Annotated in this window: 58 protein-coding genes and 1 pseudogene (2 of these 59 cut by a window edge); 31 read left to right on the forward strand and 28 right to left on the reverse strand. The window is 71.5% G+C overall.

What is annotated here, in order from left to right:
- Together OG892_RS27390 and OG892_RS27395 are read right to left on the reverse strand one after the other, a co-directional pair.
- Positions 1–226: the 5' portion of an anti-sigma regulatory factor gene (locus tag OG892_RS27390; protein ID WP_014048265.1), read on the reverse strand. It extends 188 nt beyond the left edge of the window; the window shows 226 of its 414 coding nt (coding positions 1–226); it begins with the start codon at positions 224–226; its stop codon lies beyond the left edge, outside the window.
- A 232-nt stretch (positions 227–458) separates the two neighbouring features.
- Positions 459–719 carry a UBP-type zinc finger domain-containing protein gene (locus OG892_RS27395; RefSeq protein ID WP_073737002.1) on the reverse strand — a complete coding sequence of 87 codons (261 nt, stop codon included), beginning with the start codon at positions 717–719 and terminating at the stop codon, positions 459–461.
- 35 nt (positions 720–754) lie between these two features.
- Here OG892_RS27395 and OG892_RS27400 point away from each other — a divergent pair, with 35 nt between their 5' ends.
- Positions 755–2,353 (forward strand): Na+/H+ antiporter, encoded by a 1,599-nt coding sequence (locus OG892_RS27400; RefSeq protein ID WP_327338952.1) that lies wholly within the window; start codon positions 755–757, stop codon positions 2,351–2,353.
- Here OG892_RS27400 and OG892_RS27405 read toward each other — a convergent pair.
- The 4 genes from OG892_RS27405 to OG892_RS27420 all read right to left on the reverse strand — a co-directional run bounded on the left by OG892_RS27405 (position 2,332) and on the right by OG892_RS27420 (position 5,865).
- Positions 2,332–3,279 (reverse strand): 1-aminocyclopropane-1-carboxylate deaminase/D-cysteine desulfhydrase, encoded by a 948-nt coding sequence (locus OG892_RS27405; RefSeq protein ID WP_371630525.1) that lies wholly within the window; start codon positions 3,277–3,279, stop codon positions 2,332–2,334. The genes OG892_RS27400 and OG892_RS27405 overlap by 22 nt on opposite strands.
- A 93-nt stretch (positions 3,280–3,372) precedes the next feature.
- Positions 3,373–3,963, reverse strand: coding sequence for an N-acetylmuramoyl-L-alanine amidase (locus OG892_RS27410; RefSeq protein ID WP_073736999.1), 591 nt, complete (start codon positions 3,961–3,963; stop codon positions 3,373–3,375).
- Positions 3,964–4,111: 148 nt separating this feature from the next.
- Positions 4,112–5,308 carry a globin domain-containing protein gene (locus OG892_RS27415; RefSeq protein WP_371630526.1) on the reverse strand — a complete coding sequence of 399 codons (1,197 nt, stop codon included), beginning with the start codon at positions 5,306–5,308 and terminating at the stop codon, positions 4,112–4,114.
- Between the two features lie 107 nt (positions 5,309–5,415).
- Entirely contained in the window at positions 5,416–5,865 is a 450-nt protein-coding gene (locus OG892_RS27420) for an Rrf2 family transcriptional regulator (RefSeq protein WP_371630527.1), read from the reverse strand.
- Positions 5,866–6,040: 175 nt separating this feature from the next.
- Here OG892_RS27420 and OG892_RS27425 point away from each other — a divergent pair, with 175 nt between their 5' ends.
- The 5 genes from OG892_RS27425 (at position 6,041) to OG892_RS27445 (ending at position 11,028) form a co-directional block, all read left to right on the forward strand.
- Positions 6,041–7,447, forward strand: coding sequence for a family 2B encapsulin nanocompartment shell protein (locus tag OG892_RS27425; protein ID WP_328865458.1), 1,407 nt, complete (start codon positions 6,041–6,043; stop codon positions 7,445–7,447).
- Between the two features lie 151 nt (positions 7,448–7,598).
- The gene (locus tag OG892_RS27430; protein WP_371630528.1) at positions 7,599–8,642 is read left to right on the forward strand and encodes a family 2 encapsulin nanocompartment cargo protein polyprenyl transferase; all 1,044 of its coding nucleotides are present in this window, start codon (positions 7,599–7,601) and stop codon (positions 8,640–8,642) included.
- A 143-nt stretch (positions 8,643–8,785) separates the two neighbouring features.
- Positions 8,786–9,454 (forward strand): DUF6304 family protein, encoded by a 669-nt coding sequence (locus OG892_RS27435; RefSeq protein ID WP_073736994.1) that lies wholly within the window; start codon positions 8,786–8,788, stop codon positions 9,452–9,454.
- 231 nt (positions 9,455–9,685) lie between these two features.
- On the forward strand, positions 9,686–10,669 hold the full coding sequence (locus tag OG892_RS27440; protein WP_371630529.1) for a DUF1648 domain-containing protein: 984 nt from the start codon (positions 9,686–9,688) through the stop codon (positions 10,667–10,669).
- 2 nt (positions 10,670–10,671) lie between these two features.
- Positions 10,672–11,028 carry a GntR family transcriptional regulator gene (locus OG892_RS27445; RefSeq protein ID WP_073736992.1) on the forward strand — a complete coding sequence of 119 codons (357 nt, stop codon included), beginning with the start codon at positions 10,672–10,674 and terminating at the stop codon, positions 11,026–11,028.
- Positions 11,029–11,158: 130 nt separating this feature from the next.
- Here OG892_RS27445 and snpA read toward each other — a convergent pair whose 3' ends face one another.
- Entirely contained in the window at positions 11,159–11,830 is a 672-nt protein-coding gene (gene snpA / locus OG892_RS27450) for a snapalysin (RefSeq protein WP_371630530.1), read from the reverse strand.
- A 277-nt stretch (positions 11,831–12,107) separates the two neighbouring features.
- Between snpA and OG892_RS27455 the strand changes: the two genes are divergently transcribed.
- The 6 genes from OG892_RS27455 (at position 12,108) to OG892_RS27480 (ending at position 17,705) form a co-directional block, all read left to right on the forward strand.
- Complete coding sequence (locus OG892_RS27455) at positions 12,108–13,061, forward strand: LysR family transcriptional regulator (protein ID WP_199884458.1); 954 nt, start codon at positions 12,108–12,110, stop codon at positions 13,059–13,061.
- A 121-nt stretch (positions 13,062–13,182) separates the two neighbouring features.
- The gene (locus tag OG892_RS27460; protein ID WP_371630531.1) at positions 13,183–14,196 is read left to right on the forward strand and encodes an NAD-dependent epimerase/dehydratase family protein; all 1,014 of its coding nucleotides are present in this window, start codon (positions 13,183–13,185) and stop codon (positions 14,194–14,196) included.
- Positions 14,197–14,429: 233 nt separating this feature from the next.
- Positions 14,430–15,764: a choice-of-anchor A family protein gene (locus OG892_RS27465; protein ID WP_371630532.1), complete on the forward strand. Its 1,335-nt coding sequence runs from the start codon at positions 14,430–14,432 to the stop codon at positions 15,762–15,764.
- Between the two features lie 30 nt (positions 15,765–15,794).
- A complete protein-coding gene (locus tag OG892_RS27470; RefSeq protein ID WP_371630533.1) occupies positions 15,795–16,151 on the forward strand; it encodes a DUF952 domain-containing protein in 357 nt (118 codons plus the stop codon).
- Entirely contained in the window at positions 16,148–17,083 is a 936-nt protein-coding gene (locus tag OG892_RS27475) for an SDR family oxidoreductase (RefSeq protein ID WP_371630534.1), read from the forward strand. The genes OG892_RS27470 and OG892_RS27475 overlap by 4 nt, the downstream gene beginning before the upstream one ends.
- A gap of 7 nt (positions 17,084–17,090) precedes the next feature.
- Entirely contained in the window at positions 17,091–17,705 is a 615-nt protein-coding gene (locus tag OG892_RS27480; RefSeq protein ID WP_371630535.1) for a nucleotidyltransferase domain-containing protein, read from the forward strand.
- Positions 17,706–17,740: 35 nt separating this feature from the next.
- On the opposite strand, the gene OG892_RS27485 is transcribed toward OG892_RS27480, so the two are convergent.
- Entirely contained in the window at positions 17,741–18,352 is a 612-nt protein-coding gene (locus OG892_RS27485; RefSeq protein WP_073736985.1) for a TetR/AcrR family transcriptional regulator, read from the reverse strand.
- A gap of 101 nt (positions 18,353–18,453) precedes the next feature.
- Here OG892_RS27485 and OG892_RS27490 point away from each other — a divergent pair, with 101 nt between their 5' ends.
- The gene (locus tag OG892_RS27490; protein ID WP_371630536.1) at positions 18,454–19,950 is read left to right on the forward strand and encodes an MFS transporter; all 1,497 of its coding nucleotides are present in this window, start codon (positions 18,454–18,456) and stop codon (positions 19,948–19,950) included.
- 40 nt (positions 19,951–19,990) lie between these two features.
- Here OG892_RS27490 and OG892_RS27495 read toward each other — a convergent pair whose 3' ends face one another.
- Complete coding sequence (locus tag OG892_RS27495; RefSeq protein WP_371630537.1) at positions 19,991–20,779, reverse strand: SDR family NAD(P)-dependent oxidoreductase; 789 nt, start codon at positions 20,777–20,779, stop codon at positions 19,991–19,993.
- Positions 20,780–20,914: 135 nt separating this feature from the next.
- Between OG892_RS27495 and OG892_RS27500 the strand changes: the two genes are divergently transcribed.
- Positions 20,915–21,508, forward strand: coding sequence for a TetR/AcrR family transcriptional regulator (locus OG892_RS27500; RefSeq protein ID WP_371630538.1), 594 nt, complete (start codon positions 20,915–20,917; stop codon positions 21,506–21,508).
- A gap of 55 nt (positions 21,509–21,563) precedes the next feature.
- Here the strand turns inward: OG892_RS27500 and OG892_RS27505 are convergent, their stop codons facing one another.
- The 4 genes from OG892_RS27505 to OG892_RS27520 form a co-directional block, all read right to left on the reverse strand.
- On the reverse strand, positions 21,564–22,073 hold the full coding sequence (locus OG892_RS27505) for a GNAT family N-acetyltransferase (protein ID WP_371630539.1): 510 nt from the start codon (positions 22,071–22,073) through the stop codon (positions 21,564–21,566).
- 50 nt (positions 22,074–22,123) lie between these two features.
- Positions 22,124–22,519, reverse strand: a complete 396-nt coding sequence (locus OG892_RS27510) for a hypothetical protein (RefSeq protein WP_371630540.1) — start codon at positions 22,517–22,519, stop codon at positions 22,124–22,126.
- A gap of 218 nt (positions 22,520–22,737) precedes the next feature.
- Positions 22,738–23,283 carry an N-acetyltransferase family protein gene (locus OG892_RS27515; protein WP_371630541.1) on the reverse strand — a complete coding sequence of 182 codons (546 nt, stop codon included), beginning with the start codon at positions 23,281–23,283 and terminating at the stop codon, positions 22,738–22,740.
- A gap of 433 nt (positions 23,284–23,716) precedes the next feature.
- Complete coding sequence (locus OG892_RS27520) at positions 23,717–23,974, reverse strand: hypothetical protein (protein ID WP_073736979.1); 258 nt, start codon at positions 23,972–23,974, stop codon at positions 23,717–23,719.
- 432 nt (positions 23,975–24,406) lie between these two features.
- On the opposite strand from OG892_RS27520, the gene OG892_RS27525 reads away from it, so the two are divergent.
- Entirely contained in the window at positions 24,407–25,534 is a 1,128-nt protein-coding gene (locus OG892_RS27525) for a helix-turn-helix domain-containing protein (RefSeq protein WP_371630542.1), read from the forward strand.
- 12 nt (positions 25,535–25,546) lie between these two features.
- Positions 25,547–26,128: an HD family hydrolase gene (locus OG892_RS27530; protein WP_371630543.1), complete on the forward strand. Its 582-nt coding sequence runs from the start codon at positions 25,547–25,549 to the stop codon at positions 26,126–26,128.
- Between the two features lie 73 nt (positions 26,129–26,201).
- Here the strand turns inward: OG892_RS27530 and OG892_RS27535 are convergent, their stop codons facing one another.
- The 7 genes and pseudogenes from OG892_RS27535 to sodN all read right to left on the reverse strand — a co-directional run bounded on the left by OG892_RS27535 (position 26,202) and on the right by sodN (position 30,672).
- Positions 26,202–26,528 (reverse strand): DUF6188 family protein, encoded by a 327-nt coding sequence (locus OG892_RS27535; RefSeq protein ID WP_371631701.1) that lies wholly within the window; start codon positions 26,526–26,528, stop codon positions 26,202–26,204.
- Between the two features lie 828 nt (positions 26,529–27,356).
- Positions 27,357–27,626: an Imm21 family immunity protein gene (locus OG892_RS27540; RefSeq protein WP_371630544.1), complete on the reverse strand. Its 270-nt coding sequence runs from the start codon at positions 27,624–27,626 to the stop codon at positions 27,357–27,359.
- Complete coding sequence (locus OG892_RS27545) at positions 27,620–28,174, reverse strand: YrhB domain-containing protein (RefSeq protein ID WP_371630545.1); 555 nt, start codon at positions 28,172–28,174, stop codon at positions 27,620–27,622. The genes OG892_RS27540 and OG892_RS27545 overlap by 7 nt, the downstream gene beginning before the upstream one ends.
- Positions 28,175–28,481: 307 nt before the next feature.
- Entirely contained in the window at positions 28,482–29,102 is a 621-nt protein-coding gene (locus OG892_RS27550; RefSeq protein ID WP_073736975.1) for a DUF5753 domain-containing protein, read from the reverse strand.
- A 152-nt stretch (positions 29,103–29,254) separates the two neighbouring features.
- Positions 29,255–29,785 carry an NUDIX domain-containing protein gene (locus OG892_RS27555; protein WP_328865443.1) on the reverse strand — a complete coding sequence of 177 codons (531 nt, stop codon included), beginning with the start codon at positions 29,783–29,785 and terminating at the stop codon, positions 29,255–29,257.
- Position 29,786: 1 nt separating this feature from the next.
- Positions 29,787–30,005: pseudogene (locus OG892_RS27560) on the reverse strand (tetratricopeptide repeat protein); the annotation flags it as partial.
- Between the two features lie 271 nt (positions 30,006–30,276).
- Positions 30,277–30,672 carry a superoxide dismutase, Ni gene (sodN, locus tag OG892_RS27565; protein WP_073736973.1) on the reverse strand — a complete coding sequence of 132 codons (396 nt, stop codon included), beginning with the start codon at positions 30,670–30,672 and terminating at the stop codon, positions 30,277–30,279.
- A 179-nt stretch (positions 30,673–30,851) separates the two neighbouring features.
- On the opposite strand from sodN, the gene sodX reads away from it, so the two are divergent.
- Positions 30,852–31,310, forward strand: a complete 459-nt coding sequence (gene sodX, locus OG892_RS27570) for a nickel-type superoxide dismutase maturation protease (protein WP_073737072.1) — start codon at positions 30,852–30,854, stop codon at positions 31,308–31,310.
- Here the strand turns inward: sodX and OG892_RS27575 are convergent.
- Positions 31,214–31,843, reverse strand: coding sequence for an ABATE domain-containing protein (locus tag OG892_RS27575; RefSeq protein WP_073736972.1), 630 nt, complete (start codon positions 31,841–31,843; stop codon positions 31,214–31,216). The genes sodX and OG892_RS27575 overlap by 97 nt on opposite strands.
- Positions 31,844–31,918: 75 nt before the next feature.
- Between OG892_RS27575 and OG892_RS27580 the strand changes: the two genes are divergently transcribed.
- From OG892_RS27580 to OG892_RS27590, 3 genes are all read left to right on the forward strand, one after another.
- Complete coding sequence (locus tag OG892_RS27580; protein WP_371630546.1) at positions 31,919–32,695, forward strand: trans-aconitate 2-methyltransferase; 777 nt, start codon at positions 31,919–31,921, stop codon at positions 32,693–32,695.
- A gap of 146 nt (positions 32,696–32,841) precedes the next feature.
- The gene (locus tag OG892_RS27585) at positions 32,842–33,330 is read left to right on the forward strand and encodes a SigE family RNA polymerase sigma factor (RefSeq protein ID WP_073737071.1); all 489 of its coding nucleotides are present in this window, start codon (positions 32,842–32,844) and stop codon (positions 33,328–33,330) included.
- Positions 33,327–34,097 (forward strand): hypothetical protein, encoded by a 771-nt coding sequence (locus OG892_RS27590; protein ID WP_371630547.1) that lies wholly within the window; start codon positions 33,327–33,329, stop codon positions 34,095–34,097. Before OG892_RS27585 ends, OG892_RS27590 begins: the two co-directional genes overlap by 4 nt.
- A 66-nt stretch (positions 34,098–34,163) precedes the next feature.
- Here OG892_RS27590 and OG892_RS27595 read toward each other — a convergent pair whose 3' ends face one another.
- From OG892_RS27595 to OG892_RS27605, 3 genes are read right to left on the reverse strand one after another with little or no spacing between them, the layout of a single operon-like run.
- Positions 34,164–34,925: an amino acid ABC transporter ATP-binding protein gene (locus OG892_RS27595; RefSeq protein WP_371630548.1), complete on the reverse strand. Its 762-nt coding sequence runs from the start codon at positions 34,923–34,925 to the stop codon at positions 34,164–34,166.
- Positions 34,922–35,872: an amino acid ABC transporter permease gene (locus OG892_RS27600; RefSeq protein ID WP_328865438.1), complete on the reverse strand. Its 951-nt coding sequence runs from the start codon at positions 35,870–35,872 to the stop codon at positions 34,922–34,924. The genes OG892_RS27595 and OG892_RS27600 overlap by 4 nt, the downstream gene beginning before the upstream one ends.
- 29 nt (positions 35,873–35,901) lie before the next feature.
- On the reverse strand, positions 35,902–36,867 hold the full coding sequence (locus tag OG892_RS27605; protein WP_073736967.1) for an ABC transporter substrate-binding protein: 966 nt from the start codon (positions 36,865–36,867) through the stop codon (positions 35,902–35,904).
- A gap of 525 nt (positions 36,868–37,392) precedes the next feature.
- On the opposite strand from OG892_RS27605, the gene OG892_RS27610 reads away from it, so the two are divergent.
- From OG892_RS27610 to OG892_RS27625, 4 genes are all read left to right on the forward strand, one after another.
- Entirely contained in the window at positions 37,393–38,622 is a 1,230-nt protein-coding gene (locus tag OG892_RS27610) for an NADP-dependent malic enzyme (RefSeq protein ID WP_073736966.1), read from the forward strand.
- Between the two features lie 244 nt (positions 38,623–38,866).
- Positions 38,867–39,838, forward strand: coding sequence for a zinc-binding dehydrogenase (locus OG892_RS27615; RefSeq protein WP_371630549.1), 972 nt, complete (start codon positions 38,867–38,869; stop codon positions 39,836–39,838).
- Between the two features lie 32 nt (positions 39,839–39,870).
- Complete coding sequence (locus OG892_RS27620) at positions 39,871–40,080, forward strand: helix-turn-helix domain-containing protein (protein ID WP_024491880.1); 210 nt, start codon at positions 39,871–39,873, stop codon at positions 40,078–40,080.
- Positions 40,080–40,652 (forward strand): Clp protease N-terminal domain-containing protein, encoded by a 573-nt coding sequence (locus tag OG892_RS27625; RefSeq protein WP_328865436.1) that lies wholly within the window; start codon positions 40,080–40,082, stop codon positions 40,650–40,652. Before OG892_RS27620 ends, OG892_RS27625 begins: the two co-directional genes overlap by 1 nt.
- Before the next feature lie 48 nt (positions 40,653–40,700).
- Here OG892_RS27625 and OG892_RS27630 read toward each other — a convergent pair whose 3' ends face one another.
- Together OG892_RS27630 and OG892_RS27635 are read right to left on the reverse strand one after the other, a co-directional pair.
- The gene (locus tag OG892_RS27630; protein WP_371630550.1) at positions 40,701–41,735 is read right to left on the reverse strand and encodes a helix-turn-helix transcriptional regulator; all 1,035 of its coding nucleotides are present in this window, start codon (positions 41,733–41,735) and stop codon (positions 40,701–40,703) included.
- A 1-nt stretch (position 41,736) separates the two neighbouring features.
- Positions 41,737–42,594, reverse strand: coding sequence for a DUF4097 family beta strand repeat-containing protein (locus tag OG892_RS27635; RefSeq protein WP_073736962.1), 858 nt, complete (start codon positions 42,592–42,594; stop codon positions 41,737–41,739).
- A 175-nt stretch (positions 42,595–42,769) separates the two neighbouring features.
- On the opposite strand from OG892_RS27635, the gene OG892_RS27640 reads away from it, so the two are divergent.
- Complete coding sequence (locus tag OG892_RS27640) at positions 42,770–43,645, forward strand: hypothetical protein (protein WP_371630551.1); 876 nt, start codon at positions 42,770–42,772, stop codon at positions 43,643–43,645.
- Here OG892_RS27640 and OG892_RS27645 read toward each other — a convergent pair.
- Together OG892_RS27645 and OG892_RS27650 are read right to left on the reverse strand one after the other, a co-directional pair.
- Positions 43,627–44,778, reverse strand: a complete 1,152-nt coding sequence (locus tag OG892_RS27645; RefSeq protein WP_073736961.1) for a hypothetical protein — start codon at positions 44,776–44,778, stop codon at positions 43,627–43,629. The two genes, OG892_RS27640 and OG892_RS27645, sit on opposite strands and share 19 nt — an antisense overlap.
- Positions 44,779–44,891: 113 nt before the next feature.
- Positions 44,892–45,077 (reverse strand): DUF6104 family protein, encoded by a 186-nt coding sequence (locus tag OG892_RS27650; RefSeq protein WP_018102711.1) that lies wholly within the window; start codon positions 45,075–45,077, stop codon positions 44,892–44,894.
- Positions 45,078–45,240: 163 nt separating this feature from the next.
- Here OG892_RS27650 and OG892_RS27655 point away from each other — a divergent pair, with 163 nt between their 5' ends.
- From OG892_RS27655 to OG892_RS27680, 6 genes are all read left to right on the forward strand, one after another.
- A complete protein-coding gene (locus OG892_RS27655) occupies positions 45,241–45,828 on the forward strand; it encodes a CU044_2847 family protein (RefSeq protein WP_371630552.1) in 588 nt (195 codons plus the stop codon).
- A gap of 56 nt (positions 45,829–45,884) precedes the next feature.
- Positions 45,885–47,894 (forward strand): trypsin-like peptidase domain-containing protein, encoded by a 2,010-nt coding sequence (locus OG892_RS27660; protein ID WP_371630553.1) that lies wholly within the window; start codon positions 45,885–45,887, stop codon positions 47,892–47,894.
- 160 nt (positions 47,895–48,054) lie between these two features.
- On the forward strand, positions 48,055–49,077 hold the full coding sequence (locus OG892_RS27665) for an AAA family ATPase (protein WP_371630554.1): 1,023 nt from the start codon (positions 48,055–48,057) through the stop codon (positions 49,075–49,077).
- A gap of 7 nt (positions 49,078–49,084) precedes the next feature.
- Positions 49,085–52,576, forward strand: coding sequence for an SAV_2336 N-terminal domain-related protein (locus tag OG892_RS27670; RefSeq protein ID WP_371630555.1), 3,492 nt, complete (start codon positions 49,085–49,087; stop codon positions 52,574–52,576).
- 175 nt (positions 52,577–52,751) lie between these two features.
- Positions 52,752–52,967, forward strand: a complete 216-nt coding sequence (gene fxsA, locus OG892_RS27675; RefSeq protein WP_371630556.1) for an FxSxx-COOH cyclophane-containing RiPP peptide — start codon at positions 52,752–52,754, stop codon at positions 52,965–52,967.
- A gap of 307 nt (positions 52,968–53,274) precedes the next feature.
- Positions 53,275–54,023, forward strand: partial view of an FxsB family cyclophane-forming radical SAM/SPASM peptide maturase gene (locus OG892_RS27680; RefSeq protein ID WP_073737069.1) — the 5' portion only. 409 nt of this gene lie beyond the right edge of the window; 749 of the gene's 1,158 nt are visible here — the first part of the coding sequence; it begins with the start codon at positions 53,275–53,277; its stop codon lies off the right edge, out of view.

Here is a 54,023-nt window from a genome sequence, read left to right on the forward strand (position 1 = left end):
GACGGAAGACGCAGCTGAGGACGGAGCCGGGCACGGCCTGCTGAAGCAGGATCGCGCAGGCCTCGTCGACCGCGATGCGAAGATCCTCGATCTCGTCGAGAGTGAAGTCCAAGCGCGCTGCGAGGCCGGCCGTGGCCGTGCGCAGCACCGACAGGTAGGCACCCGCAGCGGGCAGCCGGACCTCTACGAAGTCCTGATTCCCGGGCTCGCCTGCGATCTGGGACACCCTCACCTCCAAGGTGGCACAAACTCATTCGAGGATCCGGGAAGAGTGCCCCGGAGCCATGCGGTACGTCTTCGGTTCTTGGTCCGGCGACGCTATCGCGATCCATGATGCCGTGTCGCCAAGACCCCGTCCCATGACTGTCACTCATGGTAGGCCCACGAGTACACACAGTGGCTAGAGGTCTGCGGCGGTCAATTACGAACAACAGGCGCCGGTTTGACGTACCCAGACGTCAGACGATCGAACCGTGCTCGAAGCACCAACGCCAGCTTTCACCGGGTTCGAAGCTCCGCATCACCGGATGACCGGTCTCCTTGAAGTGCGTCGTGGCGTGCTGCATCGGTGACGAATCACAGCAGCCGACATGGCCGCAGACCAGGCAGAGCCGCAGCTGCACGGGGTGGGTGCCGGCTGCCCGGCATTCGAGACAGGCATCACTGAGGGGTGCGGGCTCGGGGCGCGGCAGATCTGATACGTGCGGGCACTCACTCATGATTGCCAGGTTACGACGGATGCGAGGACCGTGAGATGGACGCGTTGCCACTGGTGGCACTGGTCGCGGCGAGCGCGGCGGTGGCGGGGCTGGCCCGCCGTACCCCGGTGCCGGCCCCGCTGCTTCTGGTGGCCATGGGGCTGATCGGCAGCTATGTGCCGGGGGTGCCGACGTACACCCTGAACGCGCACATCGTGCTGCCGCTCCTGCTGCCACCGCTGCTCTACACCGCCGCGGTCGACAGCTCCTACCTCGACCTGCGGGCCAACCTCCGCCCCGTCGCGCTGCTCTCCGTCGGCTACGTGCTGTTCGCGACCGTCGCGGTCGGCTGGCTGGCCTACCGGCTGGTGCCCGATCTGCCGCTCACCGCCGCGCTGGTGCTGGGCGCCGTGATCGCCCCGCCGGACGCGGTGACGGCCGCGGCCATCGCCCGCCGGGTCGGCCTGCCCGCCCGGGTCACGACGATCCTCCAGGGCGAGTCCCTGGTGAACGACGCCACCGCGATCACCGCGTACAAGGTGGCCCTCGCGGCGGCCGTGGGCGAGGGGATGAGCTGGGGCGCCGGGATCGGGGAGTTCTTCCTCGCGTCGGTCGGCGGCGTCGCGGTCGGCCTGGTGCTCATGGTGCCGCTGCACTGGCTCCGCACCCACCTCAAGGAGCCCCTGCTCCAGAACACCCTGTCGCTCCTGATCCCCTTCGTGGCGTACGCGGCGGCCGAGCGGGTGCACGCCTCCGGAGTGCTCGCGGTGGTCGTCGTCGCGCTCTACCTGGGCCACCGGTCCTGGCAGGTCGACTTCGCCACCCGGCTCCAGGAGGCCGCGGTCTGGAAGATGGTCGCCTTCATCCTGGAGTCCGCGGTCTTCGCGCTGATCGGCCTCCAGCTGCCCTTCGTACTGAAGGGGCTCGGTACGTACGCCGTCACGGACGCCCTCTGGTACGCCGTGGCGGTGTTCCTGGCGGTCGTCGTGGTCCGGTTCATCTGGGTCTATCCGGCGACCTATCTGCCCCGGTTGCTGTCGAAACGGATCAGGGAGCGGGAACCCGGGACCGACTGGACCGCGCCGCTCATCGTCGGATGGGCCGGGATGCGCGGTGTCGTCTCGCTGGCCATCGCGTTCTCCATCCCGATGGCCACGGCCGACGGCGCGGACTTCCCGGCCCGCAACCTGGTGCTCTTCCTGACGTTCACCACGGTCATCGGCACCCTGGTCATCCAGGGGCTCACCCTGCCGCTCCTGGTGCGCGTCCTGAGGCTCCCGGGGCGCGACCGGCAGGCCGAGACCCTCGCGGAGGCGCAGGCGCAGAGCGAGGCGTCCACGGCCGCAGAGGCACGGCTGGAGGAACTGCTCGCCGACGAGCGCAACCGGCTGCCGCAGCCGCTCACCGACCGGCTGCGCACCGTTCTGGAGCGGCGCCGCAACGCCGTGTGGGAGCGGCTGGGGGCGTCGAACCCGGTGACGGGGGAGTCGGCGGACGACACCTACCGGCGCCTCGCCGGCGAGATGATCGAGGCGGAGCGCGAGGTCTTCGTGCGGCTGCGGGACGAGCGCGGCATCGACGACGAGATGATGCGGACCCTGCTCAGGCGCCTCGACCTGGAGGAGGCGGCGGCCTACCGGGAGGAGTCGGACTGAGGGCCGGCAGGCGGTTCCGCCGGGTCCGGGCGTCCGGTGATCACGGCGGCGACCGCGCTTCCGGCGGGGAACGCGCCCTCCCCGGCCAGCGTCGTGAGCGCGTAGAGGAGTTTGGCCACATAGAGCCGCTCGACCGGCAGCCCGTGCCGGTCCTCGAAGTCGTCCGCGAAGGCGTGCAGCGCGTCGGTGGTACGGGCGTAGCCGCCGAAGTGGAACCGCTCGTCCAGGGACCAGTCGCCGGCCGGTCCGCCGAACGCCTCTCGCTGGAGGTCGTGTACCGCCTCGCCCAGGAAGCCGCCGCGCAGGACCGGGACGCCGAGCGCGCGCTGCCCCGGCGCGAGCCCGGCGGCGAGGCCCGCCAGGGTGCCTCCGGTGCCGCAGGCCACCGCCGCCACGTCGGCCAGTCCTCGCAGCTCGCGCCCGAGCTCTGTGCAGCCCCGTGCGGCCAGGGCGTTGCTGCCGCCCTCCGGGATGACCTCGCAGGCGCCGTGGGCGCTCAGCAGCCCGGCCAGGACCTCTGGATCGGCCTTGGCGCGGTAGGTCGCACGGTCCACGAAGTGCAGCCGCATCCCGTCGGCGGCGCACCGCGCCAGCGAGGGGTTGAGCGGCCGGTCGGCCAGCTCGTCGCCGCGGACGACGCCGACGGTACGGAAGCCGAGCAGCCGTCCCGCGGCGGCAGTCGCCCGCAGGTGGTTGGAGTACGCCCCGCCGAACGTCAGTACGGGACGTCCGGCGGCGGCGAGCAGGTTGGGGGCGAGCTTGCGCCATTTGTTGCCCGGCAGATCCGGGTGGATCAGATCGTCGCGCTTGAGCAGCAGCCGTACGCCGTACCGGCCGAAGCGGTCGTCCTCGGCCGGCTGCAGGGGTGACGGAAGCGCCGGCCGCAGCCGGGAGAGGGCGGGCGGGCCGGGTGGTGTGGCGGGCATGTCCCCATTGTGGACGTGCCCGCTCGATTGTGGACGGGCGCGCTTGTGGACGGGCCCCGGGCTGCGGACGTGCCCCGGGCGGACCGTGGGCGGCTACTTCATGCGGTCATGGATCCTGGCCCGCATATCGGCCATCGTGAAGCCGCGCGGGTCGACCTTGCCCGGTTGCCACTCCAGGTGCCCGATGACGGACTTGGCCGTCCAGCCGTGATGGCGGCAGATCGCGGCCGCGACCTTCTCGATGGCTTCGAGCTGGACGTCGGGCCAGGGGTCCTTCCCGTCGCCGAGGTTCTCGCACTCGAAGCCGTAGAAGTGCCGGTTCCCGTCGGTGTTGGCCTCGTTGTCCGGCGGCAGGCTCTTCTCCGCGACGACGGCGCGCAGTACGTCGTCGTCGCCGAGGCCGGCGTGGTTGGCCCTGCCGTAGCCGACCAGGTGGACGCGGCCGTCCTTGGCGATGACGCCGTGGCACAGCGGCCCCGGCAGGTCGCTGTGGCCGTCGCGGCAGAGCTGGACGGTGGCGGCGGTGCCCTTGGTGACGGTGTGGTGGATCATCACGCCGTTGACCGGGCCCCAGTCGCCCTGCTGGTTGCGGTTGTGGGTTCGCCAGTCGCCTACCTGCACGACGGTGAGCCCCTCGTCCTTCAGGGCGGCGAGGAAGGTGCTCGCGGACATGGGTGAGGACATGGCCGACTCCTTTGCGCGTGGGGAGATATGCCCGTGGTGCGCTTGTACCCGGTAAACAGGTCCCCGAGCCAGTCATGCGCTGTTGACGGGGCTCTGTTCGGGCGGTGTGCGAGCCGATCCGGTCAATTCCGCGAGCACCGGACGCGGTTCAGCCCCTGGCGAGCCACAGGTCGGGGCCGAACACCTCGTAGTGGATGTCGGCGGCGGGGACGCCCTTGGCGAGCAGCTGGGTGCGCACGGACCGCATGAAGGGCAGCGGGCCGCACAGGTAGGCGTGGGTGTCGGACGGGACGGCCAGGTCCGTCAGGTCGACCAGGCCCGTGCGGTTTCCGGGGTGGCCGGGGCCGGGATTCTCGTACCAGAAGTGCGCCGAGGCGTCCGGGAGTTCGCCGGTGAGCGTGGCGTGGTCGGTGCGCAGGGCGTGGTCGTCGGGGGAGCGGTCGCCGTGCACGACGGTGACCGGGGTGCGGTGGCCGTCGTTCGCCAGGTGCTCCAGCATCGAGAGCATCGGGGTGCACCCGATGCCCGCGGAGGCGAGCAGGAGCGGGGCGTCGGCGGAGTCCAGCACGAGGTCGCCGTACGGGGCCGAGACGCTGAGCAGGTCGCCCGGCCGGACCCGGTCGTGCAGCCGCCGCGAGACCTCGCCGTCCGGGGCGCCGTCCCCGTGCACCCGCTTGACGGTGATCGAGCGGAGCGGGGAGCCGGGAGCGCGGGACAGGCTGTACTGGCGTATCTGGCGTGCGCCGTCCGGGAGTTCGCACCGCACCGAGACGTACTGGCCGGGGCGGAAGCCGGGGGCGGGCGCACCGTCGGCGGGGCGGAGCCGGAAGGTGGCGACGTCCGCGGTCTCCTCGGTCCGGGAAACCACCTCCCAGTCCCGCCAGACGTCACCGGCGAGCACTCCCTGCTGCGCGTACAGCCGCTCCTCGATCGCTATGAGGGCGTTGGCCATCAGCCAGTAGACCTCGTCCCAGGCGGCGGCGACCTCCGGAGTCACGGCGTCACCGAGCACCTCCGTGATGGCGGCGAACAGGTGGGTGTGGACGACGTCGTACTGGGCGGCCGTGATGCCGAGCGAGGCGTGCTTGTGCGCGATGCGGCCGAGCATGACGTCGGGGCGGGTTTCGGGGTGCTCGACCAGCTGCGTCGCGAAGGCGGCTATGGAACCGGCGAGCGCCTGGCGCTGGGCGCCGGAGGCCTGGTTGCCTCGGTTGAAGAGATCGCGCAACAGCTCGGGGTGGGCGTCGAACAGCTTGCGGTAGAAGAGATCCGCGATGTCTCCGATGGCCGCGCCGACGGCGGGCAGGGTGGCACGGACGGTGGCGGTCGACTGCTCGGAGAGCATCGTGACTCCTCGTATGGAATTGGTATTTGATATGCGCATTTACGGGCGAGCTGGAGGATGGGGGCGGGGCGAGGGGTTTGTGGTCCGGTGCCCGGGGCGGGTGTGGTTCAGTCGCCGGGTGGTGGCCCGCCGCTGATGCCGATCAGGAGCGGTCCCGTGGGGGAGGCGACGAGTTCCGCGACGGTGATCGGGTCGAGCGTGGCGTAGAAGGCTTCCGCCGCCTCGCGCAGCGCCCCGCGCAGTCGGCACGCCGACCGCAGCGGGCAGGGGGTGGTGCCGTCGCACTCGACGACGTCGCCGGGGCCCTCCAGCTCGCGGACGAGCCCGCCGATGGACGCGGTCGGGCCGCCCGGGGCCAGGGTGAGCCCGCCGCCCCGGCCCCGTCGCGCCTCGACCAGGCCGAGGTGCTGGAGCCTGGCCACGACCTTCGCGGCGTGGGAGTACGGCACCTGCATGGCCGCCGCCACCTCGCGGGTGGTCGGCGGATCCTCGTTCTCCACGACTGCGAGGCGCATCAGTACGCGCAGTGCCACGTCGGTGAATCTCGTCAGCCGCATGACGGTCACGCTAGATAATTGGCATCCCAGATGCAAGTTAACTGCTCCGCGGGCATCGCGCAGCGTTGTGCCCAGCCCAAAGCCCTATTAGTCACACTCTTTTGTGTAATGGCGCGCCGAGTCACGTGCTGAAAGGCTTCTTCAGCAGGTCAGCCGATGATGGAGAGGACGTCAGATGTCCGTTGGTGAAGAGGTTCAGAACGCGCAGGTGCCGCCGCAGCAGAGTCTTGGCACGGCAGCCGCGCGGAACCTCGCGACGACCACCAAGTCCGCCCCGCAGATGCAGGAGATCACCTCGCGGTGGCTGCTGAAGATGCTTCCGTGGGTCCAGGTGCAGGGCGGCACATACCGGGTGAACCGCAGGCTGAGCTACTCGGTCGGCGACGGCCGGGTGACCTTCGTACAGACCGGAGACCGGGTGGCGGTCATCCCCGCCGAGCTCGGTGAACTCCCGGCCCTGCGGGGCTTCGGGGACGAGGAGGCGCTCGCGGAGCTGGCCCGCAGGTGCGAGCAGCGTGACGTTCCCGCCGGACAGCTCCTGGCCACGGCCGGTGACGCGGCGGACCGGGTCTTCCTGTTGGCGCACGGCAAGGTCGAGAAGATCGGCACCGGCCCCTACGGGGACGAGACGGTGCTCGGGGTGCACGCCGACGGGGCCTACTTCGGTGACCACTCCCTCGTCGAGGGGGACGCCCTCTGGGAGTACACGGCCCGCGCCGTCACGAACTGCACCGTACTGACGTTGCAGCGGGCCGATGTGCTCAACCTCGCGGAGCGGTCCGATTCGCTGCGCGAGCATCTCGCCGGACTGCTGGCCATCCCGCAGCAGCGCACCAACAACTACGGCGAGGCGGCGATCGACCTGTCCGCGGGGCACGTCGGGGAGGCCCTCGTCCCGCACACGTTCGTCGACTACGACGCCGCGCCCCGCGAGTACGAACTGAGCGTCGCGCAGACCGTGCTGAAGGTCCACAGCCGGGTCGCCGACCTGTACAACCAGCCGATGAACCAGACCGAGCAGCAGTTGCGGCTCACGGTCGAGGCGCTGCGCGAGCGCCAGGAGCACGAGCTGATCAACAACCGCGAGTTCGGCCTGCTCAACAACTGCGACTACGGCCAGCGGCTCCAGCCCCACGACGGTGTGCCCGGTCCGGACGACATGGACGAACTGCTCTCGCGCCGCCGCGGATCGAAGCTCTTCCTGGCTCACCCCCGGGCCATCGCCGCCTTCGGCCGGGAGTGCAGCAAGCGCGGACTGGTCCCGGAGAGCGTGGACGTCGGCGGTCACCGCATCGCGACCTGGCGCGGGGTTCCGATCTTCCCGTCCAACAAGATCCCGGTCAGCGACGCCCGCACCACCTCGATCATCTGCATGAGGACCGGTGAGGCCGAGCAGGGCGTCGTCGGACTTCAGCAGACCGGCATCCCCGACGAGATCGAGCCCAGCCTGTCGGTCCGGTTCATGGGGATCGACGAGCAGGCGATCATCTCCTACCTCGTGACGGCCTACTACTCGGCGGCCGTACTGGTACCGGACGCCCTCGGTGTCCTGGAGAACGTCGAGGTAAGCCGCTGGCGTTAGTCCGTGTCCGCAGCGGGTCCCGGCCGCCACGGGCGGGACCCGCTGCCCGGCACGCGCCGCGGTCCTCAGTAGCCACAGCAACCACCCACGTCCCGGCCCGGAGCGACAGCGTCCGGGCCGGGACGGCAACGACCGGGGTGACCGATTGACCATGACCCGTACCGACGCCGCCACCGAGGGCAACGAGGCCGCGGCTCTTCTGGAGTACACCCGATCCCTCGTCGACCCCCACCTGCGGGCGGCGGTCGCCTCGCTGCCCGGATCCATCCGGCGCGTCGCCATGTACCACTTCGGCTGGCAGCACGCCGACGGCAGCCCGGCCGGAGGCGGTGCGGGCAAGGCGATCAGACCGGCGCTCGTGCTGGCCGCCACCCGGGCGCTCGGAGGTGACCCCAGGGACGCCGTGCGGGCGGCCGTCGCCGTGGAGCTGGCGCACAATTTCACCCTGCTCCACGACGACGTCATCGACGAGGACCGGACCCGCCGGCATCGCGCCACCGCCTGGACGGTGTTCGGCATCCCGGACGCCGTCATCGCCGGCGACGCGATGCTGGCCCTCGCCCAGCGGCTGCTGGCCGAGGACGCCCGAGCGGTCTCGCCACGCGCCTCGGCCCGGCTCTCGACCTGCGTCATCGAACTGTGCGCCGGCCAGCAGGCCGACTGCGCCTTCGAGGAACGGGGCCCGGAGGAGGTCACGCTGGACGAGTGCCTCACCATGGCCACGGCCAAAACGGGCGCTCTGCTCGGCTGCGCCTGCGCGGTGGGCGCGCTCTACGCGGGCGCCGACGAGCGCGCCGTCGGAGCGATGGACGGCTTCGGCCGGGAGGCCGGGCTCGCCTTCCAGCTCATCGACGACCTCATCGGCATCTGGGGCGACCCGGCCCAGACGGGGAAGCCCGTCGGGGCCGATCTCACCGCCCACAAGAAGTCGCTGCCCGTGGTCGCCGCGCTCACCTCCGGTACCCCGGCGGCCGCTGAGCTGGCCGCCCTCTACCGCGGTCCGATGAACACGGTCGGCGAGGTGAGCCGTGCCTCCGACGCCGTCGACCGGGCCGGCGGGCGCGACTGGGCGCAGATCTGCGCCGCGGACCGGATGGCACGGGCCGTGCACCACCTGTCCCGCGCGGTGCCCGACCTGTCCGCGGCGGGCGACCTCCTCGCCCTGGCGGAGTTCGTCACGCGCCGGACCCACTGAGCGAAGCAGTGGGGGAGCCAAGGAGCCGAGGAGTGAAGGAGCGTGACGCGACAGGGCGATGATCGGCCGAGGTCACGGGCCTCGCGCGGGGAAGTGGAGGGCGGCAGGGGGAGTGTCCGAGGCACGGGCTACAGTCCCTGCCCATGACAGATGAGTCGTGGGCAGGGTGGTACCGGGACCGGCAGGGATCCGATGCCGTCATCCTCACCACCGACGGACAGCAACTCCACCTCCGTATCCGGGGAGTCGACTTCGAGGGCGACAGCTTCGACGGCCTCCGCCCCGCGGCGGGCACGCCGGACCAGGGCGAGATGTTCGCCCTGGCGGACGGCGTGCTCAACGACTGCGTCCTGGAATGGGACCTGCCGTTCCCGGTCGTCGCGGACGGGGTGCCCGAACAGGCGCGGCTCAGCTGCCTGCTGTCGCTGCGCCGGCCGGATCCGTACCTCTACCTGGAGCTGCAGTTCGGCGGAGCGGGCTTCCGGTCCCACCGGGCCGAGAGCGACTTCGGCTCCGCGCTCGCCACCATCCAGCGGGTTCTTCCGCCCGGAGTCCGGCTCCAGACGTGCATCGCCTGTGCCTTCTCGGACTACTTCCCGGCGCCCGGCCGAGGTCTCTCCGGCGGCCTCGCCTGCTTCCGGGGGGCCAAAGAGGCCTACCGGGGGGCGGACGGGGAGGGCGATGTCCTCGATCTCTGGGACCGGCGCAGCGGATTCGTCCAGGAGACCTACAGCTGCCCGGAGTTCGAGCCCAGGCCGACGGCCGGCGCGGGTACCGGACACCGCGGAGCGTTCCCCCTCGAACTGGCCTGACCGACGCCTCACCAGCACCCGTACCGGACCGTCACCGAGCCCGCCTGACAGCGCGTCACCGTCAGGCGGGCTCCGCATTGCCCCACGGCCCACGGCCCACGGCCCACGGCCCACGGCCCACGGCCCAATGCCCGTGGCCTACGGCCCAATGCCCGTGCCCCGCTGCCCACGGTCCCGGCCCCATTGCCGCACCTCCATTGTTCTATTAGCATGCAAACAATGGAGGTTTCTATGAACCGTAGAAATGTCGGCCGTGTGGGTCTTGCCGCGCTGCCGTTCGCACTCGCCCTCGCTGCCGACCTCATCCTGTTCGCGACCTGGCGTGACCGGCTCCCCGCGCAGATGGCCAGCCACTTCGTGGGCAACGGCCAGGTGGACGACCACGCGAGCCGGGGTTCGTACATCGCGATCGTCGTCGTGCTGTTCGCCGGGATCGGCGCCCTGTGGGTCCTGATGGCGGTCGCGGGGAAGTACACCGGCCGCTCGTACGGGAGGCTCGTCGCGAGTGGTTATGCCGTCGCCGGAGGCCTCGGCTACCTGATGGCGGTCGTCCTGTTCGTCAACGTGGATGCCGCCCGGGACGCGCAGGGCCGGGCGCAGGGCGTCACGTTCCCGATGTGGCACCTGGCCGCGGGCGTGGGAGTCGCCGCGCTCGCCTTCGGGCTCGGGCTGCTGCTCGCCGCGCTCCTTCCCCGGGAGGAGGACCCGGCCGGTCTCCGTCCGGTCGGCGGCGGCGAACGGATCGAGCTGGCCGACGGGGAGATCGCGGGGTGGGCGCGCAATGCCGGGACCTGGTGGCTGCCGTTGGTCCCGCTCGTCATGATCGGAGGCGGGATCGTCCTGCTGTTCACCGCCGACTGGATCGCGGCGACGTCGGCTCTCCTGGTCGGCGCGCTCCTCGCGGTCTTCGCCCGCCCGTACGTGACGGTGGACCGGCGCGGCCTCACGGTCTCCGGGATGCTGCCGTGGCCGCGGATAAGAGTCCCGCTCGACCGGATCGAGGCGGCGGACAGCCGTAAGATCAATCCCCTGGCCGAATACGGCGGCTGGGGCTACCGGATCCGCCCCGGCCGTACCGGAGTCATGATCCGGTCCGGTGAGGGAATCGTGGCGGACCTGGCCGGTGGACGGCAGTTCGCGGTGACCGTCGAGGACTCGGCGACCGCCGCGGCGCTGCTCAACACCCTCGTCGATCAGCGTCGAACGGAAAAATGACCATGCTTTTCCGGGTCGATCCCACCTCCACCGTGCCGCTCGGCGACCAGATTGCCGCCTGCGTGCGCCGTGCCGTCGCCGACGGGACGGTCGGTCCGGGCGAGCGGCTGCCCGCCGCCCGGGTCCTCGCCGAATCGCTGGGCGTCAATGTGCACACGGCGCTGCGCGGCTACCAGCGGCTGCGCGAAGAAGGGCTGATCGAACTGCGCCGGGGCCGCGGCGCGATGGTCGCCTCGGGTGTCTCGCCGCACCGGGCCAGGCTGCTGGACCGGGTACGCGAGATGGTCGGTGGCGCACGTGAGCTCGGGATGACGGACGACGAACTGCTGGCCCTCGTCCGTACCGAACTGAACCGGTGACAGTCCCGAGCGAGCGAACGAGTGAACGAGTGAACGAGCGCACGCGCGAAGGGCCGAAGGCGCAGGCCTTTGCGCACACGTGAGGGGCCACCCCGTCCTGCGAGGTGGCCCCTGTCCGCGCGTGCTGTGGTCAGGAACCGCTGCGGGCGAGCGCGGCCGCGAAGCCGTTCTGCCAGAGGTAGTTCACCTGGTTGCGCTCATTGGTGTCCGGATACGGGTTGGTGCAGGACGGGCCGGGGCCGCCGCCCGACATCAGCTCGCTGCACGGACCCGAGTAGTCGTCCGGCAGGCCGAGCACGTGCCCGGTCTCGTGAGTCGTGACGCGGGTCGAGTCGTACTGCTGGTTCTGCGCGTAGTCGAGGAAGATGTAGCCGTTGCCGTGTCCGTCGGTGCTGGCGTACGAGCCGCTCGGGTCGTTGCCCTCGTAGTAGGTGAAGTCCGCGTTGGACCCCTCCTGCAACTGGACGTTGGAGACCGAGCTGTTCCAGATCTGCGCGCTGTTGGCTATCTGGGTGCGGAAGCTGGGGGCGTTGGCGGTGCTGTAGACGATGGTGACCGACTGGACGCCCGGGTGGGCGGCCCGCTTCTCGGCCACCGACTTCGCGACCGCCTCGAAGAACGCCTTGTTGGCGGCGGCGCTCTCGTGCGATCCGGAGTGCGAGGTGTACGCGACGTGGGGGGCCGTCGCGGAAGAGGCAGGTGCGGGGGCGGCAGAGGTGAGCGCGGGTGCGGTTCCCAGCGCGGCGGCGAGGCCGAAGCCGAGGCCGACCACGGCCGATATGACGGTCCTGGGGTGTCTCATGGGGGGTCTCCTACCAGTTACCTGTCCGAGGAACCCGTCCGATCATCGGACTCGGACGGGGGCGGTACGGAGAGAGTGTGGGTGAATCGGAGCCCCGGCGGATGATGCCAACCGGCGATAGCGCCGCCCTATCACCCGGCCGTAGCTCCTGGGCGTGGACGCGATGAACCGAGCGGGCACAAACGGTGTCCGGCGTTCCACCTACCGCTGAATTACAGGAGTTTGATGGGATTGGGACGTCTGGTGCTGCATGGCGGCGCCGCCCTAGTCTCGCGGTATGGAGCTTGAGGTGAGGCACCTCAGGGCGCTGTGCGCCATCGCCGACACCGGCAGCCTGCACCGGGCGGCCCGCAGGCTGGGCGTGAGCCAGCCCTCGCTCACCACCCAGCTGCGCCGGATCGAGAACTCCCTCGGCGCAGAACTGTTCAGCCGCGAACGCACCGGCTGCCGCCCCACCCTGCTCGGCCACGCCGTCCTGAGCCGGGCCCGTCCGCTCGTGGACGGCATGCGGGCGCTGGTCACCGACGCCAAGGCGGAGGCGGACGCGGCCCGGTCCGGCGGTCCCCGGCTGCGGATCGGCTGCACCGCCAGCCGGGTCATCGGCGGCTGGCTGCGCAGGCTGCGCATCCGGCTGCCCGGCACGGACATCACACTGCGGGTCGACGTGTCCGCCCACGCGCTGCTGCGCGCGGTCGAGGCGGGCCGGCTCGACGTCGCCTTCGTGCACGAGGTGGAGGGCTGCCCGCTCTACGTGCCGGACGGCCTGGTGCAGCGGGTGCTCCTGGACCGCGAACCGCAGTTCATCTCGATGGCCCGCGACCACCCGGCCGCCGCCCTGCCCGTCGTCGACCTGACCGACCTGGCGGCCGACCGGTGGATGGTCGATCCCACGGTGGACGGCGAATGGGACGGCCTGCGCCGGGTGTTCGGCGCGGCCGGTGTCGCGCCGACCGTGCTGCACGGCGACTACCTCACCGCCGCCTCCCTCGTCGTGCTCGGCGAGGCCGTCGCGCCCTGCCAGCCGACCTCGGGCCCGCGCGACGACATGGCCATCCGCCCGCTGCGCGACGACCCGCTCGCGGTCCGGCTGCTGCTGGTCTCCCGGCCGGGCGCCGACACGGCGGCGGTGTACGGGGAGCTGGAGGCCGCGTACCGGGAGGCGGCCCGGCAGGTCGACGGCTACCACCAGTGGCTCCTGCGCAACCGGAGCCCGCTCGCCCACTCGTCCTGAGCGCGTACCGGAACGGGCCGGGCGGGTGCGGAACGGGTCGAACGCGTACCCGAACGCGTCCGATTCAGCCCAGAGCGAGGCCGGTTCCGGTCCGGGGGTGCGGGGAGGCAGAGTCGGGTCCATGAGGCTTCTGATGCTGGGTGGTACCGAATTCGTCGGCCGGGCCGTCACCGAGGACGCGCTCGCGCGCGGCTGGGAGGTCACCGTGTTCCACCGGGGCCACCACGAGCCGCCGCCCGGCACGGCCGAACTGCTCGGTGACCGCACCGCGGAAGACGGCCTGGCCGCGCTCGAATCCGCCGGTGGGCCGGAGGACGGCTCGTACACCTGGGACCTGGTCGTCGACACCTGGAGCGGTGCCCCCTCCGCCGTACGGGACGCGGCCCGGCTGCTCGCGGGCCGGGCCCGGCGGTACGCGTACGTCTCCAGCCGGTCCGTCTACGCCTACCCGGCCCCGGCGGGTCTGCCGGAGGACGGTCCGGTGGTGGACGGTGCCTCACCCGACGCCGACGGTGACGTCTCGTACGCGCTGGCCAAACGCGGTGGCGAACTGGCCGCGCTGGACGCCTTCGGTGACCGCGCGCTGCTCGTCCGCGCGGGGCTGATCATCGGCCCCTGGGAGAACATCGGCAGGCTGCCCTGGTGGCTGACGCGGATCGCCAGGGGCGGACCCGTACTGGCCCCGGGGACACCCGGTCTGCCCCTTCAGTACATCGACGCCCGTGACCTCGCCGGATGGCTGCTGGACGCCGCCGGGAACGGACTGCACGGACCGTACAACCTGGTCAGCCGCCCCGGGCACACCACGATGGGGGAGCTGCTCGACGCCTGTGTGCGGGTCACCGGCTCCGATGCCGAGCTGCGCTGGACCGACACGGAGACGATCCTCGCGGCGGGCGTCGAGCCCTGGTCGGACCTGCCGGTCTGGCTGCCGCCGGGGGAGCTGTACGACAGCCTGCACCAGGGCGATGTCAGCCGGGCGCACGCCACCGGGCTGCGCTGCCGGCCGGTCGGGGAGACGGTCGAGGACACCTGGAAGTGGCTGTGCGAACGGGGCGGCAGCGCACCCCAGCGCCCCGACCGCCCCACGGTCGGCCTCGATCCGCAGACCGAGGCGAAGCTGCTGACGGGCTGACGGGCTGACGGGCTGTCAGTCCGTCAGGCTGGCGGGCCTACGAACTGGCGGGCCTACGAACTGACGGGCCGACGGGCTGGCGGGCTGGCGGGCTGGCGGGCTGGCGGGCTGGCGGGCGCCCGGTTGGTGGAAGCGGGCGCCCGACCGGCGTGGCACAACTGATAAGCACTCAATAAAGCTGCATATTGCGCTGTATGGGAACAAAAGCGCGTAGAAGCGGTAAAATTCACCGCGTGGCGGTGACGGTGGCGGCAGCGGCGGCCATGGTGGGGGCCATCGCGCCCACCGCCGCCGCTGATCCGCTGCCCGGCGGACTCGGACCGTGTCTGGGCGACGACTGCCCCACCGACTGGAACGACCCGAACAACGGACCCGTGGTCAACCACGACAGCAACATCAACATCTACGTGGGTGGCGACTACCTGGTCAGGGAGGCGGCGGCCGAAGCCGAGGGGAAGATCGTCACTCTCGGCCGGTTCGACGTGAACAAGCGGGCCGGAGCCTCACAGATCTACGACGTCGGCGTCGCGGGCGTCGGCTCACGGGTGCCGCCGCCCAACGGCAGCGACTACCTGACGGTCGGCGGCGACCTCACGATCGCGAGCGGTCAGCGGCTGCTCGCGGAGGAGATGGCGAACACCGGACGCGTCCGGTACGCCCAGACGCTGAGCGGCACCGTCGAACCGGACACGGCGCCGATCAGCGACCCGGACGCGATCGTCCCCTACGCGGACCTGCGCGGGCAGCTCACCGAGGCCAGCCACTGCTACGCGTACGACGACAACGCCGACCACCGCCGTCCGGTGACCGGAACCACCGAGAACAACGGTTCCGAGACCGTGTTCACGGGCGACGGCACCTCGCCGCTCCAGGTCTTCGCGCTGGACGCCGATATCGCCTCCGGCACGGGCGGCGACCAGGGCATCGTCTTCAGCGGTGTCCCGGCCGGCGCCACCGTGCTGGTCAACGTGTACGGCACGACCCGCAACATCAGTACGTACATGGGGTCGCTGCCGCAGTCCGGTCTCCGCGAGAACCTGCTGTGGAACTTCCCGGACGCCACGCAGATCGGGCTGGGGGGAAGCGGCCAGTTCCAGGGCAGTGTGCTGATCGGCCAGCAGTCGAGCCAGACCCGGCTGGACGTAAGCGGAACCAACGGCCGTTTCTACAGCGCGGGTTCGCTCACGCACACGTCTGCGGGCGAGTCGGGTGGTCAGGAGCTGCATGCCTACCCGTTCGACGGCGATCTGCCGGACTGCGACGCGGAGCCGTCGCCCACGCCGACCCCGACGGACTCACCCACCCCGACCCCGACCCCCACCCCGACGCCCACGGACTCGCCCACGCCGACCCCGACGGACACGCCGGGACCGTCGCCGTCGCCGTCGGAGTCGACCCCCGGCCCCCGGCCCACCCACTCCTGGCCGCACCGGCCCCATCCGGGAGGAGAACTCCCGAACACGGGTTCGCGCGGCGGTGAATGGGTGATCGGCGGCATCGCGGCCGCGCTGCTGGTCGCGGGTTCTGCGGCCACGCTGATGGCACGCAGGACGCGCCGACGCGGCTGAGACCCCACTGGTCTGGCCTAGTTTTGGTCCATGGCCGAACTTCTGCACCTCACCGAAGGCCCGCTGTGGGAGGCGGCCCGCGGGATCGGGACGTACGAGATGTCCACCCGCGGCCGCACCCTGCAGGAAGAGGGCTTCATCCACTGCTCGCTGCCCCACCAGCTCCCCGGTGTGGCCGAGATGCTGTACGGCGCCGGGAGCCGGGCCGGAGGCGGTGACCAGGACCTGGTGGTGCTGGTCATCGACACCGAGCGGCTCCCCGCGCCCGTGCGGTACGAGTCGGTCACACCCGGCGGCGAGGAGTTCCCGCACATCTACGGACCGGTTCCGGTCGACGCGGTCGTGGAGGTGCGCCCCTGGCAGCGCAAGGAAGGCGACCCGTCATGACCTCATCGGACGACGACAGGACCGGCCCCGACGACCTCACGAACGGCCCCCTCACGGCGGTCACCGGCGCGAGCGGTGCGCTCGGCGGCCGGGTCGCGAAGCGGCTGGTCCGGGCGGGCGTTCCGGTCCGGCTGCTGGGCCGGGACCCGTCTCGGCTGCCCGAACTGCCCGGCGCCGACACCGCGCCGGCCGCGCCCTACGGCGATGGGGAGGCGATGCGCCGCGCGCTGGCGGGGGCGCACACCCTGTTTCTCGTATCGGCGCACGAGAGCCCGGACCGGGTGCGCGAGCACATCAGCGCCGTGGACGCGGCGACGGCCGCGGGCGTCGAACGGATCGTGTACGTGTCGTTCCTCGGCGCGGCGCCCGATGCGACGTTCACCTTCGCCCGGGACCACTGGGAGACCGAGGCGCACATCCGGGTCTCCGGCGTCCGCCACACCTTCCTGCGTGACAGCTGGTACCTCGCGGGCCTCCCGGCGATGACCGGTGCCGACGGCGTGCTGCGCGGCCCGGCCGGTGACGGCCGGGTGGCCGCGGTGGCCCACGAGGACATCGCGGACGCCGCGACCGCCGTACTGCTGCCCGGCGGCGCCACCGCGGACACCGCGCACGACGGGGCGACGTACGAACTGACCGGCCCCCGGGCCTTCACCCTCGCGGAAGCGGCTGAGGAGCTGAGCCGGGCCGCCGGACGGGCCATCACCTATGTGCCGGAGACGCGGGAGGAGGCCTACGCCTCACGCTCGGGGTACGGGGCGCCCGACTGGGAGGTGGCGGGCTGGGTGACGTCGTATGAGGCCATCGCGGCCGGCGAGATGGCCACGGTCTCGGACGCCGTGCAGCGGCTCACCGGCCGGCCGCCCAAGGACCTGGCCAGCTACCTCAGGGAGCACCCGGACAGCTACCGGCACCTCCTCCTTCCGGGCTGAGGGCGTCGTGCGCACGGAAACCCCTTGGGGCCCCTGGGATCCGCTGTCCCTCCCCGGAACCGCCGCCCTGCTCGCCCCGCTGCGCACCCCGTGGTGGATCGCGGGCGGCTACGCGGTCGAGCTGGCCGTCGGCCGCGCCTACCGCGAGCACGGTGACGTCGACGTGCTCCTGCTGCGCCGGGACCAGCTCGCCGTCCAGCGGACGCTGCCGGGCTGGGAGTGGTGGGCCGCCGATCCGCCCGGCACGCTGCGGCCGTGGGACTCCGGCGAGGTCCTGCCGGCGGACGTCCACGACATCTGGTGCCGGCCGGGGCCGGACGAGCCGTGGCGCGTCCAGTTCATGCTCGACGACGTGGCGGGCGACGACTGGGTGTTCCGGCGCGACCCCAGGATCAGGCTGCCGCTGGACCGGCTGGGCGCGGTCTCCGGGGACGGCGTCCCGTACGTCGTGCCGGAGGTCCAGCTGCTGTACAAGTCCCGGTCCCGGCGCCCCAAGGACGAGCTGGACTTCGCGGCCGCGCTGCCCGTCCTCACTGACGGTCAGCGCTCCTTGCTGACCGAGACGATCACCCTGGCCGAAGGCGCGGACCACCCCTGGGCGGCCCGGCTGCGGGCGGGCTGAGTCCCGCACCCCTGGGCGGCCCGGCTGAGTCCGGCTCAGCTCACGTACGCACCCGCCCTCGCGGCCGCCGCGGCGGCGTCGGCGGCCCGGTCGGCGGCCGCCGCGTCGAGCGGGTCGCCGCTGGCCAGCAGTCGGTAGTAGAGCGGCGCGGAGACGGCTCGGATCACCTCGTCCGGATCGGTGCCCGCAGGCAGCTCCCCGCGCTCGACGGCCTCGGTGACGCAGCCGGACCACTCCTTGATGCGGATGGCGTAGAAGCGGTGCAGCGCCGCCGCCGTGCGCTCGTCGCAGGTCGCCGCCGCGATCACGGAGCGGAACAGGGCGCCCTGGCGGGCGTCGGTGAGGGTCCTGAGCACGAGCCGGGCGTTGGCCCTGAGGTCCTCGTCCAGTGAGCCGGTCGCCGTGCGCGGGGAGGACTGCTCGGCCATGTCGTCGAGCAGCTCCGCGATCAGCCCGGTGGGGCTCGACCAGCGGCGGTAGACGGTCGTCTTGCCGACCTCCGCGCGGCGCGCGACATCGGCGAGATCGAGGCGGTCGAAGCCGTGCTCCGCCAGCGCGTCACCCGCCGCGCGCAGGACGGCCTCCCGGACCCGGGCGGTGCGCCCGCCGGGCCGGACCGTACCGGGTTCCACACCCTCAGACGTCATAACGGGTCTCCAGTTCCATTAACACCCTCTCCTCTGCTACGGTCGCCTCATCTTAACGGAACTACGGAACCGTTAACACCTCGACCCGAGGAAGGCCGACCATGTCCGCACCCAGCCAGACCCCGTCTCGCACACCCCGCGCGCCCCTTGGCGCTACGCCGCAAATGGATGCCGCTCCGCCGTCGCCGCCCCGGATGACCGGCCGGCAGAAGCTCGTACTCGCTCTCCTCCTCGGCGCCCAGTTCATGATCGCGGTGGACTTCTCGATCCTGAACGTCGCACTGCCCGTCGTCGGCGAAGGCCTCGGCTTCGCACTTGCGGACCTCCAGTGGATCGCCACCGCGTTCGCCCTCGCCGCCGCCGGATTCACGCTCCTGTTCGGCCGGGTGGCCGATCTCGTCGGCCGTAAGCGCCTGTTCGTCGGCGGCATGGTCGTCCTCGGCCTCTCCTCCGCGCTGGGCGGGCTGGCGACCTCCCCTGAGGTGCTGCTCACCGCCCGGGTCCTCCAGGGTCTCGCCACCGCGGCCGTCACCCCGGCCGGACTCGCCCTGCTGACCACGGCTTTCAAGGAGGGCCCGCTGCGCGAACGCGCCCTGGGCCTCAACGGGGCCCTGATGTCCGCCGGGTTCACGGCGGGCGCGATCCTCGGCGGGCTGCTCACCGATCTGCTCTCCTGGCGCTGGGCGTTCTTCGTCAACGTGCCCGTCGCCGCGCTGGTCGTCGCCCTGGCCCCGTCCGTCATCACCGACTCACGCCCGGCCGAACGGCCCCGCCTCGACGTGCCCGGAGCCGCGACCGTCACCGGCGGCCTGCTGCTCCTGGTCTACGGACTGACCCAGGCGGGCGCGACCGGCTGGACCACGCCCACCACCCTGGCCGCGCTCCTCGCGGGCATCGCGCTGCTCATCGGCTTCTGGTTCGTCGAGAAGAGGGCCGCCGCACCGCTCGTCCCCGTCCACATCCTCAAGCGCCGCAGCGTCATCTGGGGCAACGCCACCGGCCTGATCGCCTTCGTCACCGAGACCTCGCTGGTCTTCCTGCTGACGCTCTACCTCCAGGAGGTCCTCGGCTACTCGCCCCTCGCGACGGGGCTCGCCTTCGGCGTCCTCGGCATCGGCACGGTCATCGGCGGCACCCTGGGCGGCCGGGCCGTCGGCCGGTTCGGCAACCGCACCACCATCGTCACCGGCGGCGTCGTCCAGGCGGCGGCCACCCTCTCCCTGGTCGCGCTCGGCACCTCCGGGACGTGGATCTGGCTGCTCCTGGCGGCCACGTTCATCGGGGGCATCGGCAACATGCTGATGATCGTCGGCTTCATGGTCACCGCCACCTCCGGCCTCCCGGACGAGGAACAGGGCCTGGCCACGGGCCTCGCCACGATGACCCAGCAGGTCGGCATCACCCTCGGCATCCCGGTCATGAGCGCCGTCGCCACCGCCCGGATGGCCGCCCTGGGGGACACGGGCCCCGACGGGGTCCTCTCCGGGGTCGCGGTCGCGATCCTCGTCAACTCCGCGCTGGTCCTGGCCGGGGCCCTGCTCGCCGGCGCCTTCCTGGGCCGCGGGCGAGCGGAGCGGGCGGCGGTCACGCCATCCTGATCACGCCGCTGATCGCACTCTCCCGATCACACTCTCCCGATCACACCGTTTTGATCGAGCCTCCGTCGATGATGTGGTCCGCGCCGGTGGTGCTGCCGGCGCGGGGGGAGGCGAGGCAGGCGACGAGCGCGGCGACCTCGTCCGGGTCCACGAGCCTACCGGTGACCATGCCGACGGCGGCCGGGAGACCGGCCAGGAGCTGCTCGTGCTCCACGCCCATGGACCTGGACAGCTCGGCCCCGTACCCGTCGGGACTCTCCCACATGGCGGTGCGGACGGGGCCGGGCGAGACGGTGTTGACGCGCACGCCCAGGGGACCGAACTCCTCGGCCAGGGCCTTGCCCAGCGCGGTCAGCGCCGCCTTCGCCGTGGTGTACGGGACGGGGCCGGCGTGCGGGGTCCTGGCCCCGTTCGAGGAGATGTTGACGACGGAACCGCGACTCTCCGTCAGGTGGGGCAGGGCCGCCCGGGTGGTGCGGACGGCGGTCAGGAAGTTCAGGTTGAACGCCTCCGACCACTGCTCGTCCGTGAAGCTGAGGAAGCCGCCCGTCGGGTCCGCGCCCGGGTCGCCGCCACCGACGTTGTTCACCAGCAGATCGAGCCCGCCGAGCTCGGCGGCGGCCAGGGCGACGAGCCGGCCGGGGGCGTCGGCTGCGGCGAGATCCATGGCGACGCAGATCGCTCCGGTCTCCTTGAGCTCCGGCGTGATGGTCCGCGCCGCGCCGACCACGCGCATGCCCTCGCCCGCCAGCGCGGAGACGGTGGCCAGGCCGATTCCCCGGCTTGCGCCGGTCACGATGGCGGTCTTGTCGGTCAGTTGCAGGTCCATGAGGCACCCCTCTGCCTAGATGGGTCGCTAGTGATGCAACAACCCTAGAACCTGCAACACTAATGTCGCAAGTTAAGGGCGACCGGCGACTGTCCCGTAGCCTGTTCGAACAGACACTGGGATGTGAGGAGCCTCGTGGACCGGAAGAGTCAGCAGCGACCGTTGCGCGCGGATACGGAGCGGACGGTCAGGGCGATCCTGGAAGCCGCGGAGCGGGTCCTCGGCGCCAACCCGGCCGCCACGATGGAGCAGATCGCCGAGGCGGCGGGCGTCGCCCGCACCACGGTGCACCGCCGGTTCAGCAGCCGCGAGGCCCTGGTGTCCGCCCTGCGTGAGTGGGCTGCCCGGCAGTTCCACGAAGCCGTGACGAGCGCCCACGCCGACAGCGCCCCGCCACTGGTCGCCCTCTACCAGGTGACCGCCAACGTCCTGCGCGTCAAGACCGGCTGGGGCTTCGCGATGGGCGCCACCACCCCGGAGGACCCCGAGGTGGCCCGCGTGCACGCCGAAGTGCTCGACCAGTGCGAGCGGCTGTTCCGACGCGCCCTGGAAGCCGGCGTCCTGCGCCCCGGCACGGACCTGGCCTGGGCGCGCCGCGTCTACTACGCCCTGATCCACGAGGCCGCCCAGACCCGTGCCACCGAAACCGGGAACGTGGACGAACTGGCCGCACTCGTGGTCGACACGTTGTTGCGCGGGGTGGGGCAGGGCGGGCTGCTCGGCTCTTGAGGGGGCGGCGTGGCACCGCTCATCGGTTCGGGCGCGGGCTCACCTTCCGAAGGGGTCAGCCCAGGCGTCCCAGGCATCTCAGGCGTCCCTCGGGAAACCTGTACTCCATGAGGAGGTTCTCGCCCTCGCTCGCCACCTGCCGGAACCCGGCCTTCTCCCAGGCACGTACTGCCCGCAGATTCCCTCTCGCGGGATCGACGGTCACGCGCCGCCACCCAAGGTCCCCGCCCAGGTGCGCAAGGAGCACGCGAGCCGCATCCGGCCCCAGGCCCCGCCCTCTCGCTTCCGGCCCCAACACCATGTCGATGCCGCCTTCGGCCACTCCGGCCCGCCAGTACTGGGCGTAGCCCACCGGTGTGCCTTCTGCCAGCACCAGGAATGACTCCACACGCGGCCGGCGCCTCCCCACGTACTTCTCAGCCACCTCGGCACGCGATAGCGGTACGCCGCCCCAGTGCTCGACGAACTCAGGCGAAGCGAACCACTGGGCCAGCAGGTCCACATCACCCTCGGCCGTCGGGACAAGCCGGGTCAGCACCCCGTCGAGAACGACTCCATCGGCCATCAGCCACTCTCCGGTTCGGCTGGGAAGGGCACGCAAGGCGGCAAGTCACGTCATGCAGGGGTGCCGTAGTAGCCAGGCTGTGCCACCAGGATTGAGCTGAAGTAGTAACCCTGCTCTTCCTCCGGCTCGTCGTCGGCAGCGAACGGACGCCAGAAACTCAGCAGCGGATCTTGGGCTATGAACGAAGCAGTGTCGTCGGGGTCTTCCTCGATGGAGGCCAATCCACCAACGCGCCGGACGACCTCCCGGGCCGGAAGGGCGAATACGTCCACGTCCCGGAAGAGCACTCGGTCCGTCTGGGTAGACGGCCTTCCCAGCTCGATGGCTTCGAGGGTGTCGCGGACGCAGTGGATGCTGATCATCAGCCCGCTGGGGCGGAAGACGTGCTGACCTGGCCGGTCGGACTCCGATACTGCGGAAGGATCACGGAGCGAGTAGAGCGCCATGCCGGCCGCGTGCCGAGTCATTCCGATCCGCAACGGGCCAACGCCGGTCGGCGGGGCCGAAGTCCATGCCGGGCATGATGCCAAACGGGTCCGACACCGAGCGGGGACCTCCCGGCGGACGGCTGCCCTGTCGCGGGCTTGCCTCGAACTGCCAGCGGTTCCAGGCGGTGCGGCAGGATCCTGGCGATGCTGTTCACTGCCCTTGCCTGCGACTGGGGCTACCAGCTGCCGGATGGCCGACTGGGATCGACCTTCAGCCGCAGCCGGACGTAGTCGCTGTCCATGGGGCCCGGACGCCGCGCACCGTCCGGCCGCCAGCCGTGCCGGGCGTAGAAGCGCTGCGCACGAGTGTTGGACGCCCAGCACTCCAGCACTCCCTCAGCACACCCCGCGGCGGCTGCCCGCACGACGAACTCCCGGTGCAGGGCCCCGCCCACCCCGTGTCCCCAGGCGTGCGGCAGCACCCCGATCTGGTACAGCTCATAGTGCGTCGCGGAGCCGAGCTCCTCGTGGTGCGGCGGACCGGCGGTGAGCAGGCCGACCACCGAACCATCCGAGTCCTCCGCGCACAGCGTGGTCCGCGTCCAGGTGGCGAGCACCCGTGCCCAGGCATCGCGCCGCTCCACCCACGCGTCCGGGGCGGCCAGCTCCTGATCAGGCATGCCGCCCGCGGTGTAGTACGCGGTCCGGGTGCGGGTGTGGACGTCTGTCAGGGTGTCGACGTCCTCGGTGGTCGCCTCGCGGAGGCGAAATCCCTCGTCCATGCCCCTCCGGACGCCCTCGCCGGCCCCATCAGTTCCCCCTCGTCAAGCCGTTACCGCCTGCCGTCACCGACCGAGGCGGCCACCTGCCCGTCCCGGCTGTCGAACAGTGACGGTGGCTTCCCGGTGCGGCTGCACGATACAGCCCTCGTCAGGGACTACGCCCGTCTGTACCCCGGCCAGTGGCGGCCGGGGTACAGACAGGTGCACACAGGGTGCGGCTGCGCGAGCCGTGCATCGCTGGAGGGAGATCAAATCTGTCGATCACGCATCCGTTGCGTGCGGGATTCCTGCAACCAGGTCAGATTCGCGAGTACGTCTCCGATCTGGCCGCGCAGCCCCCGGATGTGCGCAGGGCAGCCATATGTATGCGGGCCGTCGGTGCGCCCAACGGGCTTGACGAGGCCGGTGGTGCCGCAAGTGATGCAGGCTGACGTCACGCAGCTACCCCTTGCTGCGGGCTCTTCGGGGCGGCGACGAGACGGCTGCGTGCGACCTCTTCGTAATCGGTATGCCCCATCCGCCCGGCGTGCTTCAGCGCCCAGTGATCCGGGTCGATGTGGGAGGGGCTCGGCTCGGACGTCGCGGTGCAGTCGGGTTCGAGGCAGCGGACCACGATGACGGTCTGCGGCAACTCACCGCGAGGAGCGCCGATCGTCCACTCAACGAACCGCATCACCGAGCGGGGACTCATCGGCGGGTCTCCCGCCAGGCGCGGCCGAGGTGGGCGGCGGTGCCGCACGGGGTGCCGGCGCGGCAGGCAGCGCACTGAGCAGTGTGGCCGAGGAGTTCCCGGTACGCGGCCTCCGTGTCCGCCGCACGGTGGCGGGGGCATTCGCAGTCAGGGAAGGCTGCCGTGCGATCTACCGTCACAACCGGGATGACCGGGGCCTCCGGCCGCAAGACGCGGGTAAGGCCGTGACGGTCAACCTCGTATACCTTGATCGTCATCACGGGTGACCACCCCGTCGCTGATGGTGAGGAACGTGGTCCATGATGACTTCCCTTCCACTACGCTGAATTGCCCGGTCAGGGCTGTGACTTCGACAGTAGGGAGCAGCGGACGCTGCTTGAACCGACCACAGGTACGGGTGCCCGGCCGGGGTTGCCGGGCGAGGGGGAAGCCATGGACATCAACCCGTTGGCCACCCTGACCAGCGGTCAGGGAACAGTCGCCCGCAGCCGCAGCGGCATCATCTCCGGGTACGTCTTCCGCGTGATCCGCGAGCAGCTCGGACATACCCAGGACACTCTCGCGGAGGAGTTCCACGTCTCATCCGACACCATCGCCGGATGGGAGTCGGGTCGCCGGCCACTGACCGCGGTGCCCGTCGGGCAGATGTTCATGCACCGTCATCAACTCCTGCAGCTGGGCAGCGCACCCTCTCTTCTTGCGGTGCTGGAGCGAGCCATGGAGGCGGACGTCCTGCTGTCCGGCGCGCTCGACGAGGACGCAGAGACACTCGACAGCCCGATCGGGGCGTGGGTCATGCGGCGCGACCTCATCGAGGTTCTCTCCTGGCCGCTCAACGGCGTCGCGCCCACACCGCTCCGGTCTCTTCCTGACCCGCCCCGCCCGCGACGCGGCCCCGTGCCGACCGGGCCGGAGCTGGCGACCGACGACCGGAAGAGGTTCTTTTCCCGCATGCGTCGCACCGCCGAGCAAGCGCGTGGCGCAGAGTGCTTCCTCCTCCGCCGCCAGGCCCTCTACCTCGCCGGTTACGACGACGCCGCGGATACCTCCGAATGGCTGGCACTGCAACAACGCACCGAGCGACCTGGCGACTGGCTGACGGTGTGGCTCAACTCCCGTTCGGTCGCAGCTGTGTCGGCCAGGCAAGGGGACCAGGAGCGGATGGGCCACTTCATCACGGCAACCCTCGCCGACAACGACGCGGGCGAGGCGGCCAATCTGAACTACTGGGCCTACTGGGCCTACTGGATCGGCGAGGCCGGCGGTCTCCAGCTGTCCGATGACTTCATTGCTATCCCGAACCCAGGCCCTTGGCCAGGGGACAAGCTGATGCGCCACCTCGTCCGGGGCCTCACTCCACGTCATGGGTTCTTCGACCTCAACGTCCACACTCTGTGGACTCTGCTTGCGGCCCGCCCGAACCTGCTGCGTCCCGGAACTCGTGCCGGACTGGACCTGCGCGCTGCCCTCCCCGTGATGTTGGATGGCCGGGAGCTGTCGGCGCGCACACGCCGGGAACTCGAAGCCATCCGGTACGCGATCCGCCTCGCCGAGGCGTGAGAGGAGACGGGCGTGGCTGACGACCTGTCCGCAGTGGCGCGCTTCCTGTACGAAGCGGGCACGCTCAAGCACACGCGTCGAAGCGGCTGGTGGATGGCAGGCGTCAAGGATCCGGAGAGTGTCGCCGAACACTCGTGGCGCACCTCGCTGATCGCCTCACTGATCGCGAAGCTGGAAGGAGCCGACCCGGCGCAAGCCGCCTATCTCGCCGTATGGCACGACACGCAGGAAACCCGCACCGGGGACGTGAACCATGTCGGGAAGAAGTACGCCCCCGCCGGTGACCCACAGGCCGTGACCGCCGACCAGACGGCCGGCATGCCCGAAGCCCTCGCGTCCGCTGTCCGCCTTGTCGTCGCCGAGTACGAGGCCAAGGAGTCTCCCGAGGCCATCTGCGCCCGGGACGCGGACAAGCTGGAATGCCTGCTCCAGGGCATCGAGTACCAAGCCCAGGGCTACGAGAACGCGCAGCGCTGGATCGACAACAGCCGCGGCCGTCTGGTCACTGGGACGGGGCAGCGCCTTGCGGACGAGCTCCTCGGGCAGGGCTCGCTGGACTGGCTCCGCGAGGCCCTCGGCGAAACGGAACACTGACCCAGAACGCGAAGAAGCGCCCCCCGCCGCAGCCGGACGGATTCCAGGGACCGTCGCGACCCAGGTGAAGTGGTCAGTGCCGCCGGCCGGTTTCGCCGCCGGGGCCTACCAGGACTGGTTCGAGCCCTGAGCCGGTGAGGCTCCAGGACTCGTAATCGGGGTCCGGATCGACGCCGAGTCGAGTGCCGTCGTCGAAGCAGAGGGACAGGGTGCCGAGCCCGGTGACCTCGGCTTCGATGACGACCTTGGTGAACAGGCCGAGGAGCGGTGCCAGTGCCGTTCCCGTCCCGGGCAAGAGGACCTGGGTGCCGACGGCATCGGTGACGGTGATCCGCGTCTCGATGACGAGTTCGCCGTCGAGACGGATGCGGCCGTCGCGCTCGTGATCAGCGAAGCTGATCCGTACCTGTTAGTCGAAGGCGATGCGTGTGACACGGGCGCCGACCAGTTCTGCGGGGACTTTCACCACGCCTCCAGTGGCTCAGTGGGCCGTGAGCAGTGTAGACAGGCGCTCAACTGGGTTTCCCGGCCGAGCGTCTTGCGTGAGCGGCTGTTGAGCTCGGCGGTTGCGGTGGACCGGGGCGTCGGTGGAGACGTTGAACTCGTGGTGACGGCCCATCTGGCTGCCCTGGCACCAGGTCAAGGAGCTTCAGGGGAGAGGCCTTGACGGTTTCGACCAGATTGGGTTTGTCCATGAGAACGGGCTCTGGCGCACTGCGAAACACAGCCACCGAGGCCGCGACCGCAATTCCCGACGCCTCCCTCGGGAACTCGGCACCGCGGAGCGCCCCGCCGAGATCCTCAGCCGGCGCATCACCGCGCAGCCGAACAGGCGGACGCAATCGGCTCGAAACGCACGCGGCCAAAGAGAGGCCATGTGGAACTGACCAGCTGGGTAGGCGTCTGCGAGGAGCTGGGAGAGACGCAGCGCGCTGCGACGGTGCTCTCGTCGATCTCGGCCTCACGCTTCATCTCCCGCAGAGGGCGTGCGCTCCTGGGCGCGGTCGCGCATACGGCCGATCTCGGTTGCCGGATACGAGCGATCCGGTGGTGCCGATGTCCAGGCGGGAAGAAGCGCGACCGACTCCTCTGCCGCAGAAGCCCGGCGGGCCAGGTGCGGTCAGGTGGCCGTCATGGCCAGCGAAATCGCAGGTCAGACGGTCTAGCCGAGGATCAGGCCTTCTTGGTCTCCTAGGTTCCGTCCGCTCCTGGCCATCGCGGACAGAACCTAGTCCGCGATGGCCAGGAGCTGCACCAGGCCAACCCAGTTCTCCTCGTCAGCTTCGGTGTGGACGGCGCGGACCCTAGAGCGGCCAGGAGGCAGCGAGATCCCTGCCTGTACAGGAAGTCCACCACCCGGATATTCCACGTTCAGCTCAGCACCTGCTTCGGCGGAGTCCATGAGTACAGCGGGACCGTCCGTGATCCACATCCCGCACTCCTCCCACTGGGTGACGAGATCTGCGAGGACAGCTGCTGCTTCCAGGCACCTCAACAATTCGCGGCTCTGGGGACGGTCACCACGGACGCGTCGGTAGGCGCCACCAGCTCCCTGGAGGCGACGTCTGCAAGGTGCGCCGGAGCGTCGCCGTGTTGCAAGGCGGTCACGTACTCGATGATTTGGGTGTGGGAGAGCACTGGCACTCGTTGGCGCAGGGTGTGCATGGCGTGAACCCTCCCATGGGCGCCTGCCACCGCTCGGACCTCATCGTGCAGATCGTCCACCGCGGTCTGCGTGACCTGCCTTCGAATGCGCACTCGGTAGTCCGCCTCCCACGCGTCCGTTACTGCGGCGACGACACCGATCTGATGCAGGCTTCCGTCGACGCGGTCAACAAGGTACGGCCCATTCCCGGCCAGCGCGAAGTCTGGTTTTCGAGTGCGCAGGTACTCCTCAGATGTCCAGGAAATGATCCATACCAGCTCATGCTGCTCTACATGCGACAAAGCCATGCGTATCGGCTCAAGCCCGAGCGACAGCTCTCGCTGGTAGTCGCGTTCCAGCTCTTCCTCGACGATCTGAACCGCGGCATCTCGTTCAATCACTTTGGCAGCATCTCGTACGGCCCGGGTGGCTACCACCAAGTTTCCTGCTGGCTTCAGGTCTTGGCAGACCGCAGTGGACGCAGGTGAACGGCACCAACAGGCGCTGCTGATTCTCCGAGCGATGGGGTACCGGACGATCACTCACGGTGACCCCGTCACAGAAGCTGAGCCAGAACCCAAGCTCGTGAACATCGCCAGCCCCGAGTGGCAGGTGTCGGGCAGGCATGGGCACCTGCCACAAGTCCAGTCAGCACAGGGCATCCGATGCGTCATGCGAGGGTGCTTTGCAGCCGATGTGGCAATGCGCCTACTCCTGGGACGGAGCGTCGGTCCAGAAGGCGTGGGCCTTCTTCAGGAGCTCCTTGGCGGCGTTGCCGTACGATGCCGCACCGCTCAGCGTGGCGAAGGCTTTGCTGTAGAGATCGAGCTCGCCCTGTTCCGTGATGTCCACGGAGGACGAGACGAGTTCGACATGCGCCCGTTCGTCGGCGCCGTAGATGTTGAACCCGTGGACGGGGAACAGGTCCACCCGCGCGGTGGAAGGAAGGATCCCGAGCGTGAGCGAGGACAGACCGAGTTCTCGCACGAGGCGCTCGATCTGTTGTCTCATGACCTCGGGGCCGCCGATGTTCGTGTAAAGAGCCTGCTCCCCGAGGACGACGTCGTAATGGTGCTCGCCGTCGTACAGCACCTCCTGCCGCTGCATGCGCTTGGCGACGCCCGCCGGCACGTCGTTCGGGATGCCAAGGAATTCGACGACCTGACCGAGAATCACGGTGGCGTATGCCTCGGTCTGGAGAGTGCCCCAGATCATCGTGGGCACGTACGCCTTTCCCTCGCGCGTGTCCCGATACCAGCGCACGACGTCGTCCTGAGTCGCCTCGGTACCAGCGGACAGACGATCCGTCCACGGAATGGAACTGGTCATCGCATCCCTTCCTGAGTGATGCCGCCGGGACGGCTTCGATGGTGTTGCTGTTCCGGTTGAGGATGGCGCCAAGCATCCGATGGTGAAAGGGCGGGAATTGGTTGGACCACGCGCTCGACCCTCGGCAGTCGAGGACGAGTAGCGGAGCGCCTCTATTGCCAGCCGTTGAGGGAGACTTGCGGGCCGCCCGCGAGGTATCGGCGGAGGGCACTTGAGGTGGTGTCCACGAAGGCGTCAGGGATGGCCTCGACATCGACCCAGCGGACCTGGGAGTGCTTGTGGGGTTCGCGGTTTTCGGGTTCGCCGGTCCATTCGTGGGTGGCGAAGACGACGGTGAGGAAGCCGTTGGGGGCTTCGACGCCCCAGGCGCCGTGGATGATGTGGGCGACCTTGAGGGACTCGGGCTTCACGGTGAGGCCCGTCTCCTCGTAGAGCTCGCGGACCGCAGTTTCGGTGATGGGCTCGCCGGGCTCGCTCTTCCCGACGGGGAGGTCCCACATGCCCTGGGCGAACTTGGCGTTCTCGCTGCGTTGGAGGAGGACGACGCGGTTCGTGGCCTTGTCGTGGACGATGACGGCGGCGACCAGCAGGGTCATGGATTCGAGGGCCGGCTTGAGCGCCTTCAGTTGGTCATCGGTCTGCTGGGCCACGGTGTTCCCTTCTTTGGGCGGGTTGTTGGGCATGTTAGGCGCGGGCTCGGCGCGCGAGATCGGCCGCGCCGGGGACTCGACGGCGCTGGTAGATCACGAGGGTGGAGCGGATCGAGGTGATTGCCTTGCGGGTTCGGGCGGAGGCCATGCCCTCCATGAGGACCAGCGCTTGGGTCCAGGCCACGAAAGCGGCGTCCGCTCCGGCTTGGGCGGCGAGGAGAGCGCGGGGCGACCAACGGGTTCCAGCCGACCGCTGCGTAGCGCGGGCATGCGTGATGACCCACGACCTGCGGCACTTCTACGCCTCCGCGCTCATCACAGGCGGGGCGGGCGTCAGCACGTCCAGATGGTCCATGGCTACGCGGCTGCCGTCATCACCCTGCGGATCCACCCGCACCCACGCCCGAACGAAGAAGACCGCACCCGGTCCGTGACGGACGCCCTTGCGGGCGCCCGGCGGGCCGGGTGCGGTCAGGTAGCCGTCGTGGCCGACGAAATCGCAGGTCAGACGGTCTAGCCTTGGATCAGGCCTTCTTGGTCTCCCAGAAGATCTTGTCGATCTGGGCGATCAGGTCCAGAGCCTTCTGGCCGGTCGCCGGGTCGTTCGAGCCCTTGGCCGCGGAGAGCGCCTTCAGGGTGTCGTTGACCAGCTGGTGCAGCTCCGGGTACTTCTCGAAGTGCGGCGGCTTGAAGTAGTCGCTCCAGAGCACCGAGACGTGGTGCTTCGCGAGCTCGGCGCGCTGTTCCTTGATCAGGATCGAGCGCGTGCGGAAGTCCGCGTCCTCGTTGGCCTGGTACTTCTCCTGGACGGCCTTGACCGACTCCGCCTCGATGCGGGCCTGGGCCGGGTCGTACACGCCGCAGGGGAGGTCGCAGTGGGCGCTGACCTTCACCTTGGGGGCAAACAGGCGGGAAAGCATGGGGCTGTCCTTCCTCGTGATCGTCTTCTCAGGTGGGACATTACTCCGTGAGAGCCGCGAAATAGTGGGTGCCCCCATGGGCTTAGGCCAAAAGTCCAGGGTGAGGATGGGACCAGTGGCCGAATGTACGGAACGCTGTGGTGGACGGTGTACTGGACGGACGGGGAGGTGCCGGAGAGATGCGGGAGGTGCCGGAGTTGCCGGAGCTGACCGATGAACAGCCCGGACGCGGGCTGGCGGCGCGGGTGCCGTTCCAGGTGGTGGAGGTGACGGGGCCCTCGATGGTGCCCACGCTCCACCACGGGGACTGGCTGCTCGTGCAGTACGGGGCGCCGGTGCGTCCCGGTGATGTGGTGATCCTGAGACACCCGTTCCAGCAGGACCTGCTGGTCGTCAAACGGGCCATGGAGCGGCGGACCGGCGGCTGGTGGGTGCGCGGTGACAACCGGTTCGCGGGTGGCGACAGCACGGATTACGGGACCGTGCCCGAGGAGCTGGTGCTGGCCAGGGTGCGGGCGCGCTACCGGCCGTTGACGAAGGATCAGCGCTCGTTGCGCGGGGTGGCGGGCTGGGCGGTCTCCGCGTTGCGGCCCGTCTCGGCGGCGCGCTCCGTCTCCAGGCGCTTGCGGGCCCGGTAGGCGGCGACGTTGGCGCGGGTGGCGCAGCGGTCGGAGCAGTAGCGGCGGGAGCGGTTGGTCGAGGTGTCGAGGTAGGCGTTGCGGCACGGCGCCGCCTCGCACAGGCCGAGCCGGTCCACTCCGTAAGAGGTGAGGTGGAAGGCGAGGCCCATCGCCGCCGTGGCCGCGTAGCCCGCCGTGGCGTTGGACGGGTGGTCGGCCAGGTGCATGTGCCAGTCCGGCTTTCCGTCCGCGTCCCGGATGTCGTGGCCGGAGATCTGCGGGCTGACCGGGAACTCCAGCAGTAGTGAGTTGAGCAGGTCCACGGCCAGCGTCTCGTCGCCGCCGTCGGCCGCCTCGAAGACCGAGCGGAGCCGGGCCCGGACGGACCGGAAGCGGGTCACGTCCGCGTCGGTCGCCCGCCGGGCGGCCTGCCCGTTGACACCGAAGAGCTCGCGCACCGCGTCGACCGTGGTGAGGGTGTCCTTGTTGCGGGCCGGCTCCTCGGTGTTGACCAGGCGCACGGCGTAGTCCGAGTAATAGGCCAGTTCCACTTGTAGTCCTTACGGCGTCGGTCTAAGGTCGGTGCGACGATGATGTAATGGGCGTCTATGGGCCCAGGGTATTACATGGGAGGGTTTCGGGTGACGGAGTCAGCGCGGGGTGCCGACTGGAGGTCCTGGCAGGAGAGCTGGGACCGGCAGCAGGAGTGGTACATGCCCGACCGCGAGGAACGCTTCCGCGTGATGCTCGACATGGTCGAGGCCCTGGTGGGTCCCGAACCGAGGGTGCTCGACCTCGCGTGCGGTACGGGAAGTATTACGGACCGGCTGCTCCGGCGGTTCCCCAAGGCCACCAGCACCGGTGTCGATCTCGATCCCGCACTGCTCGCCATCGCCCGCGGCACCTTCGACGGCGACGAGCGCGTTACCTTCGTCACCGCGGACCTCAAGGACCCGCGGTGGCCGGACGCCCTGCCGCACGGCTCCTACGACGCGGTCCTCACCGCAACGGCCCTGCACTGGCTGCACAGCGAGCCGCTCGCCGCTCTCTACGGGCAGCTCGGCGGCCTCGTCCGGGACGGCGGGGTGTTCATGAACGCCGACCACATGACCGATCCGGACACCCCCCGGATCAACGTCGCCGAACGCGCCCACCGGCACGCCGCCATGGACGGGGCCAGGGCCGGCGGCGCCCTCGACTGGGCGGACTGGTGGGCACTGGCCGCGAAGGACCCGGTACTCGCCGGGCCGACCGCCGAGCGGTTCGAAATCTACGGCGAGCACGCGGACGGCGACACGCCCTCCGCGCGCTGGCACGCGGACACCCTGCGCGCGGCCGGCTTCGGTGAGGCGCGGGCCGTCTGGTCCTCGCCCTCGGACAGTCTGGTGCTCGCGGTGAAGTAGCGGCACCCTCGACGGAGGGGCGGCGCGGACTACGGTCCGGGCCGCCCCTCAGTGTTTTCCGGCCGGCGCCGCAACCCGCCCGGCACCCCACCGCACTGGAAGGGTGAGACGGTCCGCACCAGCGGACCCGGAGAGGGGCGGTGACGATGCGGATCGATGACGATGCTGCTCTGCACGCCTTCGTCGAGAACAGACGCACCGCGCTGTTCCGCAGCGCGTACCTGCTCTGCGGCGACCGGTACGAGGCAGAGGACCTGGTCCAGACGGCCCTGGTCAAGGTGGTGCTCGGCGGGCGGCGGCACGGGCGGCTCGACAACATCGAGGCGTACGCGCGCAAGACCCTGGTCAACACCTTCATCGCCTCCCGCCGCCGGTTCTGGCGGCGGGAGCAGTCGTACGGCGAACTGCCCGAGCGGGCGGACCACGCGCCCGACACGGACACCGGCCTCGCGGTCCGGGCGGCACTCGCCCGGCTCACCGCCAGGCAGCGGGCCGTACTGGTGCTGCGCTACTGGGAGGACCTGAGCGTCGAGGCCACGGCCGCGCTGCTCGGGATGCGGGAGAACACGGTCAAGAGCCACGCGGCTCGGGGGTTGGCGGCGCTGCGCGCCGAGATGGCGGAGGAGAAGGTATGAGCGACGTGCGGGAGCTGCTGGGGCGGGCCGCGGAGGACGCGGGCCGGCCGGTCATCAGTACGGAAGCGGTCTACGCCAAGGCGGCCAGGGTGCGGTGGCGCCGTCGGGCCGGGATCTCGGCGGCGGCGGTCTGCGCGGTCGCCGCGGGGGCGTTCGTGGTGCCGGGGCTCTCCTCGGGGCCGGCCACGCAGGACTCGTCGGTTGCGGCCCCCACCGAGCTCGTCGGCAACAGCGGACGTGCCCGGGATCTGGGACGGCTGCTGCCGAAGGGGGTCGGTGCGGTCGAGCAGGTGTCGCTGGCCGTCATCATCAAGCACGCGACGCCCGAACAGGCCGAGGAGCATCCGGTCGGGCCGCTGGACGGCCAGTACTCCGTGCGCAGGGGCGGCGGGGTCGGCTATCTGACCGTCGACACCAGGACCGCGAAGAAGCTGGACGCCAAGCTCGGCGGCGCCCCCCGGGACACGGACCTGTGCAAGGACAGGCCCGGGGAGCCCGCCCCCGCGGACTGCGTCCGGGAGGAGCTCCCGGGCGGCCGGGTGCTGACCATCTGGAGCGATGCGATGAACTACGGCGGTGTCACGCCCGAATGGGGCCCGGAACTCGTGGGCCGGCTCATGCTCGAGGACGGCTCGATGCTGGGCATCCGGGACAGCACCGGCTTCGAGGCCGACACCGCCCAGGGACCGCTGCTCAAGTCCCCGCCGCTCACGCGGGCGCAGCTGCGGACGCTGATCCTCAGCCCGGAGCTGCTGCGGAAGAAGTAGCGCACACATGGGGGAGGGCGGTGCGGACCCCGTAGGTCCGTACCGCCCTCCGCCGTTCCGAACCGGCTACAGCACCTTGGACAGGAACGACTTCGTCCGGTCGTGCTGCGGGTTGGTCAGTACGTCGCGCGGGTGGCCCGATTCGACCACCACGCCGTCGTCCATGAAGACCAGCGCGTCCCCCACCTCGCGGGCGAAGCCCATCTCGTGGGTCACCACGATCATCGTCATGCCGTCCTCCGCGAGGCCGCGCATGACGTCCAGGACATCGCCCACCAGCTCCGGGTCGAGCGCGGAGGTGGGCTCGTCGAAGAGCATCAGCTTCGGCTCCATGGCCAGCGCCCGGGCGATGGCCACCCGCTGCTGCTGACCGCCGGAGAGCTGCGAGGGGTAGCTGTTCGCCTTGTCGGACAGGCCGACCCGGTCCAGCAGCCGTTCGGCACGCGCCCGTGCGATGGCCTTGGACTCGCGCCTGACCTGGACCGGAGCCTCCATGACGTTCTCGATCGCCGTCATGTGCGGGAACAGGTTGAAGCGCTGGAAGACCATGCCGATGTCCCGCCGCTTCAGGGCGACTTCGCTGTCCTTGAGCTCGTAGAGCTTCTCGCCCTTCTGGCGGTACCCCACCAGCTCGCCGTCGACGGACAGCCGGCCGGCGCTGATCTGCTCCAGGTGGTTGATGCACCGCAGGAACGTCGACTTGCCGGAACCGGACGGGCCGATCAGACAGAAGACCTCGCGCGGGGCGACCTCCAGGTCGATGCCCTTGAGGATGTGTGCGGCGCCGAAGGACTTGTGGACGCCCTCGGCCTTCACCATGGCGGTCATGCCATGCCTCCCTTCGGGCGGCCCAGTGACAGCAGGTTGGCCCGGATCTTCTGCATCGGGGTGGGCGGCAGGCTGCGGCTGGAGCCGCGGGCGTAGTACCGCTCCAGGTAGTACTGACCGACGCTCAGTACCGAGGTCATGATCAGGTACCAGGCCGCGGCGAGGAAGTACATCTCCACCGGTGCTCCGGACGCCTGCCCGATGTCCTGGGCGTACTTGAAGAGTTCGTAGAACTGCACGGCGGCCACCAGCGAGGTGGTCTTGAGCATGTTGATGACCTCGTTGCCCGTCGGCGGCACGATCACCCGCATGGCCTGTGGGATCACGACGCGTCGCAGGGTCTTGCCGTGGCTCATGCCCAGCGCGTGGGACGCCTCCGTCTGGCCCTCGTCGACCGAGAGCAGACCGGCCCGGCAGATCTCCGCCATGTACGCGGCCTCGTTGAGGCCCAGGCCGAGCAGCGCCGTCAGCAGCGGCGTCATGAAGCTCGACCAGTAGTCCTTGTAGATCGGACCGAGGTTGATGTACTGGAAGACCAGTCCCAGGTTGAACCAGACGAACAGCTGGACCAGGACCGGTGTCCCGCGGAAGAACCAGATGTAGGACCAGGCGATCGACGAGGTCACCGGGTTCTTCGAGAGGCGCATGACGGCCAGCAGGATGCCGCCGACCACGCCGATCACCATGGAGAGGGCGGTCAGCAGCAGGGTCTGGCCGACCCCCTTGACGATGCGGTCGTCGAAGAAGTAGTCCGGGACCGCACCCCAGTTGATCTTGCCCTGGCTGAACGCGTAGATGATCGCGACCAGGGCGGCGATGGCGACGACCGCCGAGACGTACCGGCCGTAGTGCCGGACCGGGATGGCCTTGATCGCCTCCGGTCCGGCCGCCGGGGTGGGGGGTGTGGGCGGCTGGTCGGCCGGGCCCGACTTCTCGATGTCAATCACGGCTGATGCCTTTCAGCGCCGGGGTCCGGTCACGATCCGCCGTTCAGCTTGGCCTCGGTGACCGCACCGGCCTCGACGCCCCACTTCGCGATGATCTTCTTGTACTCGCCGCTCTTGATGATCGCGTCCATGGCCGCCTTGACGGCCTTGGTGAGCTGGTCGTTGCCCTTGGCGACGGCGATGCCGTACGGGGCCGCCTCGACCTGGTCACCGACGATCTGGAAGTCCTTGCCGCCGCCCGAGGTCTTCACCGCGTACGCGGCGACCGGGAAGTCGGAGGAACCGGCGTCGGCGCCGCCGGAGCGCAGCCGGGTCTGGGCCTCCAGGTCGTTGTCGTACGGCTCGATGGCGATCTTCTTGCCGCCGGTGCACTTCTTCGACTCGGACTTGGCCAGGTCGTGCGAGACGGTGTTGCGCTGGACGGCGATCTTCTTGCCGCAGAGGTCGGACCAGGTCTTGATGCCCTGGTCGTCACCCTTCTTGGTGTAGATCGAGACGCCGGCGGTGAAGTAGTCGATGAAGTCGACCCCCTCACCGACCTTCTTCTTCGTCTCGGGGTCGATGCCCTCCTGGCGCTCCTTGGTGTCGGTCATCGCCGACATGGCCAGGTCGTAGCGCTTGGACCGCAGCCCCGTGACCAGGGTGTCGAACGTGCCGTTCTCGAACTGGAACTCCACGCCCAGCTGCTTGCCCAGGGCCGCGGCGAGGTCCGGGTCGATGCCGACCGTCTTGCCGGACTTGTCCTTGAACTCGACCGGCGGGTAAGCGATGTCCGAGCCGACCTTGATGACGCCCTTGGACTTGATCTCGGGGGGGAGGAGGTCGGCGGGGGAGGCGGCGGCGCCGTCGCTCGCCTTCGTCGAGGCGGAGTCGCTGGAGTTGTTCTTCGTCTGGTCGCCACAGGCGGTCAGCAGCATGGTGCCGGCGACCGCGATGGCGCCGACCGCTGCGATCCGGGACTTCGCGGTCGTACGACGAGTCTTGCGTGCGGTCATGATCGGGTTCCTCCGGCAGATGAGGGTGGTGTTGCCAGGCGGTGTGGCACACGTCGTCGGGTGTCGCCGCCGTGTGCGATTACGGCATCTTGCCATTCGGACCAGCGCATTCAGGGGGCCGGTCATGTCAAAATCGGGTAACGGGCGATCCCCGATCCTCACGAGGCCGGTACACCAGGGCCGGACCTTCTATGGGGTTTCTTTCCCGCGACCGCAGAATCTGCGGCGTGTCTCGGACAGTGGACACTCATTCTTCGCGTGGCGGACATTGTCCAGATATTGGGCTATGAGTCAGGCCACCGAGGGGGTATGGACTCGTCCATGACCCGGTCCGTCCGGTATGAAAGACGTTTACACCCCTCATCCGGGGCTCAGGGCGCGTGTGCGGCGCGCCCGCGCGTACGTACCTCTCCCTGCGCCGGGCGGACCAACCGCCCGGCGCAGGGCACGTACGCGGTGCCCGCCCACCCCTCCTCAACCAGGAGTGGCCACCCTCAAACGATGAAGACTTAAGGGGTCAACACCATGGCAGCGGAGATCGTCAATCCTCGCAGCGACAGCAGCACAGACAGCACGGGCAGCACGGGCAGTGCGACCGACGAGCCGTTCGATCCGGCCTTCGCCCTCCACCGGGGCGGGAAGATGGCCGTGCAGGCCACCGTCCCGATCCGGGACAAGGACGACCTCTCCCTCGCGTACACGCCCGGTGTGGCGAAGGTGTGCAGCGCGATCGCGGAGAATCCCGAACTCGTTCACGACTACACCTGGAAGTCGCAGGTCGTCGCCGTCGTGACGGACGGCACCGCGGTGCTGGGGCTCGGGGACATCGGACCCGAGGCCTCCCTCCCGGTGATGGAGGGCAAGGCGATCCTGTTCAAGCAGTTCGGCGGGGTCGACGCGGTGCCGATCGCGCTCGCGACCACCGACGCGGACGAGATCGTCGAGACCGTCGTCAGGCTCGCCCCGTCCTTCGGCGGCGTGAACCTGGAGGACATCTCGGCCCCGCGCTGCTTCGAGATCGAGCGCAGGCTCCAGGAGCGGCTCGACATCCCGGTCTTCCACGACGACCAGCACGGCACCGCCGTGGTCACGCTCGCCGCTCTGCGCAACGCCGCGAAGCTGTCCGGGCGCAGCCTCGGTGATCTGCGCGCCGTCATCTCGGGCGCGGGCGCGGCCGGGGTGGCCATCGCCAAGTTCCTGCTGGAGGCGGGGCTCGGGGATGTCGCGGTCGCCGACCGCAAGGGCATCGTCAGCCGGGACCGCGAGGACCTCACGGAGGTCAAGCGGGAGCTGGCCGAGCTGACGAACAAGGCCGGCATCTCCGGGCCGCTGGACACCGCGCTGGCCGGCGCGGACGTCTTCATCGGCGTCTCCGGCGGTACGGTCCCGGAGCCGGCCGTCGCCTCGATGGCACCCGGCGCGTTCGTCTTCGCCATGGCGAACCCGAACCCCGAGGTGCACCCCGACATCGCGCACAAGTACGCGGCCGTCGTGGCGACCGGGCGCTCCGACTACCCGAACCAGATCAACAACGTGCTGGCGTTCCCCGGCATTTTCGCGGGCGCGCTCCAGGTGCGGGCGTCCCGGATCACCGAGGGCATGAAGATCGCCGCGGCGACCGCGCTGGCGGACGTGGTGGGCGACGAGCTGGCCGCGGACTACGTGATCCCGTCGCCGTTCGACGAGCGGGTCGCCCCTGCGGTCACTGCGGCCGTCGCCGCGGCGGCGCGGGCGGAGGGCGTGGCCCGGCGCTGAGGTTCTGGGGTGGGGGTCCGGGGCGTCGCCCTTTTCGGGGGCGCTGCCCCCGGACCCCCGCTCCTCAAGCGCCGGAGGGGCTTGATTTGGCCGCTCGCCGCTCGAAAGGCAGGCGCGACATTCAGCCTCGCCGGCGTTTGAGGCGCGGGGTCCGGGGCGGAGCCCCGGGGCCCCCGCCCGGCGCGGTGCGTGTCACACCCGTGGCCGGTTACGCGGGGCCGCCGCCCGGCCTATCGTCGGCCCCATGTTCGCCGCCTACGCATCCCGCATCGACCGCGACCACCCCCTCAACGGCCTTGAGCTGGGCGAACGCCCGGCTCCCGGTGCGCGTCCGGGCTGGACCACCGTCAACGTCCGGGCCGCCTCCCTCAACCACCACGACCTCTGGTCCCTGCGCGGCGTCGGCCTCGCCGAGGACAAGCTGCCGATGATCCTCGGCTGCGACGCCGCCGGGACCGACCAGGACGGCAACGAGGTCGTCCTGCACTCCGTCATCGGCCAGACCGGGCACGGAGTCGGCCCGGACGAGCCCCGCTCCATCCTCACCGAACGCCACCAGGGCACCTTCGCCGAACAGGTCACCGTCCCCACCTGGAACGTGCTGCCCAAGCCGAAGGAGCTCACCTTCGAGCAGGCCGCCTGCCTGCCCACCGCCTGGCTGACCGCGTACCGGATGCTCTTCACCAACGCCGGGGTGCGGCCCGGCGACTCCGTGCTCGTCCAGGGCGCCGGCGGCGGGGTCGCGACCGCCGCGATCGTGCTCGGCCGGGCCGCCGGACTGCGGATCTACGCCACCAGCCGCGACGAGGCCAGGCGCAGGCGCGCCGTCGAACTCGGTGCCATCGAGGCGTACGAGCCCGGCGCGCGGCTGCCCCACCGGGTCGACGCCGTCATCGAGACGGTCGGCGCCGCGACCTGGTCCCACTCCGTCAAGTCCCTGCGCCCCGGCGGCACGCTGGTCATCTCCGGCGCCACCAGCGGCGACCGGCCCTCGCACGCGGAGCTGACCCGGATCTTCTTCCTGGAGCTGAAGATCGTCGGCTCGACCATGGGGTCCAAGGACGAGCTGGAGGACCTGCTGGCGTTCTGCGCGGCCACCGGGGTGCGCCCCGTCATCGACGAGGTGCTGCCGCTGGACCGGGCGCGTGAGGGCTTCGAACGCCTCGCCTCTGGCGACCAGTTCGGCAAGATCGTGCTGACTGTCAACCAGGATTGACATGCGGGGTCGTGTCAATGTAAGTTGACACCATGACCGAAGCAACGGAACTCGCCGCACGCGCCGGCGACCACGACCCCCGGGTGGGGCTGCGGTCGGTCGCCGCGCTGCGACGGCTGCTGGAGCAGCTCGAAGCCGTACAAGTCAGAAGCGCCCGCGCCCAGGGCTGGTCGTGGCAGGAGATCGCGGCCGAACTGGGCGTCAGCCGCCAGGCCGTGCACAAGAAGTACGGGAGGCATTGATGTTCGAGCGATTCACGAAGGGTGCCCGCGCCACCGTGACCGGCGCCGTCACCCATGCGGACCGGGCCGGCGCCGGCCCGGTCACCGAGGAGCATCTGCTGCTCGCCCTGCTGGACCAGGAGGGCAGCCGGGCCTCCTTCGCCGCCGCCTCGCTCGGCCTCACGGGCCGCAGGGCGTCGCTGGAGGCCGCACTGGTCGACGCGCGCAGGCGCGGCGGCATGACGAAGGCCGATGCCGACGCCCTCGCGGGCATCGGCATCGACCTCACCGCGATCGTGTCCCGGATCGAGGAGGCGCACGGCGAGGGGGCCCTGCGGGACGAGAGCGCGGACCGCCGCAAACGGATCGGTGGCCGGTTCAGCCGCGGGGCCAAGGGGATCCTGGAGAAGTCGCTGCGCATCGCGCTCGGCCGCGGGGACAGGTTCATCGGCGAGGAGCACGTCCTGCTCGCCCTCGCCGCGTCCCCCGGTGTCGTCGCCGATGTGCTCGCGGAGCACGGTGCGAGCTACGCGGCGATCGAGCGCGCGCTCTACGGGGAGGGCGGCGCGCAGCAGGACCGCCGGGCGGGATGAGTGAAGGGCGGCCCGGGTTCCCCCGGGCCGCCCGTCGTCCCCCGTCGTCTACTTCGTACTGCCGTCGGGGTCCTTCCGTAGGAGCGCCCCGATGTGGGCCGCCGCCGTCGACAGGTGGCGGCGGGCGTCCGCGAGCTGCTCCTCCGTCACCCCCCGGTCCCTGGCCGCGTCCCGGATGTCATCGCGGAAGCGGTCGAGGAGCCGGTCCAGATCGCGCGCCGGGTCGCCCGTACCGCCCGAGTCCTTGCCCCAGTCGGGGTCGGCCTCCGCGGGTTCCGGCTTGGTGTAGGGGGGTCGGCCGCCGGTGCGGGCGATGCCGCTCAGCTGGCCGGTGATCTCCGCCAGTCCCTCCCGTACGCCGGCCGGCCAGTCGCCGCGGGCGAAGTGCTCCTGGACCTGGCGGGCTGCGTTCTGCATCTGCTCGCGCGCCCGGTCCTGTGCCTCCTTGGCCTGGCGGCGGGCCTGCTGGGCGTCCTCGCGGGCGCGGCGGGACTCGTCCTTCGCCCGGCGGGCCTGCTCCTTCCACTCCTGCTTGGCCTTGCGCAGCTCCTCCTTCGCGGTCCGCCACGCCTCCCTGTCGCTGAGGTCTGACAGGTCGCCGAGGCCGCCGAAGTCCCCGAACCCGCCGAAGGGGGACTCCTTGCCGGCCTTCCCGCCTGGACGGGAGCCGGTGGAGCCGGTGGAGCCGGTGGTGTGCCGGGACTCGTCGGCGGCTGCGCGCATGTCGCTGCGCAGCTTGCCGGCCGCTCCGCGCACGTCGTCGCGCATCTCGGCGGCCAGCTCGGAGACCGACTCCCTGATCTCCAGCTCCAGATCGGCGAGCTCGCCGGTCCGGCCCGCGAGTTCGGCGCGGCCGGCGTCGGTGATCGAGTAGACCTTGCGGCCGCCCTCGGTGGCGTGGGTGACCAGGCCCTCGGCCTCCAGCTTGGCCAGCCGCGGGTAGACCGTGCCGGCCGAGGGCGCGTACAGCCCCTGGAAGCGCTCCTCCAGCAGCCGGATCACCTCGTAGCCGTGGCGGGGCGCCTCGTCGAGCAGCTTCAGCAGGTAGAGGCGCAGGCGGCCGTGGGCGAATACGGGGGGCATGTCAGAGCACCTTTCCGGTCGGCTCGGGGTCGTGCGCGTCGTCGTCGGCCGGTGGGCGGCGGAGCAGGGCGATCGACCCCGAGACCGTGGTCGCCTTCAGCGTCCCGCTCCCGGAGCCGAGTGTGCCGGTGATCCGCTTCGACCCCCACTGGCCGTTGACCCGCAGGTCCTCGAAGCCGTTGGAGACGGAGCCGCTCGCGGTGTTCGCCTCCACCTTCGCGTCCGCCGGGTGCGGCAGCCGGATGGCGACCTCGCCCGAGACGGTGGTGAGACGGATGTCGGTGGGCTTCCCGTTCGGGTCCAGGTCGAGCACCATGTTGCCGCTGACCGATTCGGCCCGTACGGACGCCCCGGCGCCCTCGACGACCGTCAGATCGCCCGAGACCGAGTGGAAGCGCAGATCACCGGTGACGGCCTGGGCTTCCACGTTGCCGGACACGGTCTCCGCGCCGACCGGTCCCGCGAGTCCGACGAGGGTGGTGTCGCCGGTGACGCCGCGCACGTCCGTCCGGCCGCGGATCCCGGAGACGAAGGCCCCGGCGCCGACCACGCCGACCTCCACGGCCGATCCGGCCGGGACCGCGAGCGAGACGGCCGCGTGGCGGTGCCAGCCCTTGCGGTCGAACCACTTGAGGAGGCCCTGCCAGGCCAGGTCCTCGTAGGTGACGGTGAGGACGCCGTCCTTCTGGGTCACGATCAGCGGCGGCCCCTCGATGCCGGTGACCTCCAGCCGGGCGGTCGGTTCGTCGGTGCCGACGACATTGACCGTGCCGCTGACGATACGCACGCTGAGCGCCGTCACGGGTTCGTCGAAGGTGAGCTTCTGAGGCTCGGCGATGGCCCACGTCGACACAGGCATGGATCTGACCTCCCGGGGAGCGCGGTTGACGCAACATATCGCGTCTCTTGTGGAACACGATATATCGCGGTTCGGGGAAGTCAAGGCGGTCCGGGGTGGAGGCCGGGGTGAGGCTGGCGGGCCAAATGCCATCAAACAGCGATGAATAAGGATGATCTGTCCTACGGTGTGGGGCATGGACGCGACATCACCCGTGGGGGCACTGCTGCTGTGCCGGGCCGGACCCGAGGCCGTGCGGCCCGTCGCCCACCTGCTGCGCGAACCGATGCTGCTCGCGCCCGCCGGAGAGGGATGGAGCGTCCTCGTCCCCGGGGGAACGCCCTGGCAGGACCGGCCCGAGCGGGGCGCGGGGGCAGCGGCCGAGCCCGTCGACCGGGTGCTGGGCGGCTGGGCCACCGCACTCGCGGTCGGCTCCAGCTGGCCGGTCCTGGCGCTCTGGTGGGACGGCGACCGGGCCGGATACACCCTGGCCGCGGGCTTCCGCCGCCCGGTCGGCTACGTCTGGCTCGCGGACGGCACACCGGTGGGCGAGGACGAGGCGATGCGTACGTTCGCCGAGCGGCTCGGGCTCGATCCCGTACTGGACGTCCAGGTGCTCGAAGGCCTCACCCGCCCCGACCCGGAGGCGGACGCCCGCACCCGGCTGCGCGGGCTGCTCGCCGTCCTCACCCGCATCGGCCTGACGCTTCCGGCCGGGCTCGACCCCGGGGACCCCGCCGCCGCGCTGACCGCCGGAGCCGACGGCGGGCCCGCGGTCGAGCGGATCGCCTGGACGGGCTGGCGCGACGCGGTCATGGTCGAGCTGGACGCGGTCGAGAACAGCCGCGTCGGGCCCTGGATGCGCGGTCCCAGGGCCCGCGCCCTGGCAGGCGCCCAGCTGGCCGCGGGGCTCCCGCTCGCCCTCTGGGGGGCCGGCCGGCGCAGCGGTGGCTGGGCCTTCGCCGGGGCCCTGCTGGTGGCGCACGGCGCGCTCGGACTCGCGTACGACCGGATCAGGGCCGACGGGCCGGGCGGCGCGACCGCCTACGGGCGTCAGCCGCGGCGCCGGTAGGGCGGGAAGCGGACCGGATCGGTGAAGTCCTGGTCCGCGTCGGGCCAGCGGCTCCGCAGGGTCGCCGCGATCCGGTCGGCCCACCCCGCCAGGTGCGGCAGCGAGGAGTGGTTCGAGGCGGTGCGGGCCGCCGCCTCCAGCGTCGCGACCAGCTGCGACCGGCTCTCGTCGCCCCGGGCGCGGGCGTCCAGCGCGGGGAAGCGCCGCAGGCGGATCAGCGCCCACGACAGGCACGCGGCCGCCAGGCCGAACCCGAACAACCGGTCGTCCTCGGCCTGCGGAACGCCCTGCGCCAGCGCGTGACGGTGCCGGCCGGCCAGGCCCGATGCCACCGGGTCCCCGACACTCAGCCATCCCGGGCCCGGTACGTACAGGCACACCGCGTCGGCCAGCGCGTGGGTGAAGCGGGCGGCCTCGAAGTCGATGAGCCGGGCGTCGGCCCGGCCGCTCGCGTGCACCAGCAGGTTGTTGGCCTCCGCGTCCCCGTTGCTGAGCGCCAGGAACGGGCCGGGCTCGCTCAACACCGCGTCGGCCCGCGTCAGTTCGGCCGATACCCGGACGCCGGGAGGCACTCCGAGGGCCGTGGCCCACCGCACCCCCTCCTGCCGGTGGTCCGCGAAGGGCTGCGTGTCGGCCGCCTCGCGGTCGACCGGGCCCAGGGCGGCCCGGCGGGAGCGGTAGGCGTCCGCCCGCCCCGCCGTGACCGCGCCCAGCCGGCCGAGCGCGCGGGCGAAGGCGGTCAGCCGCTCCGCGTGCGCCGCCGCACCGTCGCGGGCGAGCAGTGTGTCGAGGGCGACCCGGGGTGCGAGATCCTCCAGTACGAGCAGCCCGGCGGCCGGGTCGAAGGCGATGACGCGGGGCGCGAGACGGGTTTCGACGTCCTCCGCGAGGAACCGCAGCGCCGCGCACTCGGCGGCCGGCCGCCAGGACTCACGACGGGCGGTGCGGCCGGTGCCGGGACGCACCCACTTGGCGATCGCGGTCCGCGCGGCTCCGGCGCCCTCCACCCGGAACCGGGCCACCGCCCACGGCTCCAGCGGCTGCCAGCCGCCTACGGTGACCGGCGCGGAGCAGCGTTCGGTCAGGAGCCGCTGAACGGCAAGGGCCCGGGAGGGCGTCGGGGGCGCGGGCATCCGCCCAGCCTAGGGGCGCGATGCGCGAGGAGCCGGTGGCCTGCGCGGGGGGCCAGGACCACCGCCGGACGCGGCGCGCTGCTCGTCCTCGTGGTCCAGCCTGACGCGGCGCGCTACTCGTCCTCGTCCTCGTCGTCGTCCAGCCGGGCCAGCCAGGTGGCGAGGCGCTCGACCGGCACCTCGAAGTCGGGATTCAGGTCGACGAACGTACGCAGCTGCTCGGCGAGCCACTCGAAAGTGACCTCCTCCTCGCCTCGCCGCTTCTCCAGCTCCTCGATACCGCGGTCGGTGAAGTACATGCCGGCCAGTTTAATGCCTGGTGAGAGCCCGCATCGGCGGCGGGAACCGACTGCGCGGGCGGCCCGTGAACCGATTCGCCGCACCCTCGCGTCCTCGTCCGTGTACCTCGCATCGGACGTCTACGCCCGTTAACCTGCGGGTAGTTGGGGAACGGGGGGTGTCATGGTTGACAGTGTGGCCCGTATTACGCGCATTGAGATGCCGGACGGCACGCCGGTCTGGGCCCGGATCTCGGGAGCCGAGGAACTGGACGGTCCGGCGGCCGGTTCCGGCCCGACATATACGGACACCGGGTTCGGTGACATCGCCGACCAGGTGCAGGCACGCGTCGAGAGCCTCCACTCCGTGGTGACCAGCGTCGCGCGCTCGCTCGCCGTGCCGCTGCGCGCCGTGCGGCCGGACGAGGTCAGCGTCGAGTTCGGGATCGAGCTCACCGCCAAGTCGGGCCGGATCGTCGGGCTCCTCGCGGACGGCGAGGCCAAGGGGGCCATCAAGGTCACGCTCACCTGGAACGGTGGCGGACCCCCCGTCGACCCGCCCCCGCCGGCCCCCGTACCCGTACCCACGCCCGTCCCCGTACCCGCGCAGGCCCCCGCGCCTCCGGCGTCCGTGCCGCCGGTTCCGTTCGCGCCCCCGGGGGCCCCGCCCGCCGCACCGGCGCCCGCGCCCCCCGGCCCGCCCGCCGGTGCGTCTCCCGGCGCCCCGGCGCATCCGGACGGCGCGGACGGCACGGACGGCGGCGGGACATGAGTCCGGAGGCCGACGGGGGCGCGGACGGGGGCTCGGGGCAGCCGGAGACTGCGCTCATGGGCCTCGTGCACGACGCCACCGTGCGCATCCATCGCCCCGGGGCCGGGTATGCCCAGGACGGACCCGGCGGGGAGTTCCTGGGGAGCGGCTTCTTCATCGCCCCGAGCTGGATCCTCACGTGTGCGCACGTGGCGATGCGGGGGGAGGGGGGCGTGGTGAACGTGTGGTTCAAGGAGGACCGCTACAGCACCGAACTGAGCGAGGTGCCGGGCAAGGTCGTCGTCGCGATGCCCGGCGCCCGTCCGCAGGGAGCCCCCGGCTGGCCGGCCCCCGACCTCGCGCTCATCAAGCTCCAGCGGCCCGTCGAGCACACCTGCGTCTACGTCACCGAGCGCTCCGAGGCCATGCTCCGCAGCCGGGAGATCCACTGCGTGGGCTGGGCGCCCTCGCAGGGCGGCGGGCTGCTGAAGCGCAGCGGCGTCTGCGTGGTGAAGGGGTCCTACGGCGCCTCGGACGACGCCGAACAGGTCGTCCGGCTCGACGGGGACTGGCTGGAGCCCGGCATGTCCGGCGGACCCGTGGTCGATCTCGCCCGGGGGGAGGTGGTCGGCGTGATCAAGTCGCGGCTCGACAACCACCAGGGCGGCACAGCCGTGGGGATCGAGCGGCTGCGCACCCTGAAGGTGCCGTCCGCGCCCGTCGAGACCGAGGCCGACGACACCTACCAGTCCGTCTTCCACGCCCACGACCGCTACCACGCGGACCGGCACAACAGCCCGGCCAGCACCGAGCGGACCTGGGCCGACGTGCAGAGCGAGCTGGCGAACCCGCCCGGCGGCGCCCTCGGCCCCAAGCGGCGGGCGGACCTGCTGGGGCGGCTCGCCGAGTTCCCGCCCCCGGTCAGCACCCGCGGCCTGCTCCTGCTCCTGGACGCCCTGCCCGGCGTCCACTCCCGTGACCACCGCCCGGCCCCGCGCGGCTGGCGCGACGGTCTGGGCGCGCTGTACGACACCCGCGCCCGCGACCGGGACGCCCCGCTCGAACTGGTCCTGCGCTACTGCATGGGCGTCCTCGTCGCGGAGCGCCCGTTCGACGTGCCCTCCACCAGGACCGCCGCGAAGTCGCTGTGGGAGTGGGTGAAGCGGATCGCGGAGGAGGAGCTGTCCCGGGACTTCCGCCGGCAGCTCGCCATGGAGTGGGCGGCCGTGCGGCTGCGTCTTGAGGAGAACCGCCGCCGGGCCGTCACCCGGACGGGTGGGTCCGGCCGCCACGCTGAACGCCCCTGTGTACTGCTGGCGCTGGAACCCCAGGGGTGGGCCCGGGACCGCTACGACTGGCGGATCGGGGTAGCCCGCCACACCGGGGAGATGCTGCCCGTCGACGAGGACAGCCAGGGCGCCGCGCTCGACCCGCTGCCGGACCGGCTCGTGGCCGCGCTGACCGAGGCTTTCCGGCAGTGCGACGAGCCGGGCAGCCCCGCCGTCCTCCAGGTCGCCCTCACGCCCGCGCTGTTCGGCCTGCAGGTCGACCGCTGGACGCTTCCCTCGGACGGGCTGCCGCTCGGTGTCGTACGCCCGGTGGTGCTGCGCAGCACCGTCCACGGGCCGGCCGAAGAGCGCCTGGCGCGCTGGACGCCCACCCAGGGCAGCGGGACACGGGCCGAAGTCGTCGACTGCGAGAACGAAATGCGGGTACGAGTACCGGAGGTCGCGCAGCTGCGCACCCTGGCCCACGAGAGCGTGCCGGTGCTCTGCCGTTACGGCAGCCGGCCGGACCCCGAGATCACGGCCGGGGTGGTGCGGGTGCTGGAGACCGGCTTCGGCGTGGCCCTGCTGCAACGGCGGCCGACGGAGACCGACACGGTCTGCCGGGAATTCCACCGACGCGTGACCGAGGCCGTCTCCGACGCCCGGTCCCGTGACGTGCTGCCGCTGAAAATGCTGGAGCTGAGAAAGGGAGTACGTGCGGAACGCCCCGAGACGTACTGGTCCGATGGAATTGCCCTGTTCTACGACGATCCGCACCATCCGCTGCCCGGTTCGGACGAGTTCTTGGAGGCGCCGTGACCAGACGCGCCGGTCATCATGTGGAAAGGACACCTGAGGACCGTGCCGGTCCTCTTACGGGGGGTGCGGCTGATCGCTACGGTAAAGCACGTTCGACGGCTGCCGTCCCGGGTGGACCAGCTGCCGTACCCCGGCGGACGAGTGACACAAGGACCACGCTATGAGTGAACCCACTGAGTGGCTCATCTACCGCGGGATCGGTGAACCGCACGACGGTTTACCGCAGTTGCCGCCACCGCCGCCCTGGCGTGACTTCTCGGGCGGCCTGGGCGCCCCGGCGGACGGGGACGACTCCGCGGACCGCCGGCTCGGCATCCCCGGACGCATCGCGGAGGAGCACCGGCCGGGCGCCGAGGAGCTCGAAATGATCAACGCCGCGCTGTATCTGCGGCGGCCACTGCTCGTCACCGGGGACCCGGGGGCCGGGAAGAGCACGCTGGCCCACTCGGTGGCCCGTGAGCTCGAATTCGGCAAGGTGCTGCGCTGGCCCATCGTCAGCCGCTCCACGTTGCTGGACGGCCTCTACCACTACGACGCGATCGCCCGGCTGCAGGACGTGCAGATCGCCTCGCACGCGGCCGCGAACGGCGGCGACGGAGCCGACTCCGCCCAGAACGTGGGCAGTTACATCCGGCTCGGCCCGCTCGGCACCGCCCTGCTCCCCTCGGACCGGCCCCGGGTGCTGCTCATCGACGAGCTCGACAAGAGCGATATCGACCTGCCGAACGACCTGCTCAACGTGCTGGAGGAGGGCGAGTTCGCCATTCCCGAGCTGGAGCGGATCGTGGACCGGCTGCCCGACGGCGAGGCGGACGTGCTCGACCACGACGGCAACAAGGTGCGGATCAAGGGCGGCCGGGTGCAGTGCCGGGCGTTCCCGTTCGTCGTCCTCACCAGCAACGGCGAGCGGGACTTCCCGGCCCCCCTGATGCGCCGCTGCATCCATCTGGAGCTGGACCGCCCCGACCACAAGCGGCTGGCCTCCTTCGTCAAGGCCCATCTGGGCGAGGAGGCGGCCCGCTCCAGCGAGGACCTCATCGCCCGATTCCTGGAGCGCTCCCGCAGCGAACTCCTGGCCACGGACCAGTTGTTGAACGCCATCTACCTCACCCACGCCGCTGCGCCGGCCGGCCGTGACCGGCTGGCCGAACTGCTCATCCAGCGGCTCGACCGGCCGAGGTGAGGTACTGATGCCAGGGGCGGACGACGCCGGCGCACTGCCCGGTGCGGCCGGCGCCTCGGAGCCGTACGACGGAGAGCTCCTGCAGGCGCTGGTGGCCCGGCTGCGCGGGGCCGGGCTCGACCCCGACGTCGAGCAGCTCTGCGACGCCCTCTGGCTGGCGAGCCGGACCGGTGCGCCCGACGGCCCGGAGCAGGAGGGGGACGAGCCCGGGGCGCCGTCCCCGGACGCGCCGACCCCCCGGGAGCAGGCCGGCCCGGGAGTGCGGCAGGGGCCGGGCGCGGGCGGCGGTCGCACCGCGGACACCGGCCGACCCGACGAGGACCGTGAGCCGGGTGACGGGCCGGCCGCCGACGGACGCATCGCCCTGTACCCCGACCCCGGCACCCCGCGCTCGGGAGCCAACCGGGACGGAGACGACCGGGACGGGGGCGGCGCGCCGGACCGCCGCAGATCCGCGGCCGGGACCCGAGGCACCGAACTCGCGCTCGGTGTACCGGCCGCCCCGGTCCTGCCCGCACCCCTGGAACTCACCCGCGCGCTGCGCCCGTTGCAGCGCTACCGCCCGGTCTCCGCCCCGCTGCGCCGCACCCTGGACGAGACGGCCACCGCCGATCTCAGCGCCCGCGCGGGCGGCATGGTCATGCCAGTGTTCCGTGGCGTCGGCCGGGGCGACGCGATCCTCCAGTGCGTCATGGACGCCTCGTCCTCCATGCTGGTGTGGGACCGGATGTTCGGTGAACTCCAGCAGATCTTCGGCCAGTTGGGCGCCTTCCGGGATGTGCAGGTGCGCTATCTGCACCAGGGCCCGGACGGCGGCTGCACAGTCAGCCGGAGCTCCGACCCCGCCGCGGCCCCGCTGCACTCCGCCGACCGGCTCAGCGATCCGACCGGGCGCCGGGTCACCGTGGTGATCAGCGACTGCGCCGGGCCGCTCTGGCGCAGCGGACGCGCCCACCGGCTGCTGCACCAGCTCGCCCGGCAGGCCCCGGTCGCCGTGCTCCAGCCGCTGCCGCAGCGCATGTGGAACCGCACCCGGCTGCCGGTCACCTTCGGTTCGCTCTCCCGGGGTGACGGCCTCGCCGGAGCCACCCTGCTGAAGGTCACGGAGGACGCCGGAACCGGCCCCGCCGTGCACCCCGGCGCCCTCGCCGTCCCGGTCCTCCCGCCGGCGCCGGACGCGCTGGCGGCCTGGGCCAGGCTGCTCTCCGGCACCGGTGCGGCCCGGATCTCCGGAGCGGTCGGCTGGGTGCGGGCCGACCAGCCCCCGGCGGCCGTCCAGCGCTCCGGCGCCGTCCTGTCCTCGCTCCAACTGGTCAGCCGCTTCCGGTCGACGGCCTCACCTGCCGCCGGACAGCTGGCCGTCTACCTCGCCGCCGCGCCCCTCTACCTGCCGGTGATGCAGCTCGTGCAGCGCACCATGCTGCCGCAGTCGGGCCCCTCGGAACTGGCCGAGGTGCTGCTGAGCGGACTGCTCTCGCGCGCCGACGGCGCGGGCGGCGGACGCGGCCAGTGGTACGCGTTCGAGCCCGGCGTCCAGGAGGCGCTGCTCGGACCGCTGGGCCGGGACGAGGCACTGCTCGTACTCAAGCACTGTTCGCAGTACATCGAGACACGGTTCGGCAAGGGCGGTCCCAACTTCCCGGCGCTGGCCTTCGCCCAGCTCGGTGACGCGGGGGCGGACGACTCCCCGTACGCCACCGGACACGCCGGCACGGGCACCGGGTACCGGGAGTCCGGCCGGGGTGACCGGGGTGACCAGGGTGAGGAGAAGGAAGAGAGCGACGACAGCGAGGAGAACGAGGCGGACGGGACGGCGGGGGTGCGCGGCGGCCCCCGCGCACCCCATGCCTTTGCCGAGGTCGCAGCCCGCGTACTGGAGCGATTCATGCCTGTGCCCCCCAGATTCGTGATCCCGCCGAAGCCCCCCGTCCCCGGACCGCCGCCCCCCGGCACCACCTCGGTCGTGGAGCGGGCCCGCGAGCTGGTGCGGCAGTTCGACGCCGACAAGATGGTGCAGCGCCTGATCGACGCGGTCCAACTCCTGCGCGGAGCCACCGAGAACGGCCCGCGGCAGTTCGTCGACCCCGGACTCTGGGCGGAGTACGCCCGCTGCGTCCTGCGGCTCTGGGAGGTGCAGGGCGGCGGCGAGCTGCTCCGCGAGGCCGAGCGCGCCGCGGAGCGGGCCGCCGCCGTCCCCGGCGCGGTACGCGAACGGGCGGTGCTGGCCAAGGTGCTGCACGCGGCGGCCGACGACCGGCGGCGCCACGGCGACCGGCGCGGCGCCCTGGAGCTCCTGCGGCGCGCCGACCGCGAGTACACCGCCGCCTGCGCCGCCCCCGGCCTCGCCCCGGCAGAGGCGCTCCGGCTCACCCTGGAGCGGGTGCGGGCCCTGGAGGCGCAGTGGCGGCTCGACGGGGACAGCGCCCTGCTGCAGAGCGCCTGCGGGATGCTGGAGGCCTTCGCGGACGCCTGGCCCGACCAGGAGAACCGGCCGGCCGCCCTCCCGCTCCAGCACGGCCGGACGCTGCTGAAGCTGGCCGGCGCCACCGAGGACACCGAACGGGCCAGGGAGTTCGCCCGGCAGGCAGCCCGCTCGCTGCGCACGGCCTTCGCCCAGGGCGGCCGGCACACCATGGGCACCGAGGTCCGCATCGTGCTGGACCTGGTGGACGCGCTGCTGGCCTCCGGCGAGGAACCGGACGAGGCCGCCACCCTGACCGGCCAGGCGCTGGAGACGGTACGGGAACAGCGTCAGCGCGCCCAGCTGCAGACCAGGGCCGGACGCGTCCGGGTCGCCCGCTACGAGCACACCGGCGACCCGGACGAACTGGTGGCGGCCGCCGACTGGTTCGCACGGGCGGCCCGAGGCACCCCCCGGGACTCCCGGGCGCACGCCGACCTGCTCGCCGAATGGGGCGGCACGCTGCTGCGCCGCGCCGAACTCCCGGACGGCGCGGCGCACATCGGGGCCGCGGTGCGCGTGCTGCGCGACTGCCGGACCGAGACGCCGGCCGGCGGCCCGCACCAGTCGGAGCGGCTGCTGATGCTCGGCCGGGCCCTGATGCTGCGGCACCGGGCGACCGCGGACCGGGTGGACCTGCGGGAGGCCGAGTACCTCTTCGGGCTGGCGGCGCAGGAGGCCGCGGACCCGCTGACCGCGGCGCGCTGCTGGCTGGAGCTGGGCCGGGCACTCCTCGACGCCGCCGACGCGCTGGCCCGGCCGACCCGGCGCGACGAGGCGGCGGAGGCCTTCCGCTCGGCCGCCGCGTCCGCCGCGGCGGCGGAAACGGAGCTGGAGAGTCCGCAACAGCTCCGGGAAGCCGTCGAGTTGGGTGCTACAGCCAACCACTGGCGGGGTATGACCTATGAGAGAGCGGGGCGTCCCCGGGCCGCGCGAGAGGCCTACCGGGCGGCCCGCCTGGAGTGGCGCAAGCTGCCGGACGGCGGCGGAGCCGCGGGCGACCGGACCGCGGAGCGGCTGGCGGAGCTGGAGCGCTGAGTGCTCAATGGCGAGCACCCGGCACGGCCGTGCGCCCGGACCGGGCCGGGGCACGACCGGCGCAGGGCGGCGGCACGGGCAGAGGGACGAAGCGGGTCAGGGACGTGGGACCGGCGGTGCGCGCTCAATGGCGAGCGCGGCGCGGGCGGCCCGGTGCTGAGTACGGGGAGGCGTGATGAACGAGTCGACACGTAACGACGGGGCGGCAGTACCTGACGGCACGGGCGGCGGTACGCCCGGAGCCGCGGGTGCGCTGCCGGATCTGCTGGGTCTCGATCTGGAGACCCTGCGGACCCTGCACCACCCGGTGCTGGCCGAGGTGGTCGCGGATCTGCGCGGCCGGGCCGAACAGCCCAGGGAAATGCTCTGGGGGTTCAACAACGCCTTCTGAGCGGGGCGGCCCCGCAGCGCCCCGGCCCGGACCCGCACGGTTTCGGCCCGGGGCGCGGCCGATCAGGACATCATCGTCCGGTCCGGGTCTGCCCGCGCCGCGCGCCGGGGATACTCACCCCGGGCCGGTGCCGGTGACCGTCCCGGCAGACGTACAGCACGGGGGTGCCGGAGTGGTCCGACGGGCGACGCCGCAGGGGGAGCAGCTTCACGAGGACGGGAGCGGTGAGCCGTTCCCGGGTGCCGCGCGCCCCACGGGGGCCGAACCGCGCCCGGAACCGGCCGGCGGCGCCGGACCGCCCGCACCCGTGCCGTTCGGGCAGTTCATCGTCAAGGTGCACGGCCGCTGCAACCTCGCCTGCCGGTACTGCTACCTGTACGAGGGCCCCGACCGCACCTGGCGGGACCGGCCCGCCGCTGCCGCGCCCGCCGTCCTGGAGCGCACCGCCGACCGGATCGCCGAACACGCCGCCGCCCACCGGCTGCGCCACGTCGCCCTGGTGCTGCACGGCGGCGAACCCCTGCTCGCGGGCCCCGACCGGCTGGCCGCCCTGGCCGACCGGGTACGGGAGCGGGTACCCGCCGGCTGCACCGTCCACGCGACCGTGCAGACCAACGCCACCCTGCTCACCGACGCGGGCGTCACCGTGCTCGCCCGGCACGGCATCAGTATCGGCATCAGCCTGGACGGCGGACTGGCCGCCCACAACACCCAGCGCACCGACCACGCGGGCCGCCCCTCCTGGCCCGCCGCCGCACGCGGCGCCCGGCTCCTCGCGGACCGCCACCCCGGCGCGTACGCGGGCATCCTCACCGTCGTGGACCCGCGCACGGACCCCGTCGAGATGTACGAGTCACTGCTCGCCCTGCGCCCGCCGGCCCTGGACCTGCTCCTGCCGCACGGCAACTGGACCAGCCCGCCGCCCGGACTGCCGGTCCTCACGGGCATCCCCATGGGCCCGGGTTCCGGCCGCGCCACCCCGTACGGCGACTGGCTGTGCGCCGTCTTCGACCGCTGGTGGCCGGCGGCCCGTCGGGAGACCCGGATCCGGCTCTT

Source organism: Streptomyces sp. NBC_00341, assembly GCF_041435055.1.
Lineage (GTDB): Bacteria > Actinomycetota > Actinomycetes > Streptomycetales > Streptomycetaceae > Streptomyces.

What these genes read in the sequence shown, in the direction of transcription:
- OG892_RS27395 (WP_073737002.1), bottom strand. Translation starts at nt 719, where the DNA reads ATGAGTGAGTGCCCGCACGTATCAGATCTGCCGCGCCCCGAGCCCGCA.
- OG892_RS27400 (WP_327338952.1), top strand. Translation starts at nt 755, where the DNA reads ATGGACGCGTTGCCACTGGTGGCACTGGTCGCGGCGAGCGCGGCGGTG.
- OG892_RS27405 (WP_371630525.1), bottom strand. Translation starts at nt 3,279, where the DNA reads ATGCCCGCCACACCACCCGGCCCGCCCGCCCTCTCCCGGCTGCGGCCG.
- OG892_RS27410 (WP_073736999.1), bottom strand. Translation starts at nt 3,963, where the DNA reads ATGTCCTCACCCATGTCCGCGAGCACCTTCCTCGCCGCCCTGAAGGAC.
- OG892_RS27415 (WP_371630526.1), bottom strand. Translation starts at nt 5,308, where the DNA reads ATGCTCTCCGAGCAGTCGACCGCCACCGTCCGTGCCACCCTGCCCGCC.
- OG892_RS27420 (WP_371630527.1), bottom strand. Translation starts at nt 5,865, where the DNA reads ATGCGGCTGACGAGATTCACCGACGTGGCACTGCGCGTACTGATGCGC.
- OG892_RS27425 (WP_328865458.1), top strand. Translation starts at nt 6,041, where the DNA reads ATGTCCGTTGGTGAAGAGGTTCAGAACGCGCAGGTGCCGCCGCAGCAG.
- OG892_RS27430 (WP_371630528.1), top strand. Translation starts at nt 7,599, where the DNA reads ATGACCCGTACCGACGCCGCCACCGAGGGCAACGAGGCCGCGGCTCTT.
- OG892_RS27435 (WP_073736994.1), top strand. Translation starts at nt 8,786, where the DNA reads ATGACAGATGAGTCGTGGGCAGGGTGGTACCGGGACCGGCAGGGATCC.
- OG892_RS27440 (WP_371630529.1), top strand. Translation starts at nt 9,686, where the DNA reads ATGAACCGTAGAAATGTCGGCCGTGTGGGTCTTGCCGCGCTGCCGTTC.
- OG892_RS27445 (WP_073736992.1), top strand. Translation starts at nt 10,672, where the DNA reads ATGCTTTTCCGGGTCGATCCCACCTCCACCGTGCCGCTCGGCGACCAG.
- snpA (WP_371630530.1), bottom strand. Translation starts at nt 11,830, where the DNA reads ATGAGACACCCCAGGACCGTCATATCGGCCGTGGTCGGCCTCGGCTTC.
- OG892_RS27455 (WP_199884458.1), top strand. Translation starts at nt 12,108, where the DNA reads ATGGAGCTTGAGGTGAGGCACCTCAGGGCGCTGTGCGCCATCGCCGAC.
- OG892_RS27460 (WP_371630531.1), top strand. Translation starts at nt 13,183, where the DNA reads ATGAGGCTTCTGATGCTGGGTGGTACCGAATTCGTCGGCCGGGCCGTC.
- OG892_RS27470 (WP_371630533.1), top strand. Translation starts at nt 15,795, where the DNA reads ATGGCCGAACTTCTGCACCTCACCGAAGGCCCGCTGTGGGAGGCGGCC.
- OG892_RS27475 (WP_371630534.1), top strand. Translation starts at nt 16,148, where the DNA reads ATGACCTCATCGGACGACGACAGGACCGGCCCCGACGACCTCACGAAC.
- OG892_RS27485 (WP_073736985.1), bottom strand. Translation starts at nt 18,352, where the DNA reads ATGACGTCTGAGGGTGTGGAACCCGGTACGGTCCGGCCCGGCGGGCGC.
- OG892_RS27490 (WP_371630536.1), top strand. Translation starts at nt 18,454, where the DNA reads ATGTCCGCACCCAGCCAGACCCCGTCTCGCACACCCCGCGCGCCCCTT.
- OG892_RS27495 (WP_371630537.1), bottom strand. Translation starts at nt 20,779, where the DNA reads ATGGACCTGCAACTGACCGACAAGACCGCCATCGTGACCGGCGCAAGC.
- OG892_RS27505 (WP_371630539.1), bottom strand. Translation starts at nt 22,073, where the DNA reads ATGGCCGATGGAGTCGTTCTCGACGGGGTGCTGACCCGGCTTGTCCCG.
- OG892_RS27510 (WP_371630540.1), bottom strand. Translation starts at nt 22,519, where the DNA reads ATGGCGCTCTACTCGCTCCGTGATCCTTCCGCAGTATCGGAGTCCGAC.
- OG892_RS27515 (WP_371630541.1), bottom strand. Translation starts at nt 23,283, where the DNA reads ATGGACGAGGGATTTCGCCTCCGCGAGGCGACCACCGAGGACGTCGAC.
- OG892_RS27520 (WP_073736979.1), bottom strand. Translation starts at nt 23,974, where the DNA reads ATGAGTCCCCGCTCGGTGATGCGGTTCGTTGAGTGGACGATCGGCGCT.
- OG892_RS27525 (WP_371630542.1), top strand. Translation starts at nt 24,407, where the DNA reads ATGGACATCAACCCGTTGGCCACCCTGACCAGCGGTCAGGGAACAGTC.
- OG892_RS27550 (WP_073736975.1), bottom strand. Translation starts at nt 29,102, where the DNA reads ATGACCAGTTCCATTCCGTGGACGGATCGTCTGTCCGCTGGTACCGAG.
- OG892_RS27555 (WP_328865443.1), bottom strand. Translation starts at nt 29,785, where the DNA reads ATGCCCAACAACCCGCCCAAAGAAGGGAACACCGTGGCCCAGCAGACC.
- sodN (WP_073736973.1), bottom strand. Translation starts at nt 30,672, where the DNA reads ATGCTTTCCCGCCTGTTTGCCCCCAAGGTGAAGGTCAGCGCCCACTGC.
- sodX (WP_073737072.1), top strand. Translation starts at nt 30,852, where the DNA reads ATGCGGGAGGTGCCGGAGTTGCCGGAGCTGACCGATGAACAGCCCGGA.
- OG892_RS27580 (WP_371630546.1), top strand. Translation starts at nt 31,919, where the DNA reads ATGGGAGGGTTTCGGGTGACGGAGTCAGCGCGGGGTGCCGACTGGAGG.
- OG892_RS27585 (WP_073737071.1), top strand. Translation starts at nt 32,842, where the DNA reads ATGCGGATCGATGACGATGCTGCTCTGCACGCCTTCGTCGAGAACAGA.
- OG892_RS27590 (WP_371630547.1), top strand. Translation starts at nt 33,327, where the DNA reads ATGAGCGACGTGCGGGAGCTGCTGGGGCGGGCCGCGGAGGACGCGGGC.
- OG892_RS27595 (WP_371630548.1), bottom strand. Translation starts at nt 34,925, where the DNA reads ATGACCGCCATGGTGAAGGCCGAGGGCGTCCACAAGTCCTTCGGCGCC.
- OG892_RS27605 (WP_073736967.1), bottom strand. Translation starts at nt 36,867, where the DNA reads ATGACCGCACGCAAGACTCGTCGTACGACCGCGAAGTCCCGGATCGCA.
- OG892_RS27610 (WP_073736966.1), top strand. Translation starts at nt 37,393, where the DNA reads ATGGCAGCGGAGATCGTCAATCCTCGCAGCGACAGCAGCACAGACAGC.
- OG892_RS27615 (WP_371630549.1), top strand. Translation starts at nt 38,867, where the DNA reads ATGTTCGCCGCCTACGCATCCCGCATCGACCGCGACCACCCCCTCAAC.
- OG892_RS27620 (WP_024491880.1), top strand. Translation starts at nt 39,871, where the DNA reads ATGACCGAAGCAACGGAACTCGCCGCACGCGCCGGCGACCACGACCCC.
- OG892_RS27625 (WP_328865436.1), top strand. Translation starts at nt 40,080, where the DNA reads ATGTTCGAGCGATTCACGAAGGGTGCCCGCGCCACCGTGACCGGCGCC.
- OG892_RS27630 (WP_371630550.1), bottom strand. Translation starts at nt 41,735, where the DNA reads ATGCCCCCCGTATTCGCCCACGGCCGCCTGCGCCTCTACCTGCTGAAG.
- OG892_RS27635 (WP_073736962.1), bottom strand. Translation starts at nt 42,594, where the DNA reads ATGCCTGTGTCGACGTGGGCCATCGCCGAGCCTCAGAAGCTCACCTTC.
- OG892_RS27640 (WP_371630551.1), top strand. Translation starts at nt 42,770, where the DNA reads ATGGACGCGACATCACCCGTGGGGGCACTGCTGCTGTGCCGGGCCGGA.
- OG892_RS27645 (WP_073736961.1), bottom strand. Translation starts at nt 44,778, where the DNA reads ATGCCCGCGCCCCCGACGCCCTCCCGGGCCCTTGCCGTTCAGCGGCTC.
- OG892_RS27650 (WP_018102711.1), bottom strand. Translation starts at nt 45,077, where the DNA reads ATGTACTTCACCGACCGCGGTATCGAGGAGCTGGAGAAGCGGCGAGGC.
- OG892_RS27655 (WP_371630552.1), top strand. Translation starts at nt 45,241, where the DNA reads ATGGTTGACAGTGTGGCCCGTATTACGCGCATTGAGATGCCGGACGGC.
- OG892_RS27660 (WP_371630553.1), top strand. Translation starts at nt 45,885, where the DNA reads ATGGGCCTCGTGCACGACGCCACCGTGCGCATCCATCGCCCCGGGGCC.
- OG892_RS27665 (WP_371630554.1), top strand. Translation starts at nt 48,055, where the DNA reads ATGAGTGAACCCACTGAGTGGCTCATCTACCGCGGGATCGGTGAACCG.
- OG892_RS27670 (WP_371630555.1), top strand. Translation starts at nt 49,085, where the DNA reads ATGCCAGGGGCGGACGACGCCGGCGCACTGCCCGGTGCGGCCGGCGCC.
- fxsA (WP_371630556.1), top strand. Translation starts at nt 52,752, where the DNA reads ATGAACGAGTCGACACGTAACGACGGGGCGGCAGTACCTGACGGCACG.